The 54,636-nt window shown below is 70.8% G+C and carries 53 protein-coding genes (2 of these 53 only partly in view); 27 read left to right on the forward strand and 26 right to left on the reverse strand.

Features of this window, described 5'->3' with window-relative positions:
* A protein-coding gene (gene corA, locus JNX00_RS21555; protein WP_070399820.1) for a magnesium/cobalt transporter CorA crosses the window boundary here: on the forward strand, positions 1-217 show its end. It extends 770 nt beyond the left edge of the window; only the last 217 of its 987 coding nucleotides appear in the window; its start codon lies off the left edge, out of view; its stop codon occupies positions 215-217.
* Here the strand turns inward: corA and JNX00_RS21560 are convergent.
* Genes JNX00_RS21560 through JNX00_RS21585 form a run of 6 tightly spaced genes read right to left on the reverse strand, consistent with a single transcriptional unit; the run spans position 209 to position 5,964 of the window.
* The gene (locus JNX00_RS21560) at positions 209-961 is read right to left on the reverse strand and encodes a 5'-methylthioadenosine/adenosylhomocysteine nucleosidase (RefSeq protein ID WP_204743655.1); all 753 of its coding nucleotides are present in this window, start codon (positions 959-961) and stop codon (positions 209-211) included. The genes corA and JNX00_RS21560 overlap by 9 nt on opposite strands.
* 14 nt (positions 962-975) lie before the next feature.
* On the reverse strand, positions 976-2,661 hold the full coding sequence (locus tag JNX00_RS21565; RefSeq protein ID WP_070399818.1) for a long-chain-fatty-acid--CoA ligase: 1,686 nt from the start codon (positions 2,659-2,661) through the stop codon (positions 976-978).
* 38 nt (positions 2,662-2,699) lie between these two features.
* Positions 2,700-4,121, reverse strand: coding sequence for an NAD(P)(+) transhydrogenase (Re/Si-specific) subunit beta (locus tag JNX00_RS21570; RefSeq protein WP_070399817.1), 1,422 nt, complete (start codon positions 4,119-4,121; stop codon positions 2,700-2,702).
* Positions 4,118-4,438 (reverse strand): NAD(P) transhydrogenase subunit alpha, encoded by a 321-nt coding sequence (locus JNX00_RS21575; protein WP_070399816.1) that lies wholly within the window; start codon positions 4,436-4,438, stop codon positions 4,118-4,120. Before JNX00_RS21575 ends, JNX00_RS21570 begins: the two co-directional genes overlap by 4 nt.
* Before the next feature lie 9 nt (positions 4,439-4,447).
* Positions 4,448-4,822 (reverse strand): aspartate 1-decarboxylase, encoded by a 375-nt coding sequence (panD, locus tag JNX00_RS21580; protein ID WP_070399815.1) that lies wholly within the window; start codon positions 4,820-4,822, stop codon positions 4,448-4,450.
* Positions 4,819-5,964, reverse strand: coding sequence for a Re/Si-specific NAD(P)(+) transhydrogenase subunit alpha (locus JNX00_RS21585; protein ID WP_204743656.1), 1,146 nt, complete (start codon positions 5,962-5,964; stop codon positions 4,819-4,821). Before JNX00_RS21585 ends, panD begins: the two co-directional genes overlap by 4 nt.
* An 89-nt stretch (positions 5,965-6,053) precedes the next feature.
* Here JNX00_RS21585 and JNX00_RS21590 point away from each other — a divergent pair, with 89 nt between their 5' ends.
* On the forward strand, positions 6,054-6,527 hold the full coding sequence (locus tag JNX00_RS21590; RefSeq protein ID WP_083293239.1) for an NUDIX hydrolase: 474 nt from the start codon (positions 6,054-6,056) through the stop codon (positions 6,525-6,527).
* Here JNX00_RS21590 and JNX00_RS21595 read toward each other — a convergent pair.
* Both JNX00_RS21595 and mnmA read right to left on the reverse strand, forming a co-directional pair.
* Positions 6,414-8,432, reverse strand: coding sequence for a sensor histidine kinase (locus JNX00_RS21595; RefSeq protein WP_204743657.1), 2,019 nt, complete (start codon positions 8,430-8,432; stop codon positions 6,414-6,416). The two genes, JNX00_RS21590 and JNX00_RS21595, sit on opposite strands and share 114 nt — an antisense overlap.
* 177 nt (positions 8,433-8,609) lie before the next feature.
* Positions 8,610-9,827 (reverse strand): tRNA 2-thiouridine(34) synthase MnmA, encoded by a 1,218-nt coding sequence (gene mnmA / locus JNX00_RS21600; protein ID WP_204743658.1) that lies wholly within the window; start codon positions 9,825-9,827, stop codon positions 8,610-8,612.
* Positions 9,828-9,953: 126 nt separating this feature from the next.
* Here mnmA and JNX00_RS21605 point away from each other — a divergent pair, with 126 nt between their 5' ends.
* The 4 genes from JNX00_RS21605 (at position 9,954) to JNX00_RS21620 (ending at position 12,115) form a co-directional block, all read left to right on the forward strand.
* Positions 9,954-10,223, forward strand: a complete 270-nt coding sequence (locus JNX00_RS21605) for a PepSY domain-containing protein (protein ID WP_204743659.1) — start codon at positions 9,954-9,956, stop codon at positions 10,221-10,223.
* Positions 10,220-10,750: a cytochrome b/b6 domain-containing protein gene (locus JNX00_RS21610; RefSeq protein WP_070399810.1), complete on the forward strand. Its 531-nt coding sequence runs from the start codon at positions 10,220-10,222 to the stop codon at positions 10,748-10,750. The genes JNX00_RS21605 and JNX00_RS21610 overlap by 4 nt, the downstream gene beginning before the upstream one ends.
* A 35-nt stretch (positions 10,751-10,785) precedes the next feature.
* Positions 10,786-11,196, forward strand: a complete 411-nt coding sequence (gene arfB / locus JNX00_RS21615) for an alternative ribosome rescue aminoacyl-tRNA hydrolase ArfB (protein ID WP_070399809.1) — start codon at positions 10,786-10,788, stop codon at positions 11,194-11,196.
* A gap of 175 nt (positions 11,197-11,371) precedes the next feature.
* Entirely contained in the window at positions 11,372-12,115 is a 744-nt protein-coding gene (locus tag JNX00_RS21620) for a hemerythrin domain-containing protein (protein ID WP_070399808.1), read from the forward strand.
* A gap of 8 nt (positions 12,116-12,123) precedes the next feature.
* Here JNX00_RS21620 and JNX00_RS21625 read toward each other — a convergent pair whose 3' ends face one another.
* Together JNX00_RS21625 and JNX00_RS21630 are read right to left on the reverse strand one after the other, a co-directional pair.
* Entirely contained in the window at positions 12,124-13,494 is a 1,371-nt protein-coding gene (locus JNX00_RS21625) for a GAF domain-containing protein (RefSeq protein ID WP_204743660.1), read from the reverse strand.
* 7 nt (positions 13,495-13,501) lie between these two features.
* Positions 13,502-13,993, reverse strand: coding sequence for a pyridoxamine 5'-phosphate oxidase family protein (locus tag JNX00_RS21630; RefSeq protein WP_239478206.1), 492 nt, complete (start codon positions 13,991-13,993; stop codon positions 13,502-13,504).
* A gap of 116 nt (positions 13,994-14,109) precedes the next feature.
* Between JNX00_RS21630 and JNX00_RS21635 the strand changes: the two genes are divergently transcribed.
* Positions 14,110-14,712: a TetR family transcriptional regulator gene (locus JNX00_RS21635; protein ID WP_070399805.1), complete on the forward strand. Its 603-nt coding sequence runs from the start codon at positions 14,110-14,112 to the stop codon at positions 14,710-14,712.
* Positions 14,713-14,782: 70 nt separating this feature from the next.
* Positions 14,783-15,670: an alpha/beta hydrolase gene (locus JNX00_RS21640; protein WP_070399804.1), complete on the forward strand. Its 888-nt coding sequence runs from the start codon at positions 14,783-14,785 to the stop codon at positions 15,668-15,670.
* A gap of 21 nt (positions 15,671-15,691) precedes the next feature.
* On the opposite strand, the gene JNX00_RS21645 is transcribed toward JNX00_RS21640, so the two are convergent.
* Positions 15,692-16,168 (reverse strand): MarR family transcriptional regulator, encoded by a 477-nt coding sequence (locus tag JNX00_RS21645; RefSeq protein ID WP_070399803.1) that lies wholly within the window; start codon positions 16,166-16,168, stop codon positions 15,692-15,694.
* A gap of 107 nt (positions 16,169-16,275) precedes the next feature.
* Between JNX00_RS21645 and JNX00_RS21650 the strand changes: the two genes are divergently transcribed.
* From JNX00_RS21650 to JNX00_RS21665, 4 genes are read left to right on the forward strand one after another with little or no spacing between them, the layout of a single operon-like run.
* A complete protein-coding gene (locus JNX00_RS21650; protein ID WP_070399802.1) occupies positions 16,276-17,478 on the forward strand; it encodes a 3-hydroxybenzoate 6-monooxygenase in 1,203 nt (400 codons plus the stop codon).
* Between the two features lie 17 nt (positions 17,479-17,495).
* Positions 17,496-18,554 carry a cupin domain-containing protein gene (locus JNX00_RS21655; protein ID WP_070399801.1) on the forward strand — a complete coding sequence of 353 codons (1,059 nt, stop codon included), beginning with the start codon at positions 17,496-17,498 and terminating at the stop codon, positions 18,552-18,554.
* Between the two features lie 14 nt (positions 18,555-18,568).
* On the forward strand, positions 18,569-19,270 hold the full coding sequence (locus tag JNX00_RS21660) for a fumarylacetoacetate hydrolase family protein (RefSeq protein ID WP_204743662.1): 702 nt from the start codon (positions 18,569-18,571) through the stop codon (positions 19,268-19,270).
* Between the two features lie 39 nt (positions 19,271-19,309).
* Positions 19,310-19,702: a YbaN family protein gene (locus JNX00_RS21665; RefSeq protein WP_204743663.1), complete on the forward strand. Its 393-nt coding sequence runs from the start codon at positions 19,310-19,312 to the stop codon at positions 19,700-19,702.
* A gap of 172 nt (positions 19,703-19,874) precedes the next feature.
* On the opposite strand, the gene JNX00_RS21670 is transcribed toward JNX00_RS21665, so the two are convergent.
* The 4 genes from JNX00_RS21670 to JNX00_RS21690 form a co-directional block, all read right to left on the reverse strand.
* Entirely contained in the window at positions 19,875-21,074 is a 1,200-nt protein-coding gene (locus tag JNX00_RS21670) for a phosphoglycerate kinase (protein WP_204743664.1), read from the reverse strand.
* A gap of 66 nt (positions 21,075-21,140) precedes the next feature.
* Positions 21,141-22,847, reverse strand: a complete 1,707-nt coding sequence (locus JNX00_RS21675) for a phosphoethanolamine--lipid A transferase (RefSeq protein WP_239478207.1) — start codon at positions 22,845-22,847, stop codon at positions 21,141-21,143.
* Positions 22,848-22,913: 66 nt separating this feature from the next.
* Positions 22,914-24,236: an ATP-binding protein gene (locus JNX00_RS21685; protein ID WP_070399797.1), complete on the reverse strand. Its 1,323-nt coding sequence runs from the start codon at positions 24,234-24,236 to the stop codon at positions 22,914-22,916.
* Positions 24,233-24,949, reverse strand: a complete 717-nt coding sequence (locus JNX00_RS21690; protein WP_175442858.1) for a response regulator transcription factor — start codon at positions 24,947-24,949, stop codon at positions 24,233-24,235. The genes JNX00_RS21685 and JNX00_RS21690 overlap by 4 nt, the downstream gene beginning before the upstream one ends.
* A gap of 114 nt (positions 24,950-25,063) precedes the next feature.
* Here JNX00_RS21690 and JNX00_RS21695 point away from each other — a divergent pair, with 114 nt between their 5' ends.
* Positions 25,064-25,795 (forward strand): phosphatase PAP2 family protein, encoded by a 732-nt coding sequence (locus JNX00_RS21695; protein WP_204743665.1) that lies wholly within the window; start codon positions 25,064-25,066, stop codon positions 25,793-25,795.
* Between the two features lie 25 nt (positions 25,796-25,820).
* On the opposite strand, the gene JNX00_RS21700 is transcribed toward JNX00_RS21695, so the two are convergent.
* From JNX00_RS21700 to def, 5 genes are read right to left on the reverse strand one after another with little or no spacing between them, the layout of a single operon-like run.
* Positions 25,821-26,156 carry an AzlD domain-containing protein gene (locus tag JNX00_RS21700; protein WP_204743666.1) on the reverse strand — a complete coding sequence of 112 codons (336 nt, stop codon included), beginning with the start codon at positions 26,154-26,156 and terminating at the stop codon, positions 25,821-25,823.
* Positions 26,149-26,892: an AzlC family ABC transporter permease gene (locus JNX00_RS21705; protein ID WP_204743667.1), complete on the reverse strand. Its 744-nt coding sequence runs from the start codon at positions 26,890-26,892 to the stop codon at positions 26,149-26,151. The genes JNX00_RS21700 and JNX00_RS21705 overlap by 8 nt, the downstream gene beginning before the upstream one ends.
* On the reverse strand, positions 26,889-27,848 hold the full coding sequence (gene fmt, locus JNX00_RS21710; RefSeq protein ID WP_204743668.1) for a methionyl-tRNA formyltransferase: 960 nt from the start codon (positions 27,846-27,848) through the stop codon (positions 26,889-26,891). The genes JNX00_RS21705 and fmt overlap by 4 nt, the downstream gene beginning before the upstream one ends.
* Positions 27,849-27,884: 36 nt before the next feature.
* Positions 27,885-28,379, reverse strand: coding sequence for a hypothetical protein (locus JNX00_RS21715; protein ID WP_204743669.1), 495 nt, complete (start codon positions 28,377-28,379; stop codon positions 27,885-27,887).
* Between the two features lie 7 nt (positions 28,380-28,386).
* Entirely contained in the window at positions 28,387-28,908 is a 522-nt protein-coding gene (gene def, locus JNX00_RS21720; protein WP_070399790.1) for a peptide deformylase, read from the reverse strand.
* Between the two features lie 273 nt (positions 28,909-29,181).
* Here def and JNX00_RS21725 point away from each other — a divergent pair, with 273 nt between their 5' ends.
* Positions 29,182-30,414: a LysM domain-containing protein gene (locus JNX00_RS21725; protein ID WP_204743670.1), complete on the forward strand. Its 1,233-nt coding sequence runs from the start codon at positions 29,182-29,184 to the stop codon at positions 30,412-30,414.
* Positions 30,415-30,419: 5 nt separating this feature from the next.
* Positions 30,420-31,526: a DNA-processing protein DprA gene (gene dprA / locus JNX00_RS21730; protein ID WP_204743671.1), complete on the forward strand. Its 1,107-nt coding sequence runs from the start codon at positions 30,420-30,422 to the stop codon at positions 31,524-31,526.
* Positions 31,527-31,550: 24 nt separating this feature from the next.
* Here dprA and JNX00_RS21735 read toward each other — a convergent pair whose 3' ends face one another.
* The 5 genes from JNX00_RS21735 to JNX00_RS21755 form a co-directional block, all read right to left on the reverse strand.
* Positions 31,551-33,986, reverse strand: a complete 2,436-nt coding sequence (locus JNX00_RS21735) for a DUF1631 family protein (protein ID WP_204743672.1) — start codon at positions 33,984-33,986, stop codon at positions 31,551-31,553.
* Between the two features lie 95 nt (positions 33,987-34,081).
* A complete protein-coding gene (gene secF / locus JNX00_RS21740; protein ID WP_204743673.1) occupies positions 34,082-35,032 on the reverse strand; it encodes a protein translocase subunit SecF in 951 nt (316 codons plus the stop codon).
* Positions 35,033-35,053: 21 nt separating this feature from the next.
* Positions 35,054-36,937 (reverse strand): protein translocase subunit SecD, encoded by a 1,884-nt coding sequence (gene secD / locus JNX00_RS21745; RefSeq protein ID WP_070399785.1) that lies wholly within the window; start codon positions 36,935-36,937, stop codon positions 35,054-35,056.
* A gap of 120 nt (positions 36,938-37,057) precedes the next feature.
* Positions 37,058-37,375: a preprotein translocase subunit YajC gene (gene yajC / locus JNX00_RS21750; RefSeq protein ID WP_070399784.1), complete on the reverse strand. Its 318-nt coding sequence runs from the start codon at positions 37,373-37,375 to the stop codon at positions 37,058-37,060.
* 91 nt (positions 37,376-37,466) lie between these two features.
* Complete coding sequence (locus tag JNX00_RS21755) at positions 37,467-41,090, reverse strand: indolepyruvate ferredoxin oxidoreductase family protein (protein WP_204743674.1); 3,624 nt, start codon at positions 41,088-41,090, stop codon at positions 37,467-37,469.
* A 177-nt stretch (positions 41,091-41,267) separates the two neighbouring features.
* Between JNX00_RS21755 and JNX00_RS21760 the strand changes: the two genes are divergently transcribed.
* From JNX00_RS21760 to JNX00_RS21790, 7 genes are all read left to right on the forward strand, one after another.
* Positions 41,268-41,762 (forward strand): Lrp/AsnC family transcriptional regulator, encoded by a 495-nt coding sequence (locus JNX00_RS21760; protein ID WP_070399876.1) that lies wholly within the window; start codon positions 41,268-41,270, stop codon positions 41,760-41,762.
* 351 nt (positions 41,763-42,113) lie between these two features.
* A complete protein-coding gene (locus JNX00_RS21765; protein ID WP_204743675.1) occupies positions 42,114-42,713 on the forward strand; it encodes a hypothetical protein in 600 nt (199 codons plus the stop codon).
* A 166-nt stretch (positions 42,714-42,879) separates the two neighbouring features.
* Positions 42,880-43,536, forward strand: coding sequence for a hypothetical protein (locus JNX00_RS21770; protein ID WP_204743676.1), 657 nt, complete (start codon positions 42,880-42,882; stop codon positions 43,534-43,536).
* Positions 43,533-44,003 carry a hypothetical protein gene (locus tag JNX00_RS21775; RefSeq protein ID WP_070399780.1) on the forward strand — a complete coding sequence of 157 codons (471 nt, stop codon included), beginning with the start codon at positions 43,533-43,535 and terminating at the stop codon, positions 44,001-44,003. Before JNX00_RS21770 ends, JNX00_RS21775 begins: the two co-directional genes overlap by 4 nt.
* A 7-nt stretch (positions 44,004-44,010) precedes the next feature.
* A complete protein-coding gene (locus JNX00_RS21780; protein ID WP_204743677.1) occupies positions 44,011-44,820 on the forward strand; it encodes a hypothetical protein in 810 nt (269 codons plus the stop codon).
* Positions 44,821-44,925: 105 nt separating this feature from the next.
* Positions 44,926-46,785, forward strand: coding sequence for a carboxypeptidase-like regulatory domain-containing protein (locus JNX00_RS21785; RefSeq protein ID WP_204743678.1), 1,860 nt, complete (start codon positions 44,926-44,928; stop codon positions 46,783-46,785).
* Positions 46,786-46,846: 61 nt separating this feature from the next.
* Positions 46,847-47,320, forward strand: coding sequence for a hypothetical protein (locus tag JNX00_RS21790; RefSeq protein WP_204743679.1), 474 nt, complete (start codon positions 46,847-46,849; stop codon positions 47,318-47,320).
* 116 nt (positions 47,321-47,436) lie between these two features.
* Here JNX00_RS21790 and JNX00_RS21795 read toward each other — a convergent pair whose 3' ends face one another.
* Positions 47,437-47,877, reverse strand: a complete 441-nt coding sequence (locus JNX00_RS21795) for a helix-turn-helix domain-containing protein (RefSeq protein WP_070399776.1) — start codon at positions 47,875-47,877, stop codon at positions 47,437-47,439.
* A 348-nt stretch (positions 47,878-48,225) separates the two neighbouring features.
* Between JNX00_RS21795 and wbaP the strand changes: the two genes are divergently transcribed.
* The 5 genes in view from wbaP to JNX00_RS21820 are tightly spaced (at most 18 nt apart) and all read left to right on the forward strand, a layout consistent with a single transcriptional unit that may run on beyond the window.
* Complete coding sequence (wbaP, locus tag JNX00_RS21800; RefSeq protein WP_070399775.1) at positions 48,226-49,800, forward strand: undecaprenyl-phosphate galactose phosphotransferase WbaP; 1,575 nt, start codon at positions 48,226-48,228, stop codon at positions 49,798-49,800.
* Positions 49,800-50,801 carry a GDP-L-fucose synthase gene (locus JNX00_RS21805; protein WP_204743680.1) on the forward strand — a complete coding sequence of 334 codons (1,002 nt, stop codon included), beginning with the start codon at positions 49,800-49,802 and terminating at the stop codon, positions 50,799-50,801. The genes wbaP and JNX00_RS21805 overlap by 1 nt, the downstream gene beginning before the upstream one ends.
* Positions 50,798-51,949 (forward strand): GDP-mannose 4,6-dehydratase, encoded by a 1,152-nt coding sequence (gene gmd / locus JNX00_RS21810; RefSeq protein WP_204743681.1) that lies wholly within the window; start codon positions 50,798-50,800, stop codon positions 51,947-51,949. Before JNX00_RS21805 ends, gmd begins: the two co-directional genes overlap by 4 nt.
* Positions 51,950-51,967: 18 nt before the next feature.
* The gene (locus JNX00_RS21815; protein WP_070399772.1) at positions 51,968-53,290 is read left to right on the forward strand and encodes a hypothetical protein; all 1,323 of its coding nucleotides are present in this window, start codon (positions 51,968-51,970) and stop codon (positions 53,288-53,290) included.
* Positions 53,287-54,636, forward strand: partial view of a GMC family oxidoreductase gene (locus JNX00_RS21820; protein ID WP_204743682.1) — the 5' portion only. The gene runs 231 nt beyond the window's last position; 1,350 of the gene's 1,581 nt are visible here — the first part of the coding sequence; it begins with the start codon at positions 53,287-53,289; its stop codon lies beyond the right edge, outside the window. The genes JNX00_RS21815 and JNX00_RS21820 overlap by 4 nt, the downstream gene beginning before the upstream one ends.

Consider the following 54,636-nt stretch of genomic DNA (forward strand, 5'->3'; position numbering starts at 1 on the left):
CTTCATCAACATCAACCAGAACAAGATCATCAAGATCTTCTCGGTGGCCAGCGTGTCCCTGCTGCCACCGACGCTGGTGGCCAGCAGCTACGGCATGAACTTCCAGTTCATGCCCGAGCTGACCTGGCGCTTCGGCTACCCGCTGGCGATCGGGCTGATGGTGCTGTCGGCCGTGGTGCCGATGCTCTACTTCAGGAAAAGGGGTTGGCTACGCTGACTCGCCGAGCAGGCGCTCGACGATGGCCGCGCTGTAGCGGCTCGCCACCTGCGTGAGGAAGCGCGGGAAGTCGATGTGGGCCGCGTCGTCGGCGCGGTCGGAGATGGTGCGCACCACCGCCAGCGGCACGCCGAAATCCGCGCACACCTGGGCCACGGCCGCGCTCTCCATGTCCACGGCCAGCGCGTGCGGCAGCTCGCGCTGCAGGGCCTGGCTCTCGGCGGTGCGCGACACAAAGCGGTCGCCCGTCAGGAGCAGGCCCCGGTGCACGCGCGAGTCGTCCAGGCCGAAGGCCTCAACCGCCGCGGCGCCCAGCGCGGCTGGGGCCTCGCGCAGCGTGGCCTCGCAGGCGCGCGCCAGGCGATCGCTCAGGGCACCGTCGGTGGCGAAGCGCGAGCGCCCGTAACCCGGCACCTCGTGGCGCGGAAAGACCGGCGAAGCGTCCATGTCGTGCTGCAGCAGTTCGGCCGCCACCACCACGTCGCCCACCTTCACGCCTGCGCGCAGGCCGCCAGCCACGCCCGTCATCACGACGGCGCTGGCGCCGAAGCGCGCGATCAGCAGCGCGGTGGTGGTGGCCGCCGCCGCCTTGCCGATGCCCGAGAGCACCGCCACCACCTCCTGCCCATGCAGGTGGCCGCGCCAGAAGCCGCGCCCGGCGAACGCGGTGCGCTGCTCGTCGGGCAGCAGTGCGAGCACGGCCTCGAGCTCCTGCGGCAGGGCGCTGACCAGCGCAAGCGTCATGCCGGCTCAGCGCTTCACTTGTCGCGCAGCTCGCGGCGCAGGATCTTGCCCACCGGCGTCTTGGGCAGATCGGTGCGGAACTCGATCACGCGCGGCTGCTTGTAGCCGGTGAGGTTGGCGCGGCAGAACTCGCGCACCTGCTCCTCGGTGAGCGACGGGTCCTTCTTCACGATCACCAGCTTCACGGCTTCGCCGGTCTTGTCGTCCGGTACGCCCACGACGGCGCACTCCAGCACGCCGGGCAACTGCGCGACCACGTCCTCGACCTCGTTCGGGTAGACGTTGAAACCGCTGACCAGAACCATGTCCTTCTTGCGGTCCACGATCTTGAAGTAGCCGCGCTCGTCCATGATCCCGATGTCGCCGCTCTTGAAGTAGCCGTCGGGCGTCATGACCTTGGCGGTCTCGTCGGGGCGCTGCCAATAGCCCGCCATCACCTGCGGGCCGTGGATCGCGATCTCGCCGGGTTGGCCCACGGGCACCTCGCGGCCCTCGTCGTCCAGGCACTTCAGGCGCGTATTGGGCAGGGGCACGCCGATGGTGCCGGTGTACTCGGTGCTGGTGGTGGGGTTGCAGGTGGCCGAGGGGCTGGTTTCGGACAGGCCGTAGCCTTCGCAGATCGGGCAGCCGGTTTTCTCGAGCCAGCGCTTGGCCACCGCCCCCTGCACCGCCATGCCGCCGCCCACCGAGACCTTCAGGTGGCTCCAGTCCACGGTGTTGAAGTCGGGGTGGTTGGCCAGGCCGTTGAACAGCGTGTTCACCGCGGGAAAGCTGTGGAAGCGGTGCTTGCTCAGCTCCTTGAGCACCGCGGGCAGGTCGCGCGGGTTGGGGATGAGGATGGTCTTGCCGCCCACGCGCAGGCTCAGCATCATGTTCACGGTAAACGCGAAGATGTGGTACAGCGGCAGCGCGCACACGCTGGTGGGCTGCTCGCCGGCCGGGACCTTCTTCATCACCGGGTCGTTCCAGGCCTCGGACTGCAGCACGTTGGCGATGATGTTGCGGTGCAGGAGCACCGCGCCTTTGCTCACGCCCGTGGTGCCGCCGGTGTACTGCAGCACGGCCATGTCGTCGGCCTTGATCTCGGGCCTCTTGAACGCGCCGCGCGCGCCGCGCGCAAGGGCGTCGTTGAAGCGCACCGCCTGCGGCAGGTTGAAGGCCGGCACCATCTTCTTGACCTTGCGCACCACGTAGTTCACCAGGCCGCCCTTGAGCAAGCCCAGCATGTCGCCCATGGCCGCGAGCACCACGTGCTTCACCGGCGTGGCCGCGATGCACTGTTCCAGCGTGCGGGCGAAGTTCTCGATGATGACGATGGCCTTGGCGCCCGAGTCCTTGAGCTGGTGCTCCAGTTCGCGCGCGGTGTACAGCGGGTTCACGTTCACCACCACCAGACCCGCGCGCAGGATGCCCGCGACGACCACCGGGTACTGCGGCACGTTGGGCATCATGATCGCCACGCGGTCGCCCTTCACCAGGCCCAGGCCCTGCAGGTAGGCCGCCACGGACTGCGAGGCCGCGTCGGTCTGCGCGAAGCTCACGTCCTTGCCCATGAAGCTGTAGGCGGTCCGCTCGCCGAAGCGCCGGAAGCTCTCCTCCATCAGGTGCACCAGCGAGGGGTACTGGTTCACGTCGATGTCGGCGGGCACCCCTTCGGGGTAAGCGGCGAGCCAGGGGCGGTCGGCGGTGGCGGTCGGCATGCAGGTCTCCTCTCGTTGTGCGCCCGGCGGGCGAGGTCTCACTCCACGGCTTTGGTGATGTCCTCGACGACTTTTTTGGCGTCGCCGAAGACCATCATGGTCTTGTCCATGTAGAACAGTTCATTGTCCAGGCCCGCGTAGCCCGCGGCCATGGAGCGCTTGTTCACGATCACGGTCTTGGCTTTGTAGGCCTCCAGGATGGGCATGCCGTAGATGGGGCTGCCCTTCTGCAGCGCCAGCGGGTTCACCACGTCGTTGGCACCCAGCACGATGGCCACGTCCGCCTGCCCGAACTCGCCGTTGATGTCTTCCATCTCGAACACCTGGTCGTAAGGCACCTCGGCCTCGGCCAGCAGCACGTTCATGTGACCCGGCATGCGCCCGGCCACGGGGTGGATCGCGTACTTCACCGTGATGCCCTTGTGCGTGAGCTTCTCGGCCAGTTCCTTCACCGCGTGCTGCGCGCGCGCCACCGCCAGGCCGTAGCCCGGCACGATGACCACGGTTTCGGCGTTGCCCAGGATGAAGGCCACGTCGTCGGCGCTGCCGCTCTTGGCGGTGCGCTGCACGCCGCTGGTGGCCGCCGCGCCGGCCTCGCCGCCGAAGCCGCCCAGGATGACGCTGATGAACGAGCGGTTCATGGCCTTGCACATGATGTAGCTCAGGATCGCGCCCGAGCTGCCCACCAGCGAGCCGGCGATGATCAGCATGCTGTTGTTCAGGCTGAAGCCGATGCCCGCCGCCGCCCAGCCCGAGTAGCTGTTGAGCATGGAGACCACGACCGGCATGTCGGCGCCACCGATGGGGATGATGATGAGCACGCCCAGAATGAAGCCCAGGGCGATCACCAGCACGATGTCCATCCAGCTCTGCGAATGCCAGAAGCCGAAGATGAAGAACGCCGTGGCCAGGCCCAGCAGCAGATTGAGTTTGTGCTGCCCGGCGAAAGTGACGGGCGCGCCCTGGAACAGGCGGAACTTGTACTTGCCCGAGAGCTTGCCGAAGGCGATGACCGAGCCGCTGAAGGTGACCGCGCCAATGAAGGCGCCCAGGGCCAGCTCGATGCGGTTGCCGCCCGGGATGGACTGGCCGTGCGCGGCGATGCCGAAGGCCCAGGGCTCGGCCACCACGGCCACGGCGATGCACACCGCCGCCAGGCCGATCATGCTGTGCATGAAGGCCACCAGCTCGGGCATCTTGGTCATCTCGACCTTCTTGGCCATGTAAGCGCCCACGCCGCCGCCGACCACCAGGCCGCCGAGCACGTAAACCATGCCCTGGGCCTTGCCGCCCGCGAGTTCGACGATGAGCGCGGCGGTGGTGAGCACGGCGATGGCCATGCCCGTCATGCCGAAGACGTTGCCCCGGATGGAGGTGGTGGGGTGCGACAGGCCCTTGAGGGCCTGGATGAAGCAGACCGAGGCGATCAGGTACAGCAGGACGACCAGGTTCATGCTCATGCTTTGTCTCCCGCGGCCGGGGCCTTCTTCTCTTTCTTCTTGAACATCTCCAGCATGCGGCGCGTGACCAGGAAGCCGCCGAAGACGTTGACGGCCGCCAGCGCCACGGCCAGCACGCCCATGGTCTTGCCCAGCGGGGTTTCGGTGAGCGCGGCGGCCAGCATGGCGCCCACGATCACGATGGCCGAGATGGCGTTGGTCACGGCCATGAGCGGCGTGTGCAGCGCGGGCGTCACCGTCCACACCACGTGGTAGCCCACGTAGATGGCCAGCACGAAGATGATGAGGTTGATGAGGGTGGGAGAGACGGCGTCCATGGGCGGCTCCTAGGTTTTCTTGATCTCGGTGATGCGGTTGCCCTCACCCAGCAGCACCACGCGCGGCTTCCAGCCCGGCACCGCGCTGTCGGCCACCGGCGAGTAGGTGCAGATGATCAGCAGGTCGCCCACATGGGCCTTGCGCGCGGCCGCGCCGTTGAGCGAGATGGCGCCCGAGCCGCGCGCGGCCTTGATGATGTAGGTGGAGAAACGCTCGCCGTTGTTGACGTTGTAGAGCTCGATCTTCTCGAACTCCCGCATGTCGGCGGCGTCCAGCAGGTCTTCGTCGATGCCGCAGGAACCTTCGTAGTGCAGGTCGGCTTCGGTCACGGTGGCGCGGTGCAGCTTGGCCCGCAGCATCACGCGGCTGGCGGTGTCGCTCATTTGCGCTTGACCTCGCCGGCTTGGGTCATGAGACAGGCGACGACAATGTCGTCGTCCAGCGGCACCTGCACGGCCGCGGCGTCCTTCGGCAGCACGAGCTTGAGGAAGTCGAGCACGTTGCGCGCGTACAGCGCGGAGGCGTCGGCCGCCACCCGCGCGGGCAGGTTGGTCTCGCCGATGATCGTCACGCCGTGCTTCACGACCGTCTTGTCGGCTTCGGTGAGCGGGCAGTTGCCGCCGACGCTGCCATCGGCATTGGCGGGCCCCTTGCCCGCCGCGATGTCCACGATCACCGACCCCGGCTTCATGCTTTTCACCATCTCTTCGGTGATCAGCGTGGGCGCCGCGCGGCCGGGAATGAGCGCGGTGGAGATCACCACGTCGGCCATGGCCACGCGCTTGGCCACCTCGGCGGCCTGGCGCTGCAGCCAGCTCGGCGGCATGGGCTTGGCGTAGCCGCCCACGCCCTCGGCCGCTTCCTTCTCCTCCGGCGTTTCATAGGGCACGTCGATGAACTTGCCACCCAGGGACTCGATCTGCTCCTTCACGCTGGGGCGCACGTCGCTGGCCTCGATAACCGCGCCCAGGCGCTTGGCCGTGGCGATGGCCTGCAGGCCCGCCACGCCCACGCCCAGGATGACCACACGCGCGGCCTTCACGGTGCCGGCGGCCGTCATGAGCATGGGAAAGAAGCGCGGGTAGGCGTTGGCCGCGAGCATCACGGCCTTGTAGCCGGCGATGTTGGCCTGCGAGGACAGCACGTCCATGCTCTGCGCGCGCGTGGTGCGCGGCGCGGCCTCCAGCGCGAAGCCGGTGAGCCCGGCCGCAGCCAGGGCCCGCAGGCCTTCGGCGTCGAAGGGGTTGAGCATGCCGACCAGGGTGGCGCCGGCTTTCATCAGCGGCAGTTCGCTGGCTTGCGGGCTGCGCACCTTGAGCACGAGGTCAGCGCCCAGGGCGCCGGCGGCGTCGGTGATCTGCGCACCCGCCGCTTCGTACGCGGCGTCGGTGGCGCTGGCGTGCAGGCCGGCGCCGGCCTGCACACGCACCACATGGCCTTGGGCCACCAGCTTCTTTGCCGTCTCCGGCGTCACGGCCACACGGGTCTCGCCCGCCACGGTTTCGGCGGGTACGCCAATGAGCATGGGTGTCTCCTCGCGCTCGGTTCAAAAATCAACGGGCGAGCTTAACTGAAAGCCTGTCGCGAACGGCGGCCCGCCCATAATCGCAGCCCATGACTTCCCGCTGGGCACCGAGCGTCACCGTGGCCTGCCTCGCCGAGCGCGACGGCCGCTACCTGTTGGTCGAAGAGCACACCCCCGAAGGCCTGCGCCTGAACAACCCGGCGGGCCACCTGGAGCCGGGCGAAAGCCTGGTGCAGGCCGCGGCGCGCGAGGCGCTGGAGGAAACCGCGCACCCCTTCGCGCCCGAGGCGCTGGTGGGCGTGTACCTGGCGCGCTTCGAGCGGGCCAACGAGTCCATCACCTACCTGCGTTTCGCTTTCTGCGGCGCCGTGGGCGAGGCCGTGGCCGGCCGCGCGCTCGATCGCGGCATCGTGCGCACCTGCTGGCTCACGCCGGACGAGGTGCGCGCCTCAGCCGCGCGGCACCGCAGCCCCCTGGTGCTGCGCTGCATCGAGGACCACCTGGCCGGCCGCCGGCTGCCACTGGACGGGCTGCACACCCACCCCAGCGTGTTCGGTGGCTGAAGGCGCCAGCGGCAGCCAGAGCGAGAAGCAGCTGCCGCGCCCCGGGCGCGAGCGCACCGACAGCTCCAGGCCCAGCAGCAGCGCGGTCTGCTTGACGATGACCAGACCCAGCCCGACCCCGCTGTCGGTTTCGGTGCCGGGCTCGCCCCGGAAGTGCCGCTGGAACACCTGCGCCTCGGGCTCCGGCGGCAGCCCACCGCCGGTGTCCCACACCTGCAGCAAGGCGCCCCGGCGCCGCACGCGGCACGACACCAGCACGCCACCCGCCTCGGTGTAGGCCACGGCGTTGCTCACCAGGTTGAAGACCAGGCGCTGCAGCAGCCGCGCGTCCGTGCTGACCAGGGCCAGGCAGGGCGTGACCGACCAGCGCAGTCCCTTGGCCCGGGCCTGCGGCCCGAAGGTGCCGTCCACCTGCTCCATCAGGGGCTCCAGCGAGAAGGTCGCGGGCTGCGGCCGCAGCGAGCCGGTTTCCAGCCGGGCCACGGTCATCACCGCGTCGAGCAGGCGATCGGCCGTCTCCAGCCCGGCCTTCATCTGCTGCAGCAGGGGCCCCGGGTAGCGCAGCGGGCGCTGGCGCTCCAGCGATTCGGCCGCGAGCGTGATGGCGTAGAGCGGCTGGCGCATGTCGTGGCTCACGGCGGCGAGGAAGCGCGACTTCTCGTCGGTGGCGCGACGCGCCATGTCGCGCTCGAGCTCGGTGCGCAGGCGGTCCGCCTGCGCGCGCTCGGCGGCCTGGCGCTCGACGCGGAAGCGGTCCGCCAGCGCGAAGGACAGCAGCACCATCTCGAGCGCGGCGCCGATGGGCAGCGCGTTGACCACCAGGGGATGGCCCGGCAGCCAGCCCAGGCGATAGAACACGTAGAGCAGCGCGCTCACCCACAGGCAGGCCCAGGCCACAGTGAAGGGCAGCGCGGCCGGGCGGCGTTCGCGCAGGCCGTCGAACGCCATGGCCACCAGCATCAGCGTGGTCGCGGCGACCGCCCAGGGCACCAGACGCTGGCCGGGCGACAGCGGCGGGAGCAGGTTGAGGAGAAAGACCACGCCCCAGCCCCAGGTGAGCCGGCGCGCGGCGCGGTCCAGCCGCGGCGCGTGCGCGGCGGTCTGCAGGAAGCGGCGCGCGAAGGGCAGCAAGAGGCCGCCGCCCAGCGCCAGCGACAGGTTGACCACGTAGTGCTGCAGCAGCGCCCCGCCCGGCCACAGGTACTGGGCCAGGAAGCCCTGGTTGCCGAACTGCCAGACCCCCAGCGCGCTGACCAGGCCCACGTAATAGAGGTAGGCGCGGTCGCGGATGCTGAAGTACAGCATGGCGTTGTAGAGGATCAGGCCGGCGAGCAAGCCGAAGAAAACACCGTGCAGGCCATAGACCCACTGGTCCTGCCGCGCCAGCGCCTCGCGCGGCCACAGGCTGACCGGCAGCTGGGCCATGCCGTCGGTGCGCACGCGCATGTAGACCGGGGTATCGGCGCCGAGCGCCAGCGTGAGTGGGATCACCGGCAGGCGGTGTGAGTGGGCGCGCCGCCCGGGCGGCAGGCTGTCGCCGCTGAGGCCCAGGCGCACGGCCTCGCCCGGCGGGCCGGACCACAGTTCGACCAGGTCCAGGTTGGCGTTGTCCACCACCCACATCCAATGGGCGGGCGCGTCGGCGCCGGCGTGCAGCACCACGCGAAACCACAGGTCGAAGGAGCCCTGGCCCAGGTTGCCCGCTTGCCAGGCCGGCGGCAGGGGCTCGAAATCGGCGTTGGCCGCGTCGGCGGCGTCGGGGCGCCAGGGGTGCGCGCGGTTGTCGAGGAACTGCAGCTCGGGCGTGAGGGCGACGGCGTTGTCCGGCGCGCTCAGCGCCACCCGCTCAGGCAGTGGCGAGGCGGCGCAGGGCAGCAGCACGAGCCACAGCCAGACCCAGGCCATGCCCCGCCGCCATCCCTGACCGACTGGCGCCCCACCGTGCATCGTCACCCCGCGACACGCGCGGCCCGCGGGGGGCGGGCCGACCGAGCAGGGACCAGTATTCGGGCCGCGCGCGACCGCCTCAATACTGCGACGGCACTAGTTCCGGGGGGAGTATGCGCGCCGGGCGGAGGGGCCTCAGGCCGCCAGCGCCGCGGCCGGGCCGTAGGCCTCGTCGCCCGAGGCCGCCTCGGTGAGGATCACACCACCACCCAGGCAGACTTCACCGTCATACAGCACGGCGCTCTGGCCGGGTGTGACCGCCCACTGCGGCTGTTCGAAGCGCAGCACGAAACCGGCCCCGCCCAGGGGCTCCATGGCGCAGGGCGCGTCGGCCTGGCGGTAGCGCGTCTTGGCGGCCATGGCGCCGGCCGGCGGCGGCTCGCCGGCCACCCAGCTCGCGTCGTGCGCGCGCAGGCGCGGCGTCAGCAGCCAGGGGTGGTCGTGCCCCTGCACGGCCCACAAGGTATTGCGCGCGATGTCCTTGCGCGCAACGAACCAGGGCTCGTGCTCGCTGCCGCCCTTCTGCGCGCCCTTGGCCCGCACGCCGCCGATGCCCAGCCCCTGGCGCTGGCCCAGGGTGTAGAAGCTCAGGCCCACGTGTTCGCCGATGGTGCGGCCGCGCTCGTCCTTGATGGGGCCGGGCGCGCTGGCGATGTAGCGGTTGAGGAACTCGCGGAAGGGCCGCTCGCCGATGAAGCAGATGCCGGTGCTGTCCTTCTTCTTGGCATTGGGCAGGCCGATCTCGGCCGCGAGGCGGCGCACCTCGGTCTTGGGCAGCTCGCCCACCGGGAACATCGTCTTGGCGAGCTGGGCCTGGGTGAGGCGGTGCAGGAAGTAGCTCTGGTCCTTCAGCGGGTCCAGGCCCTTGAGCAGTTGGTGCCGCACACCCGCGCCATCGCGCGCGCTGGCGCGCGAGGTGCCGTCCGACCCCACGGGCTCGCCCGTGTCGGCGGCCACGCAGCGCACACGGGCGTAATGCCCGGTGGCGATCTTCTCGGCGCCCAGGCGCATGGCGTGGTCCAGGAAGGCCTTGAACTTGATCTCGGCGTTGCAGAGGATGTCGGGGTTGGGGGTGCGCCCGGCCTGGTACTCGCGCAGGAACTCGGCGAACACGCGGTCCTTGTACTCGGCGGCGAAGTTGACGTGCTCGATGTCGATGCCGATCACGTCGGCCACGCTGGCGGCGTCCAGCCAGTCCTGGCGGCTGGAGCAGTACTCGCTGTCGTCGTCGTCCTCCCAGTTCTTCATGAAGATGCCGACGACCTCGTGGCCCTGCTGTTTGAGCAGGTACGCGCTCACCGCGGAGTCCACTCCCCCGCTCAAACCCACCACCACCCGATGCTTCGCTGCCATGGGGCGGATTATCCCAGCGGCCCGGCAACCCTGGCGCGCGCGGGGCCGCGCCGCTTAAGGCGCATTTCAGCCGGCCCGGCTGCAATGGCGGCGCCCGCATGTGCGGGCGTCACTCCCCGCATCTCCATGAAAGCTCTCGCCATCGCCATCGCCACCACCACCCTGGCCCTGTTCGCCGCCGGCAACGCCCTGGCAAGCCCCACCTGCGCGCCCAGCAAAGAGGGCTGGAAGCCGGAGGCCGACTTCAAGAAGGACCTGCAAGCCCAGGGCTACCAGATCAAGACCTTCAAGGTCACCAAGGGCAATTGCTACGAAATCTACGGCCACGACAAGGCCGGCAAGAAGGTCGAGATTTACTTCGACCCGGTGTCGGGCAAACCGGTCAAGTCCCAATGAACACGCCGCCGAGCGCCGAGCGGGTCTGGGACCCGTTCGTGCGCGTCTTCCACTGGTCTCTGGTGAGCACCGTGGTGCTGAACCAATGGGTGCTGGAAGAAGGCGAGCGGCCGCACCGCTGGCTGGGCTACGCGGCCGCGGCCCTGGTGCTGCTGCGCGTGGTCTGGGGCTTCATCGGCCCGCGCTACGCGCGCTTCAGCGACTTCTGGCCCACGCCCACGCGCCTGCGCCACCACCTGCGCGCCTGGTTCCGGGGCGATGAAATGCACGTCCCCGGCCACAACCCCCTGGGCGCGCTGATGATGCTGGCGCTCATGCTGCTGGTGCTGCTGCTGGGCCTCACGGGCTGGCTGCAGGGCACCGACCGCTTCTGGGGCAACGAGGCCCTGCGCGAGGCGCACGAGAGCCTGGCCGACGGCCTCATCGGGCTGGCCGGCCTGCACGCCGCGGCGGCCATCGTGATGGGCCGCCTGGAGCGCACCCGCCTGGTCAAGGCCATGGTCACCGGCGTGAAAGAGCGCTACTGAACCGGTCGCGGCGGCCCAGGGCCTAGACTGCCGCCATGCCCGAGCGCCCGACCATCGCCCCCGACGAGGTGGCCTTCACCGCCATCCGCGCCCAGGGCGCGGGCGGCCAGAACGTCAACAAGGTCAGCAACGCCGTGCACCTGCGCTTCGTGGTGCGCGCCTCCTCGCTGCCCGAGGCGGTGAAGGCGCGCCTGCTGGCGCTCAGCGACACCCGCCTGACGCAGGATGGCGTGATCGTCATCAAGGCCCAGGGCAGCCGCAGTCTGGAGCAGAACAAGGCCGAGGCCCTGGCGCGACTGCAGGCCATGGTGGACGCGGTGGCCGTGCCACCCAAGGCGCGCCGCGCCACGCGGCCCACGCGCGCCTCGCGCGAGCGGCGCCTGGAGGGCAAGGCGCAGCGATCGGCCACCAAGCAGGCGCGCGGCCGCCCGCGCGGGCTGGACTGAGCGTTCCATCCCCCGCCCGGGGGAGGCTTAAGGTCCTTTTAGGAAGCGCTTAAGCGCAATTTAGCGGCGCGACCGGGGGGCTTTCACGAGACTTCCGGGCATGGACGAGCGGCGCATGGGGCGCCGCCGCCACCGCCGAGCGCCGGGCGTCACCGGTGCCCAAGGACCTCCCACCATGCATTCCCATTCGATCGAAATCGCCGCCATCGCCGCCGCCGCCCGCGCGGGCGAAGGCCGCTTCAACCTGTACGCCGGCATCCACAAGGCGCTGCGCGCCATGATGGCCGACACCCTGCTCGCCCTCGGCCGCGCCGACCCCACCGACGAGGCCGAGGTGCACGACGCCGCTGACCGCACCATCGAACTGATGGAGATGTTCGAGCGCCACCTGGACCACGAGAACCGGTTCATCCACCCCGCGCTGCGGGCCCGCTGCCCCGGCGTGTGCGATGCCGTCGCCGAGGAGCACGAGGACCACCTGCGCCACACCGCCCAGCTGCGCGGGGCCGCGCGCGCCCTGGCCGCCGTGCCGGCCGACGAGCGCGCCGGCGCGATGCACGCGCTGTACCTGGCGCTGGCCCTGTTCGTGGCCGACAACCTGCGGCACATGCACGCCGAGGAAACGGCGCACAACGGCGCACTCTGGGCCACCTACAACGACTTCGAACTGCTGGCCCTGCACGACGAGCTGGTGGCCAGCATCCCGCCGCAGGAGATGATGACCGTCGCGCGCTGGATGCTGCCCGCGTCGAACGCCATCGAGCGCTGCCTGATGGTGAACGACATGCAAGCCAAGGCGCCCGCGCCGGCGGTGGCCGCCGTGCTGGACCTGGCGCGCGCCCACCTGAGCCCGCGCGACTGGGCCAAGCTGGCGCGTGGCATGAACCTGCCGCCCGTGCCCGGGCTGGTGAGCGCCTGAGCCGCGCGCTAGGGGCTATCGGCCAGCTCCACCGGCGCGAGGGCGTCGAAGCGGAAGCTGCCGCGCCCGGTCTTCTGCAGCCGCAGCGCCGGGCACTGCTCGCCCAGGCGGCGGTGCAGCAGCAGCAGGCGCGCCTCCAGGTTGTCGCTCACGTCCGGCAGGCCCAGCGTGGTGTCCAGGCGCAACTCGCGGTTGGTGAACTCGCTGCGGCCGCCGAGGTGGTCGTTCAGCAGCTTCCACAGGATGGCGCCGGCCACGCCTTTGATGAGGTAGGCGTTGTTGACGAAGATGCTGTCGTCGCGCCGGTAACGGCGCACGCGCAGCAAGGGGGCCGCGCTGGCGGCCACCGCCGCGCTGGCGGCCGCCGCGCCGTCGTCGCCGCAAGGCTCCTCGGACTCATGCATCAGGTCGATGCCAGCCGCCAATTGGCCCGCGAGCGCGACCAGCAGGTCCTCGTCTTCGTGGTTCAGGTGCATCTCGTGCTCGCTTTCCACGAACAGCACCCCCAGGACCCGGCCGGCGGACAGCAGCGGCACGGCGAGCTGGCTGCCCGGCCGGGCCAGGCCGGGGTAAGGAATCTCGGCGCCCGCTTCGCGCCGGCCCAGGCTGTCGGCCAGGGCCTGGTTGTAGCGCGCGGCGCTCGTCATGTGATTGATGCGCACCGGCGTGCCTTCGCGCGCGGCCACGCCAATGACCCCGTGGCCCACCGCGATTTCCGAGCCCACGCCCGAGGTCGGGTACCCCCGGCTGCCCACGGTGTAGAGCCGCCCCGAGGCGGTGTCGGCGATCAGCACCATGGCCTGCGACAGGCCCAGCTCCTGCTGCAGTCCATCGAGGGCGGCATCCAGCAGCGCATCGAGCGTGCGCGCACGGGACAAACGCCCGCTGAGGCGGCGCAGCACCGCCAGGGGCTCGGGCCGCCTCAGCGGCGCGGGCAAGGGCGGGGCCTTGCCCACCGGCACGCGCTCGATGGCCAGCACCTGGTGGATGTCGGCGCCGCGCAGGCGAAACACGTCTTCCAGGCGCTCGTGCGAGGCGATGCCCGCCAACTGCGCTTTCATGCGCTCGAACACCGGCCCCTCGTCTTCCGTGCGCAGGTACTTCAGGTGCAGGCGGTAGAAGTGGAAATTCAGCGGGTTGGTCACCAGCACCGTGGAGCGCGGATGCGCCAGCAGGTTCTGCCGGGTGCGATTGAAGAACTGGAAGGACAGCGCCACGTGGTGCTCGTCCACATGGTGCACCTGGGACAGGTACGCCACGTTGGGCGTGCCATCGGCCGCCACGGTGGCCATCACGGCGGGGATCGCGCCTTCCAGACAGGGCCTGAGTTCGGCCATGGTGGCGAGCTGCTCGGGACCGATGGCGGCTGTGGCGTTCATGGAGGACTCAAGCGGCCATCAACGGGCTGCCCGCCCGGGAGCCGGGTGTCTGGTCATAGGCTTCGTCGGGCTCGAATTCGACGGCCACCAGATCGTCTGGCGCATGCGCCAGCAAGGCCTGCACATAGAGCGGTGCGAAGCCGAGCACCGAGAGCTCCTGCTCCAGCGACTGCCGGTAGCGCTCGAGGTAAGGCTGGTCGTCGGCCTGCGGCTCGCGCAAGCGGACGCGCCGGCTCTTGAACTGCACCGTCAGGTGGGTGCTGGGCTGGCTGAACACCGCCGCGAGCCGCCCGCTGGCCGCGATATTGGCCAACAGCTGGCGCGACTGGGCACGCCCCAGATAGGCGGTGATGCGGCGCCCGCCGTCGTCGATGCGACTGCCCACGGCCCGCATCACGCTGGGCGTCAGATCGAGGTCGCAGCTGCTGAGCATGAGCGACACCCCCTTGACCAGCATGGCCAGGAACTCGGGCTTGAGTGGGGGCAGGGGTGGGTTCATGGGGCCAGCGGCGCGGAACGCGCGGATCATAGCCAGCGACCTTTCATCGACCAAGCCGGGCCACCGCCAGCGGGCGGTGTTCCGAGTTTCGCACGAACGTGCTAAATTCCGCCGCCATGGACGCCCGGACACAAAAAAGCGAACTGACGCGCGCCGCCATCGTTGGCGCCGCGCTCGACCTTGCCTCGGCCGAGGGCCTGGAGGCCATCACCCTGCAGGCGGTGGCCGACCGCATCGGCCTGTCCAAGAGCGGCGTGTTCTCGCGCGTGGGTTCGCGCGAGGCGCTGCAGAAAGCCGTCATCGAGGAGTTCGGCCGCCGTTTCCTGGCCGACGTCTTCGTGCCGGCCATGCAGTCGCCCAAGGGACTGCCGCGCCTGGGCGAGATCGTGCGGCGCTGGCTGATCCGCCTGCGCGACGTGGAGGCGCACACGGGCTGCCTCTACACCTCCGGCGCCTTCGAACTCGACGACCGCGAGGGCGAGCTGCGCGAGCTGTTGCTGGGCGAGGTGACGCGCTGGCGCGCCGCCCTGCGCCGCACCGTGCTGCAGGCCATCGAGGCCGGCCACCTGAAGGCCGACACCGACCCGGAGCAGTTGGTGGGCGAAATCTGCAGCCTGGCGATCGGGCTGGTCCACGACGTGCGCTTCCTGCGCGATCCCCGCGCCGCCGAGCGCGCCCAGGCCACCTGGGCGCGGCTGCTCAAGACCTACGAAAGCTGAGAAGCGGTGCTGGGCCGCTTCTTTTGTTCGACCATATTTCGCACGATCGTGCGATTTTAGGAGATCCGTGATGAACAGCACCTCGTTGCAAACCGCCTCGGCCTACTACCAGGCCAACCCCGGCACACGCTGGCTGCGCTGGGCGCTCACCCTGTCCGAGCGCGTGTGGCCGGCGCTCGCCGTGCGCGGCGCCTACCGCGTGTTCGGCACGCCCCTGCCGTCCAAGTGGCTGCACCGACGCCAGCCGGACCTGGCCCGCTGGCGGATCACGCGCCTGCCTTTCGAGGACGCCAGCCTCACCCTCTACCAACCGCCACCCGGCCCGCACGGCCCCGTGGTGGTCCTGCTGCACGGCTGGGGCGGCTACGCCGCGCAGATGCTGCCGCTGGCGCAGGCCTTGAGCGCTCAGGGCCTGCGGCCCCTGCTGGTGGACCTGCCGGCGCACGGGCGCAGCGAGGGCAGCACCAGCAACCTGCCGCAGTTCGCGCGCGCCATCGACTACCTCGTCGCGCGACAGCAGCAGCAGGGCCATGAGGTGCGCGCGGTGGTGGCGCATTCGCTGGCGGCCAACGCGCTGGCCTACGCGGCGGCGCGCGGCCTGGCCGTGCCGCGCCTGGCGCTGCTGGCGCCGCCGGCCTCGCCGCACGCCTACACGCGGCTGTTCGCTGCCGTGTTCGGCCTGAGCGAGGACACCCGCGCGCGCCTGCAGCAGCGCGTGGAAGCGCGCGAGGGCATCCTGATGCGCCAGTTCGAGCCCGCCGCCGTGGGACCGCGCGTGGCCCAGCCCACACTGATCGTCCACGACCGCGAGGACCGCATCAACCGCTTCGCCGACGCCGAGGCCTTCCGCGACGCGATCCCCGGCGCCCAACTGATGGAGACCCGCGGCCTGGGCCACACGCGCCTGCTGCGCGACGAGGCCGTGGTGCGGGCGGTGGTGGCGCACCTGCGGGACTGAGCGCGCGCCGGCGCGCCCCCTTCACTTCGCCGCTTCGCTCGGCGCGCGGCTCAGCGCGTTGTTCTCATCCACCACGATGCGCATGAGGCGCATGAACTCGGCGCGCTGGCGCTCGGTCAGCGGCGCCAGGATCTGCTGCTGCGCCTGCAGCATGGCCGGCACCGCCTCGGCCAGCAGCTTCTCGCCCGCGGCCGTGAGCCAGAGCTGGCGCGCGCGCCGGTCGGTGGGCGCGGTGCGCCGCTCCAGCGCGCCACGCTGCTCCAGCCGGTCGACCACCCCCCCGGTGGTGGACGCGTCCAGCGCGATGGTGCGCGCCAGGGTGCGCTGATCGATGCCCGGCTGATTGGCCACGGTTTGCAGCGCCGCGTACTGCACCGGCGTGACGCCCAGCTCGGACAGTTCCTGCAGGAAGATGCCCACCGAAATCTGGTGCAGCCGCCGGATGTAGTGGCCCGGCTGGTCGTCGATGCTGACGTTGGACGGCTCGGAACGTTTCATGAAGGGCGGCGGGACAGGACGACGGGAGGAAGTGGACAGCATGCTATCAGGGCACTTATGATGAGTGTACTGATCATCAGTATGCAAATCTTGTGAAGGAGACAGGCATGGCGACACAAGACAAGGACCTCCCCGTCCTCGTGGCCGGTGGCGGCATCGGCGGCCTGGCCGCGGCGCTGGCGCTGGTGCGCCAGGGTTTTCGCGTCCAGGTGTTCGAGCAGGCGCCGCAGATCGGCGAGATCGGCGCCGGCATGCAGCTCGGCCCCAACGCCTTCTGGGCCTTCGACGCCCTGGGCGTGGGCGAGGCGGCGCGCTCGCGCGCGGTCTACATCGACGAGATGGTGATGACCGACGCCATCGACGAGTACACCATCGGACGGGTGCCCACCGGCGAGGCCTTCCGCCAGCGCTTCGGCAACCCCTACGCCGTGATCCACCGCGCCGACGCGCACGGCTCGCTGCTGGAGGGTGTGCAGGCCAGCGACCGCGTGAGCTTCCACACCGCCACGCGCATCGAGCGCATCGAGCAGGACGCCGACGGCGTGACGGCCCACGACCAGCACGGCCAGGCGCACCGCGGCCTGGCGCTGATCGGCGCCGACGGCGTGAAGTCCGTGGTGCGCGAACAGTTCGTGGGCGACCCGGCGCGCGTCACCGGCCACGTGGTCTACCGCGCCGTGGTCGACAAGGCCGACTTCCCCGAGGACCTGCGCTGGAACGCCGCCAGCCTGTGGGCCGGCCCCAATTGCCACCTGGTGCACTACCCGCTGCGCGGCGGCGAGCAGTACAACGTGGTCGTCACCTTCCACAGCCGCGAGACGGAAGAGTGGGGCGTGAAGGACGGCAGCAAGGAAGAGGTGCTGAGCTACTTCCAGGGCATCTGCCCGAAGGCGCGAAAGCTCATCGAACTGCCCAAGAGCTGGAAGCGATGGGCCACGGCCGACCGCGACCCGATCGGGCGCTGGAGCTTTGGTCGCGTGACGCTGCTGGGCGACGCGGCCCACCCCACCACGCAGTACATGGCGCAGGGCGCCTGCATGGCGATCGAGGACGCCGTGACCCTGGGCGAGGCCCTGCGCGTGCACCAGGGCGACTTCGAGAAGGCCCTGGACCTGTACCAGCGCTCGCGCATCGCGCGCACCGCGCGCATCGTGCTCAGCTCGCGCGAGATGGGCCGCATCTACCACGCCAAGGGCGTGGAGCGCCTGGTGCGCAACGACCTGTGGCGCGGCCGCTCGCCCGAACGCTTCTACGATGCCGTGGAATGGCTCTACGGCTGGCGGGTGGACCACTGCCTGGCCGCGCACTGAACCCAACGGAGACCTCGATGAACGACCTCGGACGCCTCGAAGACCTGCCCGCCGACTACGTGGCCGCCCTGCGGGAGCGCAACCTGGTGCCGCTGTGGCCCAGCCTGCGCGGCGTGCTGCCGCCGCAGATTCCCACGCGCCAGACGAAGCCCACGCACTGGGCCTACGCCGACATCAAGCCCCTGCTGCTGAAGGCCGGCGAGCTCACGCCGATCGAGAAGGCCGAGCGCCGCGTGCTGGTGCTGGCCAACCCCGGCCACACGCTGGAGAAGATGCAGGCCAGCGCCGCGCTCTACCTGGGCATGCAGCTGCTGCTGCCCGGCGAGTGGGCGCCCAGCCACCGCCACACGCCCAACGCGGTGCGCATGGTGGTGGAAGGCGAGGGCGCCTGGACCACGGTGGACGGCGAGAAGTGCCCCATGAGCCGCGGCGACCTGATCCTCACGCCCACCGGCCGCTGGCACGAGCACGGCCACGACGGCGACCAGCCCGTGGTCTGGCTCGACGTGCTGGACCTGCCGCTCATGTACTACCTGGAGGTGAGCTACCACCTCAACGGCGGCCGGCAGGCGGTGAAACCCGGCCGCGGCGACCGCGCCTATTCGCGCGCCGGCGTGGTGCCCACGCCCGTGTTCGGCCGCGCCGGCCAGCGCTACCCCATGCTGCGCTACCCCTGGGCCGACGCCAAGGCCGCGCTGCTGTCCATCGCCGAGGACCGGGCCGACCTGCAGCACGTTCAGGTCACCTACACCAACCCCGAGACCGGCGAGGACGCCGAAAACGTGCTCGGCTTCCACGCGCTGATGCTGCGCCCCGGCCAGACGCTCGCGCTGCCCGCGCGCTCGCCGGCCTGCGTGTACCACGCCATCGAAGGGCGCGCGCGCGTGAGCGTGCAGGGGCACGACTTCGACCTGAAGGAGGCCGACACCTGCTGCATCCCGGGCTACACGCCCACCACGCTGGTCAATGCCTCGGCCAGCGAGCCCGCCTTCCTCTTCGTCGCCGACGAGTCGCCGCTGCACCGCAAGCTCGGCGTCTACGAGGTGCGCCCCGACAACCAACCGCAGATGCCCTGACCCCCGGACCCACCATGCCCCAGTACCTCTTCAACCCGCCCGCCGTCGCCGCCCTGCCCATCCAGGGCAAGAGCGAGCTGTTCCCTGTCAACCGACTGTTCTTCGTCGGCCGCAACTACCACGCGCACGCGGTGGAAATGGGCAAGCCCGTGGACAAGTCGGTCGAGCGGCCCTTCTATTTCACCAAGTCGCTCTCCACGCTCACGCCCTCGGGCAGCACCGTGCCCTACCCGAGCGAGACCAGCAACTACCACTTCGAGATGGAGCTGGTGGTGGCCATCGGCCGCGCGGGTTTTCGCGTGGCCGCGGCCGACGCGCACGAGCTCATCTACGGCTACGCCGCCGGCCTGGACATGACGCGGCGCGACCTGCAGCTGGTGGCGCGCGACAAGGGCCGCCCCTGGGACCTGGGCAAGGACATCGAGCAGGGCTCGGTGTGCAGCGAGATCGTGCCCCTGCCGTTCACCGTGATCGAGCGCGGTGCCGTCGAGCTCACGGTGAACGGCGCGACGAAGCAGAAGTCGGACGTGGACAAGCTGATCTGGAACGTGCGCGAGATCATCGAAGACCTCTCGCGCTTCTACCACCTGCAGGCCGGCGATCTGATCTACACGGGCACGCCCGAGGGCGTGGGCGCGGTGGTGCCGGGCGACCGGCTCGAGGGCCGGGTCGAGGGCGTGGGCGGCGTGTCGCTCACGATCGGCGCGGCGGCCTGAGCCCCACGGCGCGCGGGGCGCTGGCTATCATGCCGGCGCATGCCCTCTCCCGACGAAACCCCCCGCGCGCTGCGCTGGCTGCTCTGGCTGGCCGGCACGGTGTCGCTGGGCCTGGGCATCCTGGGCGTGGCGCTGCCAGGCCTGCCCACCACCCCGTTCGTCCTGCTCGCGGCGGCCTGCTACGCCAAGGCCTCGCCGCGCCTGCACGGCTGGCTGCGCGGGCACCGCTTCTTCGGCCCCATGGTGCGCGACTGGGAAGAGCACCGCAGCCTGAGCCGGCGCACCAAGCGCTTCGCGCAGGTCACCATGCTGCTGATGGTGTCGCTGTCGGCCTGGGGCCTGCGCGAGCGGCCCGTGCTGCTGGGCGTGGTGCTGGTGGCCGCCGCGATCGGCGTGTGGGTGGTCGCGCGCATTCCCACCCGCAAAACATGATGCCCCCACGCTCCGCCGCTGCACGGGTCGTGAGGCCTTGCAGGCCGCGGCGCTGCCAGAGTCAGCGCCTCTTCGCCCGTCCGAGCCAGCGCAGGCAGGCTCGGAGCCGTCGGGCTCAGCCCCGAGGGGGCTGATCCGCCTGGGGGCGGCCCGGCGGCGGATCGTCTGTGCCTTAGGCCTGCGCGCGGCGTTCGAGCACCTCGAACGCCGGCAGGGTTTTGCCTTCCAACACCTCCAGGAAGGCACCGCCGCCGGTGGAGATGTAGCCCACGTCCTTCTCGATGCCGTACTTGGCGATGGCCGCGAGCGTGTCGCCGCCGCCCGCGATGGAGAAGCCCGCGCTGTCGGCGATAGCGCGGGCGATGGCCTTGGTGCCGCCTTCGAAGGCCGCGAATTCGAACACGCCCACCGGGCCGTTCCACACGATGGTGCCGGCCTGCTTGAGCTGGGCCGCCAGTTTCGCGGCGGTCTCGGGACCGATGTCCAGGATCAGGTCGTCGTCGGCCACGTCGGAGGCCTTTTTCACCGTCGCCTCGGCGTCGGCGGCGAAGCGCTTGGCCACCACCACGTCCGTGGGGATGGGCACCTCGGCGCCGCGCGCCTTCATGGCCTCGATGACGGCCTTGGCATCGCCCACCAGGTCGGGCTCGGCCAGGCTCTTGCCGATCTTCAGGCCCGCGGCCAGCATGAAGGTGTTGGCGATGCCACCGCCCACGATGAGCTGGTCGACCTTGCTCGCCAGGCTCTGCAGGATGGTGAGCTTGGTGCTGACCTTGCTGCCCGCCACGATGGCCACCAGCGGGCGCTTCGGCTGCGCCAGGGCCTTGGCAATGGCGTCCATCTCGGCCGCCAGCAGCGGGCCCGCGCAGGCCACGGGCGCGGTCTCGGCGATGCCGTAGGTGGTGCCCTCGGCGCGGTGCGCGGTGCCGAAGGCGTCGTGCACGAAGATGTCGCACAGGGCGCCCAGCTTCTTGGCCAGTTCGGGGCTGTTCTTCTTCTCGCCCACGTTCAGCCGGCAGTTCTCCAGCAGCACCACCTCGCCGGGCGAGACGGCGAAGTCGCCATTCACCCAGTCGGTGATCAGGCGCACCGGCTGGCCCAGCAGCTCGGCCAGGCGCGTGGCCACGGGCTGCAGCGAGTCCTCAGGCTTGAACTGGCCCTCGGTCGGGCGGCCCAGGTGCGAGGTGACCATCACCGCCGCGCCGGCGTCCAGCGCCAGGCGGATGGCGGGCACGCTGGCGCGGATGCGCGTGTCTTCGGTGATGCGGCCCCGTTCGTCCTGGGGGACGTTGAGGTCGGCGCGGATGAAGACGCGCTGGCCCTTGGCGCGGCCCTGCGCGCAAAGGTCAGCGAAGCGGATGAAGGCGGTCATGGCGGCAATCCCGGGTTCTGTGGACAAACCCCGGGATTGTAGGAAAGCGCGCGCGCCCGCCGGCGCTCAGCCATTGCTCGAGCAGGGCGCCAGCGCGTCCAGCGCGGGCTCGCGCGCGCGGGTGCGCACGTCCATCAGGCCCAGCACCGTGTGGAAAACGTTGTCGTGCGACAGCGGCTCGGCCGAGCGCGCTCGCAAGCATTCCAGGGACAGGCCCGCGCGCTGGCGCAGGCCGGACGAGAACCAGGCCACCATGGGCACATGGGTCTGCTGATCGGGCGCCAGCGCGTAGGGAACGCCGTGCAGGTACAGGCCGTTCTCGCCGAGCGACTCGCCGTGGTCGGAGACGTAGACCAGGCCGGTGTCGTTGCGGCCCTGCGCGGCGCGCGCGCTCAGCCACTGAAGGGCCTGGTCGAGGAAGCGGTCGGTGTAGGCGATGGAGTTGTCGTAGGCATTGACCAGTTCCTGCTGCGAGCATTCGGGCAGCGCGTTGCTGCGGCACTCGGGCAGGAAAGGCTTGGCGCCGTCGGGCGAGCGGGCGGCGTAGGCGGGTCCGTGGCTGCCCATCTGGTGCATCACCAGCACCACGCCCCGGGCGCGACGCGCCGGGTCCAGGGCCTCCAGGCGCGCGTCCAGGCCGTCAAGCATGGCCGCGTCCAGGCATTCGCCGCCCGGGCACAGGGCGGGCACCGGCTGGTCGTTGGTGTAGACGTGGGGCACGCGGTTGCACACGCCCTTGCAGCCCGCCTGGTTGTCGATCCAGAGCACGGCCAGGCCGGCGCGCTGCAGCACGTCGAGCAGGTTCTCACGGTCGGCCGGCTGGTTGCCGCCCTGGGTGCGCGACAGCGGCGAGAACAGGCAGGGCACCGAGACCAGGGTATTGGTGCCGCAGGAGCGCACCTGGCTGAAATTGACCAGGTCGCCGCCCGCGCGCCAGCGCGCCAGCGCGGGCGTGGTGTCGCGTGCGTAGCCATTGAGGCCGAAGTTCTGCGCGCGCGCCGTCTCGCCGATCACCAGCAGCAGCAGGGGCGGCCGCGCCTGGTGGTCGTAGCTGGCGCCCAGGCGGGCGTCCTCGCCCACCGGCAGCAGGGGCTTCGCCTGGCGCGGCAGGCGCTCCGCCGCCACCCACGTGGCGGCATAGACGCTGTTCAGCGGGTTGGCCATGTAGCGCAGGTCTTTGTGGTTGCGCATGAGCGAGGCCAGGCCCTGGTAGCTCATCAGCGCGGTGACCACCAGCAGCGCGAAGGCGGCCAGCAAGCCCGCGGCGTTGTGCCCGACGCGGCGCCAGCCACCGTGCAGAAAGCGTGGCTGGCGCCACAGCGCCCACAGCGGCAGGCCCGCCACCAGCAGCAGCGCCCCCAGCAGCGACCACGACATCAGGTCGCGCACCTCTCGCACGTCGGTGTGCAGCGTGTTGGCCAGCATGGTCGGGTCCATCACCACGCCGTAGCGCCACATGAAATAGGAGTTGGCGCCGGCCACGACCAGCAGCACGCTCGCCACCGGCCGGAACACCCGCGGCCAGGCGAACAGCCACAGCAGCGCGGCGATGGCGCAGGTCAGCAGCGCCCCGAGGCCCGCGATGAGCACCACGCGGTACCCCAGCGAGCCCCCCAGGCCGTCGATGCGCTGCCACAACGGCAGGTTGCCCACCAGGGCCAGCCACAGCGCCAGGCCCCACACCATGGCCGCGGCGCGCGGCACCCGCACGCGCGCCGCGGCGGTTGAGAAACGAAGGGCGCGCGCGAAAGGGAAGGGAAACGGGGTGGGCATGAACAGCTCTCGGGAAGCCGCTTGTCGCGGCCCCCGAGAGCGTGAGCGCCCCGGATTAGCTGAACCTTAGGCGCGCGGCCAGCGCAGGGCGAAACGCGTGGTCATGGGGGCCTGGGCCCCGTCGGTGTCGAGGCGGGCGCCCAGCTGCTCGGCGATGCGCTGGACCAGGCGCAAACCCAGCCCCAGGCCACCCGATTCGGCCGGCCGCACCCGGGCGGCGGTCGGGCGGCGGCCGTCGTCGCTGACCGAGACCCCGACCGAGTCGGCGTCGCGCCACACCTCCACCAGCACCTGGGTGCCCGGGGGCGTGTGGCGCAGCGCGTTTTCGATCAGGTTGCGCAGGGCCAGCTCCAGCAGCATGGGCTGGACGATCACCACCACGGGTTCGTCGGGCTGCTGCAGCGAGATTTCCTGCCAGCTCTCCAGCGCCGCCGGCGCATGCGAAGCGACGAGCCGGGCCGCCAGCTCGCCCAGGGCCACCGGCACGCCATCCTCGGCGCCCTGGTTGCGCTGGGCGCGCGCCAGGTCCAGCAGCTGTTGCAGGATGCGCCCGGCGCGCAGCGACTCCTGCTCCAGCTGCTCCAGCCGCTGCGGCGAGGGGTCGTGCTGCGCCGCGCGCGCCTGCAGCGTCAGCGCGGCCAGCGGCGTGCGCAACTCATGCGCCACGTCGGAGGCGAACTCGCGCTCGCGCTGGGCGCGCGCCTGCAGGCTGTCCACCAGGGCGTTGATGGCGGTGACGGTGCTCGCGAATTCGCGGAAGCGGCGTTCCGTGCTCAGGCGCTCGCCAGCGAAGCCGTCGAGCGCGGCCACCTCGCGCGACAGGCTGTCGAGCGGGCGCAGGCCGCGGCGCACGCCCCAGCCCAGCAGCAGCAGCACCACGGGCAGCACCAGCAAGGCGGGCTCGGCCACGTGCATGGCGATGTCGGTGCCCAGCTCGAAGCGCTGGCGCCGGTCGATCAGCACCAGCACGCGGCGCTGCTCGGCGCCGTCGCCGGTCTGCACAGAGAACGCCCGCCAGGCGGTCGGCAGGTTCGGTGCGTTCAGCTCGACAGAGAAGAAGCCGACTGCGGGCAACGCGGCCAGGTCCAGCTTGTCCGCCAGCCCGTGCGTGTCGCTGACCAGGCGGCCGCCCTCCCAGGCCAGCACGGCCACGTCCTGGAGGAACTCGTGCTCGAGGTCGGCGCCGGCCTGCGGCAGGGGGCGCGACTCGCCGATCGGCGACGCCACCAGCCACAGCCGGGCCACAGCCACCATCTGGCCGTCGGAGAACTTGCGCGCCTCGCGAAAGGCGGTGGTCCAGGCCTGCGCCACCACCGCCAGCCAGAGGATCAGCAGCATGCCCAGGGTCCAACGCAGCAGGTAGTGCCGCAGCAGGCGCGGCGCCTTCATCGCGGCCCGTCCGCCGCCGCGTCGTCGCGCGGGATGAAGTAGCCCACGCCGCGCACCGTGCGGATCAGCGATTCGCCGAGCTTGCGGCGCAGGTGGTGGATGTGCACCTCGATGGCGTTGCTCTCCAGCTCCTCGCCGAAGCCATAGAGCGCCGACACCAGCCGCGTCTTGGACAGCACCTGCGGGCGCGCCTGCATGAGCGTGAGCAGCAGCGCGAACTCCTTGCCCCCCAGCGCCACCGGCTGGCCCGCGCGCAGCACCGTATGGGCGGCCGGGTCGATCACCAGTTCGCCGTGCTCGATGAGCGGGTTGCTGCGCCCGCCGGCGCGCCGCAGCATGGCGCGCAGGCGCGCGAGCAGTTCGTTGGCGTCAAAGGGTTTGACCAGGTAGTCGTCGGCGCCGCCGTCCAGGCCGACGACGCGGTCGCTCACGCCATCGCGCGCGGTCATGATGAGCACCGGCATGTCCTTGTGCGGCAGCGCCTGGCGGCCGGCCACCGGCGCCGGCTGCTGGCGCAGGCGCACCAGCAGGTCCATGCCTTCGCCATCGGGCAGCCCCAGGTCGAGCAGCAGCACGTCGAAGGGCTCGACCGACAGCGCGTGCCAGGCGGCGTCGCGCGTGGCGCACAGGTCCACCGCGTAACCCGCGCGGCGCAGGGCCAGCTCCAAGCCGCTGGCGATGCCGGGGTCGTCTTCCACCACGAGTGCGCGCATATCGGACCGTCCTGAGGTTCTGGGAATCGAGGCCATCGATTATGGGCAGCCACCTTAGCGGCAAATTAAGCAATTTAAGCTGGGGTTAACGGTGGCACCCAACAGTGCCGCGCCATGCCCGCCACCCCCCCGCCAGCGCCCCCCCTCGACCGCGCCCCGCCCCGCCCCTTCTTGTGGCTGGGCGGGTTTCTCGCCTTCACCCTGTTGTGGGACCTGTCCGGCCTGGACATGGCCGTGATGCGCGCCGTGGGCAGCCCCCAGGGCTTCGCGCTGCGCCACGACTGGCTGCTGGAGCGGGTGCTGCACGACGGCCTGCACAAGACCATGGTCGCGGCCTTCGTGCTGCTGTGCGGCTGGGCCCTGTGGCCGCGCGCCCACCTGCCGCGGCGCGAGCGGATCGCCGTGCTGGCGCTGGCCGTGCTGTCGCTGCTCGCGGTCAACCTGGTCAAGTACAACAGCCTGACCAGCTGCCCCTGGGAGCTGGAGGCCTTCGGCCGCAACGCCCGATGGGTGTCGCACTGGGCCTGGGGCCAGGCCGACGGCGGCACCGGCCGCTGCTTTCCTGGTGGCCACGCGTCCAGCGGCTTCGCGTTTCTCGCCCTGTGCCTGCCCTGGCTGCTGCCGCCCGAAGGGGTGCAGCGGCGGCGCGTGGTCGGCCTGCGCTGGCTGGCCGCCGCGCTGGGCGTGGGCCTGCTCTCGGGCGTGGTGCAGACGCTGCGCGGTGCGCACTTTCCCAGCCACACGATGTGGACATTGCTGATCTGCGCCAGCGTCTCGCTCACGGGCTGGCAGTTCGTGCGGTCCCACCCCGGCACGGCCGCGGCGCGCGCGCGCCGCAGCGAATAGCACCGCCGAGGCGCCGCGCGCGGCGCTACCAGCCCAGGCCGATGCGCAGCGGCAGGTACACCACCATGCCGGCCACGATGGTGCCCAGCACGCCGCTGCGCCAGAAGAACCAGGCCGCGCCCGCCAAGGCGGCGTAGAGGCGCGCGTCCTGCCAGGTGTTCACCAGCGCGCCGTGGCTCATCACCACCTCGGGCACGACCACGGCCGACAGCGCGGCGATGGGCGCGTACTGCAGGCCGCGCTGGGCCCAGCGCGGCAGCGTCCAGGGCTTGTCGGACAGGAAGAAGAAGCCGCGCGCGATGACGGTGACCGCGCCCAAGGCCAGGATGGTCAGCAGCGTCCAGGGATCGAGGTCAAACACGGCCGGCCCCTTCGCGCGCGGGCCGCAGGTGCTCAAGCAGCAGGCACAGCGCCACCGCGCAGGCAATGGCCACCAGGATGTTGAGTTTGAGCGGCAGCGCCCAGGCCACCACCGCGGCCGCGCCCGCCACGCCCGCCGAGACCACGCGCAGGCGCGAGGTGGCGAGCGAGCACATCACGCCCAGCAGCGCCAGGATGCCCGCGAAGCCCAGGCCCCAGGCCAGGGGAATGGCGTTGGCCAGCGCCACGCCCAGCAGGCTGGTGCCCATCCAGGCGGCGTAGTTCACGGCGCAGTTGCCCATCAGGTAGGCCTGCTGCGCGGCGCGCTGATCGGGGTCGTCGCTGGGGTGCGGGTAGCGGCGCGCGAAGAACACGTAGCTCAGGTCCCCCGTGACGTAGCCGCTGGCCAGGCGCTCCCAGCGCGGCAGGTGCATGAGGTAGGGCCGCAGGTGGGCCGAGAACACCACGAAGCGCAGGTTGACGCAGAAGGCCGCCACCAGGATCACCCACAGCGGCGCGCCCGCGGCCATCATGGGAATGGCCGCGAGCTGTGCGCTGCCGGCGTAGACGATCAGCGTCATCAGCACCGCCTCCAGCGGCGACAGGCCGGACTGCACCATGGCCACACCGGTCATGAGGCCCCAGGCGCCGATGCCCATGGCCACCGAGAACTGATCGCGGATGCCCTCGAAGTACTCGGGGCGCGCGCGGTGCTCGCGCTTGAGGAAGAGGATCATGCGCCGCCGCCCCCCAGCGCCTCGCCGCGCGCGAGCGCGAAGCCGCGCAGGAAGTCGGCCGCGGGCAGGCGCTTGCCGCCCGCGCGCTGCAACACCGTCAGGCGCAGCGCGCCCTCGCCACAGGCCACGGTGATGCCCTCGGGCCCGACGGCCAGCACCTCGCCCGCGCGGCCCGCGCCGGCCACGGGCTCGGCGGCCCAGACCTTGATGGCCTCGCCGGCGTGCATGGTGTGCGCGCCGGGAAAGGGGTCGAAGGCGCGCACGCGGCGCGCGATCAGCGCCGCCGGCTGGGCCCAGTCGATGACGGCCTCGGCCTTCTCGATCTTGTGCGCGTAGGTCACGCCCTGCGCGGGCTGCGGCTCGGCGCGCAGGCCACCGCAGGCGGCGAGCTCCAGCGCCTCGACGATGAGCCGTCCGCCGAGCACGGCCAGGCGGTCGTGCAGGCTGGCGGTGGTGTCGTCGCCGCGGATGGGAAGGCGCTCGCGCAGCAGCATGCCGCCGGTGTCCAGGCCCTCGTCCATCTGCATGATGGTCACGCCGGTCTCGGCGTCGCCGGCTTCGATGGCGCGGTGGATGGGCGCCGCGCCGCGCCAGCGCGGCAGCAGCGAGGCGTGGATGTTCAGGCAACCCAGGCGCGGCGCGTCCAGCACCCAGCGCGGCAGGATCAGCCCGTAGGCCGCCACCACCATGGCGTCGGCCCCGGCGGCCTCGATCGCGGCGCGCGCGGCCGCGGCGTCATCGGCGTACTTGCCGTCGAGCCGAAGGCCACGCGGCTGGGCGACGGCGATGCCGTGCTCCAGCGCGAGCGCCTTCACCGGCGAGGCCTGCAGCTTCATGCCCCGTCCGGCGGGTCGATCGGGCTGCGTCAGCACGAGGGGAACGTGAAAGCCCGCGCCCAGCAGGCGTTCGAGCGCGACACGCGCGAAGACCGGCGTGCCGGCGAAGATGAGTTTCATCAGGACAGGGACCGGCCGGCGGGCGCCGGCGCGGGATCAGGAACGGTCGGACGGCGGGGTGAACTCGTCCAGGAAGAGGAGCTTGCGCACCACGCCCGCGCGGTCGATGTGCACATGCGCAAGGCGTTCGTTGTTGTTCTCGAGGTAGCGGTAAGTCCAGATGTCGCCGTCGAAGCGCGCGACGCGCTCGACCAGCGCCGGCCGGCCGAGGTGGCGCAGCACGTCGTCGCGCGTCCAGCGATCGATCGCGATGTGCTGCAGCATCCAGTTCGTGTCCAGCACCTGCACCACGCGGCGCAGGCGGCCGTCGGGACCGAAGTCGACGTTGTAGACCTGGCGGCCCAGCGGCTGGCGCGAGTACAGCAGGCGCGAGCCGTCGGCCAGGGCGTACTCGGCGCTCGGCGGACCCAGGCGCTCGATCACCTGCTCGCGCGACGCGCCAGACGGCAAACGCTCGGGCAAGCCCGCACAACCCGCCAGCCACACCAGGGCCAGCAAGGCGATACCACGCAATACGGCAACAGGCTTCATGGCGGACTCACTCGCGCAGGGCTTCGCGCTGGGCTTTCACAAGCTTGGATTTGATCCTGTTGCGCTTGAGCGGCGACAGGTACTCGACAAAAACCTTGCCCACGAGATGGTCCATTTCATGCTGGATGCAGACCGCGAGCAGGCCTTCGGCCTCGATCGTACGCTGCGCGCCTTCGCCGTCGAGCGCGCGCACGCGCACGGCCGTGGAGCGCTCCACGCCGTCGTAGATGCCGGGCACCGACAGGCAGCCCTCTTCGCCCTTGCGCGTCTCGGGGCTGGCCCATTCGATCACCGGGTTGATGAGCACCAGCGGCTGGTCGCGCGATTCGCTCACGTCGATGACGATGAGCCGCTCGTGAATGTCGACCTGCGTCGCGGCCAGGCCGATGCCGTTGGCCTCGTACATGGTGGCGAGCATGCGGGGAATGAGCGCGCGGATGCGCTCGTCCACCGCCGCGACGGGCTGGGCGACGGTGTGCAGGCGCGGGTCGGGGTAGCGCAGGATGGGCAGGGTGTCGGGGGCGCTCATGACTGATCGGATCGGGGTCTCAAGAGGTCTCCGTTGGGGTCGGGAACGACAGCAGGCGGTGGCACGCTGACGAGCGGAAACCGGTGTCGCTATTTTCGCCACTTTTGCGACGACGCGAAATTGCACGCCGCCATAAACATTGCGCAATCAAAGGCTTGCGCGCAGAATCAAACGCGTTTTGTCAAGACTCGCGCGCCCCAGGCGGTGGTTGAGACGCCGGCTCCCGCGGCGTCATCGCACCGGCCGACGGCAGCCGCCCAGGGGCCTCCGAACATGCGATCGAACACCCGCCTGATCTCCACCATCGCCAGCGCCGTCGGCCTGGCCTGCGCCGCACAGGCGGCCCTCGCGCAAAGCGGCCCCATTCCGGCCGAGCAGCGCTACCCCGTCACCCCCGGCCAGCGCGCCACCGCCAACCAGGTCGCCCAGGCCGGCGTGCCACTGTCCGAACTGGCGCCCAACGCCCCCGACAGCTACACCGTGAAGAGCGGCGACACGCTCTGGGCCATCTCCGGTGTCTTTCTGCGCAGCCAGTGGCGCTGGCCCGAGCTGTGGGGCATGAACCTCGACGACATCAAGAACCCGCACCGCATCTACCCGGGGCAGACGCTGTACCTCATCAAGGCCAACGGCCGCGCCACGCTCAGCACGCGCCCGGGCGGCAGCGGCGAGCCCGGCACCATCAAGGTCTCGCCGCGCACCCGCTATGAGTCGCTGGCCGACACGGCGATCCCGCCGATCTCGCTGCAGACCATCGAATCCTTCCTGACCGAGCCGCTGATCGTCGACGAGAACGCGATCAACCGCGCGCCACGCATCGTGGCCACGCAGGAAAACCGCGTGCTGCTCAGCCGTGGCGACCGCGCCTACGCGCGCGCCATCTCCAGCGAGCAGCCCAACGCCGCCCCCCTGGCCGTGGTCGACGGCCGCTCCATCGGCTACCGCGTGTTCCGCAACGCCACGCCGCTGCGCGACCCCATCACCAACGAAATCCTGGGCTACGAGGCGCAGTACGTGGGCAAGGCCAACGTGGTCTCCAACGAACGCCGCCGCGAAGGCGTGGACGCCAAGGGCGACAAGGTCGAGGAAATCGTGCCGGCCGGCATCGACATCGTCGCCGCAAAGGAGGAAATGCGCGTGGGCGACCGCCTGCTGCCCGAGCCTCCGCGCGAGTTCCTCAATTTCGTGCCGCGCGCGCCGCAGGGCCCGCAGTCCGGCCACGTGGTCTCCGTGTACGGCAATGCCGTGAACTACGCGGCCCAGAACATGGTGGTGACCATCAACCGCGGCAAGCAGAACGGCCTGGAACCCGGCCACGTGCTGGCCCTCCTGCGCGAGAGCAACCTCGTCAAGGACACCACCGATTCCGCGCGCCCCAACATCCGCCTGCCCGGCGAGCGCAACGGCCTCATGATGGTGTTCCGCACCTTCGACCGCGTGTCCTATGCCATCGTGCTCGAGATCGACGACGGCGTGCAGGTGGGCGACCGCTTCCTCAACCCCTGAACCCCATGCCGCGTGATGAGCTGGCCGCCTGGCTGCGGCTGCTCCTGACACCCGGCCTGGGCCGCACCACCGCCCGCCAGTTGCTGGCGGCCTTCGGTTTGCCCGAAACCATCTGGGCCCAGGCACCCGACACCTGGGGCCGCGTCGTGGAGCCGGCCCTGGCCCAGGCCATGGCGCAGCCCGCCGAAGGCTTCGAAGACACCGTTCTGGCCCACGAGCGCTGGCTGGCACAGGGCGGCGAGCGCCACGCGATCACCCTGGCCGACCCGCGCTACCCCGCCTCGCTGCTGGACACGGCCGACCCACCGCTGGTGCTGTTCGTGCACGGGCGCCTGGACGCGCTGTCGCACGCGCAACGGCTGGCCATCGTCGGCAGCCGCAACCCCACGCCGCAGGGCGCGCAAAACGCGCAGGCCTTCGCGCAGTCGCTGGCGGCCGCCGGCCTGACCATCGTGTCGGGGCTGGCCCTGGGCATCGACGGCGCCGCGCACGAGGGCGCGCTGCGCGCGGGCGGCTTCACGCTGGCGGTGGTGGGCACCGGCCTCGACCGCGTGTACCCCAGCCGCCACCGCGACCTGGCCCACCGCATCGTCGCCCAGGGCGCCCTGATCAGCGAGTACCCCCTGGGCACGCCGCCGCTGGCACACCACTTCCCGCAGCGCAACCGCGTGATCGCGGGCCTGTCGATGGGCACGCTGGTGGTCGAAGCCGCGCTGCAGTCGGGCTCGCTGATCACCGCGCGGCTGGCGAGCGAGCAGGGGCGGGAGGTGTTCGCCATCCCCGGTTCCATCCATGCGCCACAGTCGCGCGGCTGCCATGCGCTGATCCGCCAGGGCGCCAAGCTGGTGGAGTCGGCGCAGGACGTGCTGGAAGAACTGCGGCTGGCGGATCCGGCCCCCCGCGCGGCCGAGGAAGCCTCGCCCCTGCCCGTCGGCGGAGCGGACGACGGCCTGCTCAGCGCCCTGGGCCACGACCCCGTGGGCCTGGACGACCTGCTCGCGCGCACCGGCCTGCCGACCAGCGCGCTGCAGGCGCGGCTGCTCGAACTGGAGTTGCAGGGTCTGGTGGCACGCCTGCCGGGCGGCCTGCTGCAGCGCGTCGCGCAAGGCTGAACCGGCGCCCCTTGGGCGCGGGCCTCAGGCCAGCAGGCGCTCGGGGTTGGCGTCGAGCTTGGCCAGCGCCTCGCGCGTGGCGCGCACGGTGAGCGTTTCGTCCTCGCTCGGCACCAGCAGGCCCGCCTGAAGGTAAGCCGCCACGCGCGAGGCGGGCATGAGGAAGCAGCGCCCCGCGTTGCTCACGAACAGGTAGAGCTGGCCATGCTGGCTGCGCCAGGCGAGCTGCACGCTGACCAGCTTGCCGTTGTGGTCCAGGCCGAACCAGGCGCCGATCTGCAGCTCCACCGCCCAGGCGCGCATGGCCTCGTTGGGCTGGCTGCCGCCCTGGTTGATGACCTCGATGTTGCTCGCGTCCACACCAGTGATGAGCTCGATGCTGTCGGCGTTGAGGTCGAAATCGCCCACGCCACCCTCGGGCAGGTAGTCCTCGAGGTTGGCCAGGCGCTTGGACAGGGCGTCGAGCTGGCTTTGCGCGATCGACTCGGTGCGCGACATGAAGGCGTCGGCCAGCGTGTCGCTCACCGACTTGATGTGCTGGTCCTGCAGGCCTTGCGGAAAACCGAGCAGGGCCATGCCCTGGCGCAGCCGCTGCAGGATGCCCGGCAGCTGCTGGATGACGCGCGCGCGGTCGTCGCGGCTGGGCTTGGCGCTGGCCGCCCACAGCAGGTCGGACGCGGCCTGCTTGAGCGCCTGCGTGTCCGGGTGCTTGACGCCGTGCTTGACGCTGGCCACGGCCAGCACGTCGACCCAGACCTTGAAGAGGAAGTCGCGCACCTCGGCGCGCACCGGCACATCGTCGAGCAGCTTGCGCAGCTCGATGGTGTATTGCACCGACAGCGTTTCCTTCTGCTCGACCTGCTGGGCCACGCTGACGAAGCGGCTGGCGCTGCTCTGCTCGCTCAGGTAGGTGGACAGAAACTTCTGGAACTCGTCGTAGACGAGCTGGAACACGCGGCGCCCGGTCTCCGGGTACTGCTCGATCACCTGCACCACGCGCTTGATCTCGGCCTCCAGCGCGACGGAGCCGACGTTGGATTCGAACCCCATCACGCAGGAGCCCATGCGGTCGATCAGCCGGCGCGCGGGATGCTGCAGGGCGCTGAAGAACTCGGGTTCGGCCAGGGCCACGCGCAGCACGGGGATCTGCAGGCGGGCGAACCACACGCGCACACTCGGCGGGATGCGCTCTTCGGCCAGGATGGCCTGGAACATGAGCGCCACCACCTCGATGGTGGCCTTCTCGGTGGGCGTGGACGCGGCCTGCTTGAGCTCCTGGGTGCGTTCGCGCAGCGCCACCGCCGTGCGCTCGACCGTGCCCGCATCCACGTACACCGCACCGCCGCCGGTGGGCGCCACCCCGCCCAGCCCGGAACCGGTGCTGGGAAAGGACACCTGGCGCGCCATGACCTGCTGCAGCGCGGGCGAGGGCGGCAGGATCTCGGTTGCCTCGAACTCGGGGCCCACGCGGTCGATCAGCATGCGCCGCAGACGGCCCACCACGCCCTGGGCCCGCATGCGCGCGCGCGCCAGGGGCGAGGTGCCGGTGAGCATGCGCGTTTCGTCGTTCACGCCCATGCCGGAGGAGCCGGGGTAGCCACTGTGCGGGGCGGATCGGCCCCCTGTGTGGACCTGGCCATGGCCGGACAGGCCGCTGGCACCGCCCGCCTGGCTGGCGGGCCCCGCGCCGGGGCCGCCCGGGCGGCCCGGCTCCTGCACCCGCCGGAACGGGGTGTGCAGCCCACCGCCCGTGGTGGGCCCGCCAGGCGCGCCCGGCCGGGTGGTGGGCGGCGCGGGCGCCGTGGTGCCGGACGGGCTGCGGCGCACCAGCGCCTGCAGGTCGATCTTTTCCATCACGCCGTTGGCCACGAGGTGGCCATTGGCGGCCTTGTACCCATCGAGCAGGATGGCGCCCAGCATGGGCGCGATGTGGTCCTGGACCAGACCCAGGCCCTCGCGCTCAAGCCCGGCGGATTTCCATTGCTCGACCAGCAGCCGCGCCAGCACGTCGGGCAGCAGGATGTCGCTCTTGGAGAGCTCGGTGCGCCGCTCCAGGTGCTGCACCCGCAGGCGCAGGTCATTGAGTTCGGACGAGGTCTTGTCGAGCACGCGCATGGCCATGCGCGAGGCCAGGATCTGATCGTCGATGGCGCCTTCGGTCACCAGTTCGAGCTGGCCCGAGAGGCTGGCGGGTTCGGTGAGGCCGGCGCGGGCGGCCAGGTTCTTGCGCAGCGCGTTGCGGCAGTCCTCGACCCAGATGGTCTGGCGCTTCTTGAAGGCCGCCCAGGTGTCGCGGCGGATCTGCACGTCGCTCGAGGTGCCCGGCTGGTCGAGCAGGACGGTGAGTCGCTGTTCGATGGCCTTGGCCAGGTCCGGCAGGGACCGCCCCACGTGCAGCACATGGCGCTCACGCGCCTGCTGGGCAAGGGCAAACCCCGTCGGTTGGGAAGGCGACACCATGTTTTTCAGTATGACACGAAGACCCTGCGTTCCATGCCCGCGAAACCCCTGGACGCCGCCGTTGGGCGGGCTTGGTATGGCAACTACGCCACGGACTACACCACGGCGCCGGCGTTCGGGTCGTCCGGATCGCCTTCGCTCTTGGTTGGCTTGACCAGGTCTTCGCGCTTGATGCCCAGCCACAAGGCCATGGCCGCCGCGACGAACACCGAGGAATAGATGCCGAACAGGATGCCGATGGTCAGCGCCAGGGCGAAGTAGAACAGCGTGGGGCCGCCGAAGAGCAGCATGGACAGCACCATGATCTGGGTCGAGCCGTGCGTGATGATGGTGCGGCTGATGGTAGACGTGATGGCGTGGTCCACCACCTGTTGGGGCGTCATCTTGCGCTGGCGCCGGAAGGTCTCGCGGATGCGGTCGAAGATGACCACCGATTCGTTGACCGAGTAGCCCAGCACCGCCAGCGTGGCCGCGAGCACGGCCAGCGAGAACTCCCACTGGAAGAAGGCGAAGAAGCCCAGGATGATGACCACATCGTGCAGGTTGGCGATGATGGCCGAGACCGCGTACTTCCATTCGAAGCGGACGGCCAAGTAGATGATGATGCCCCCGATCACCAGGGCCAGGGCGATCAGGCCGTTGTGCAGCAGCTCCTCGCCCACCTGCGGCCCGACAAACTCGGTGCGGCTGAGCGTGACGGCCGGGTTCTGGGCCTTGAGCGCGGCGAACAGGGCCTCGGCCTGCTGGCCGGAGCTTTGTCCCTGCACGGCGGGCAGGCGCAGCAGCACGTCGCGCGAACTGCCGAAGTTCTGCACGGGCACCTCGAGGTAGCCCAGATCCTCGACCACGCGCCGCACGGCGGCGAGGTCGGCCGGCTGCTCGTAGGCCACCTCGACCACGGTGCCGCCGGTGAATTCCACCGACAGGTGCAGGCCGCGCGTCACGAGGAAGAACACGGCCAGCAGGAAAGTGATGAACGAGATCGCGTTCAGCACGATCGCGTGCCGCATGAACGGGATGTCGCGGCGGATGCGGAAGAACTCCATCGTGGGCTCCGGGTGCGGGGGTCAGTCGGCCTTGGCGGGGGTGGCGTCGCCCTCGGGGCGCCACACCGTGCCGACGGAGATGGACTTGAGCTTCTTCTGGCGGCCGTACCAAAAGTTCACCAGGCCGCGCGAGAAGAACACGGCGGAGAACATGCTGGTGAGGATGCCCAGGCAGTGCACCACGGCGAAGCCGCGCACCGGACCCGAGCCGAACAGCAGCAGCGCCAGGCCCGCGATCAGCGAGGTGACGTTGGAGTCGAAGATCGTCGCCCAGGCGCGGTCGTAGCCCGCGTTGATGGCCGCCTGCGGCGTGGCCCCACGGCGCAGCTCCTCGCGCACCCGCTCGTTGATGAGCACGTTGGCGTCGATGGCCATGCCCAGCGCCAGCGCCATGGCCGCCATGCCGGGCAGGGTGAGCGTGGCCTGCAGCATGGACAGCACGGCCACCAGCAGCAGCACGTTGAAGCCCAGCGCGATGGCGGAGAACACGCCGAACATCATGTAGTAGACGCACATGAAAGCCGCCACCACCACGAAGCCCCAGGTCACGCTGTGGAAGCCCTTGGAGATGTTCTCGGCGCCCAGGCTGGGACCGATGGTGCGCTCCTCGATGATCTCCATCGGCGCGGCCAGCGAGCCGGCGCGCAGCAGCAGCGCGGTGTCGCTGGCCTCCATGGTGGTCATGGCGCCGGAAATCTGCACGCGCCCGCCGCCGATCTCGGTGCGGATCACGGGCGCCGTCACGACCTCGCCCTTGCCCTTCTCGAACAGGATGATGGCCATGCGCTTGCCCACGTTGTCGCGCGTGACGTCGCGGAAGATGCGCGAGCCCTTGCTGTCGAGCGTGAGGTGCACCGCGGGCTCGTGGGACTGGCCGTCGAAGCCGGCCTGTGCGTCGGTGAGGTTCTCGCCGGTGAGCAGCACCTCGCGCTTGACGATGACGGGGCGGCCGCTGCGCTCCAGGTAGCGCTCGGAGCCGAAAGGCACGGGCCCGGTGCCGCGCTCGGCGGCCAGGCCGTCGGCGCTTTCGTCGACCAGGCGCACCTGCAGCGTGGCGGTGCGGCCCAGGATGTCCTTGGCCTTGGCGGTGTCCTGCACGCCGGGCAACTGCACCACGATGCGGTCGGCGCCCTGCTGCTGGATCACCGGCTCGGCCACGCCGAGCTCGTTGATCCGGTTGTGCAGGGTGGTCATGTTCTGCTTAAGCGCCTGATCCTGAACCGCGCGCGCGGCCTCGGGGCGGATGGTCGCGGTGATGCGGGTGTCGCTGCCCTCGGCCGTCTCGGTCAACACCAGCTCGGTGAACTGCGCCCGCGCCAGGTCGACCACCGCGTTGCGCGTGGCCTCGTCGCGCACGCGCAGCTCGATGGTCTGGCCGCTGCGCTGGATGCCGCCGTGGCGGATGTTCTTCTCGCGCAGGGCGTTGCGCAGGTCGGTGGCCAGCACATCGGCGCGGCGCTCCAGGGCGGCCTTCATGTCCACCTGCAGCATGAAGTGCACGCCGCCGCGCAGGTCCAGGCCCAGGTACATGGGCCGGGCGTGCAGGGCCGACAGCCAGGCCGGCGTGCGCGGCACCAGGTTCAGCGCCACCACGTGGCTGGGATCGGCGGCGTCGGTGTTGAGCGCGCGGTCGATGGCGTCGCGCGCCTTCAGCTGGGTATCGGTGTCATCGAAGCGCGCGCGCACCGAGCTGCCTTCGAGCGAGAGCGCGCTGGGGGTGATCGAGGCCGCCGACAGCGCCTGCTCGACCCGCGCGACCGTGCCCGTGTCCACGCGCACCGTGGCCTTGGCCGCCGACACCTGCACCGCCGGCGCTTCGCCGAACAGGTTGGGCAGCGCGTAGATCGCGCCAACCAGCAGGGCGATCACGATGATCGCGTACTTCCACAGCGGGTATCGGTTCATACAGGGCCTTCGGCGCTCGCGAGGTCTTGGTCAGAAACGCGACGGACCGGCCTGCGCCGGTCCGCTCGCGTGGCCCCCTTGACGGGGCCACGGGCCGGTGTCGGCCGGCCCGTGCGGGGTTTACTTGATCGTGCCCTTGGGCAGCACCTGCACGACGGCGGTGCGCTGCATCTGGACTTCCAGGCCGGCGGCAAGTTCCACGCCGATGTAGGTGTCGCCGATCTTGGACACCTTGCCGAGGAAGCCACCGGCGGTGACGATCTCGTCGCCCTTGGCCACGGCCTCGATCATGGCCTTGTGCTCCTTCTGGCGCTTGAGCTGCGGGCGGATCATCACGAAGTACAGCACCACGAACATCAGCACCAGGGGCAGCAGGCCCAGCAGGGTGGACTCGGTGCCGCCAGAGGCGGCTTGGGCGTAGGCGGGGGAAATCAACACAGGCGGTCTCCAGCGGGTTCAGAACAACCGGCGATTGTATGCCGCCCCCTTGACAGAGGCGGGTTTCTCAGCCGCTGAAGCCGCCGCCGCGTCAGGCGGCCTGGCGCGCCGGCGCCGCGGTGGCGCCTTCACGCCAGCGCGCCAGCAGCGCCTCGCGCCGCGCGGCGGCGGCCTGGGCGTGGCGCTCCTTCACGTGGCCAAAGCCCTTGATCTGCTCGGGCAACCGCGCGATCTCCAGCGCCAGCGCCTGGCTGTCGGGCGTGAGCCCGGACAGCAGGGCCTCGACGTCGGCGCGGTACTGGGCGATCAGGGCGCGCTCCATGCGGCGCTCGGCGGTGCGGCCGAAGGGATCGAGCGCGCCGCCGCGCAGGCCCTTGAACTTCGCCAGCCAGCGGAAGGCCGTGAACATGAAAGGACCGTAGGGCCGCTTGACCAGCTCGCCGCGCTCGTTCTTCTTGGCGAACAGCGGCGGCGCCAGGTGCACCTTGAGCGAGAAGTCGCCCTCGAACTGGGCCGCGATCTTGTCGTGGAAGGCGGCGTCTGTGTGCAGGCGCGCCACCTCGTACTCGTCCTTGTAGGCCATGAGCTTGAACAGCGAACGCGCCACAGCCTCGCTCAGCGCGGTCTTGCCCAGGGCCTGCGACTCGGCCTGGCGCACGCGCTCGACGAAGTCGCGGTATTCGCGGGCGTAGGCCGCGTTCTGGTAGCCGGTGAGGAAATCGGCCCGGCGGGCGATGAGCTGCTCCAGCGTCTCGCGCGGCTGGAACTGGATGACCTGCGCGGCCGGACCGGCCAGACCGCTGGCGGCCAGCACGGCCGGCAGGTCGTGCGCGGCGCGGCGGCCCCATTCGAAGGCGGCCTTGTTTTGCTCCACCGCCACAGCGTTGAGCTCGATCGCGCGCATCAGTGCGGCCTGGCCCAGCGGGATCCAGCCCTTCTGCCAGGCGTAGCCCAGCATCAGCGGGTTGGTGTACAGGCTGTCGCCGAGCAGGCGGGTGGCCAGGTGCTCGGCGTCCACCACGCCCACCGCCTGATGGCCCAGGTGGTTGACCAGGGTGTCCACGCAGGCCTGCGCAGGGCTGAGCCAGTCGGGGTTCTTCACGAAGGCCGCCGTGGGCGTGGCGCTGCTGTTCACGGCCACGTGCGTGCGGCCTTCGCGCAGGCGCTGCCAGGTTTCCTTGTTGGCGGCCACGATCGGGTCGCAGCCGATGACCAGGTCGGCCGAGGCGGCCGAGACGCGGGTGGTGCGGATGCGCTCCTGCGAGTCGCCGATCAGCACGTGGCTCCAAGTGGCGCCGCCCTTTTGCGCCAGGCCCGCCGCGTCCTGCGTGACGATGCCCTTGCCTTCCAGGTGCGCGGCCACGCCCAGCAGCTGGCCGATGGTGATGACGCCCGTGCCGCCCACGCCGGCGACGATGATGCCCCAGGCGTCGTGGCCCAGCGCTGGCAACGTCGGGTGCGGCAGCGCGCCGCCCTCCCACCCGACCTTGGCCGCGCCCTTCTTCTTGCGCAGCTGGCCGCCCTCCACCGTCACGAAGCTCGGGCAGAAGCCGTTCACGCAGGAGAAGTCCTTGTTGCAGGTGCTCTGGTTGATCTGGCGCTTGCGACCGAAGGGCGTCTCCAGCGGCTCCACCGACAGGCAGTTGGACTTCTCGCCGCAGTCGCCGCAGCCCTCGCACACCAGCTCGTTGATGACCACGCGCTGGTTCGGCTCGGCCATGGTGCCGCGCTTGCGGCGGCGGCGTTTTTCGGTGGCGCAGGTCTGGTCGTAGATGATGACCGTGGTGCCCTCGATCTCACGGAACTCGCGCTGCACGGCGTCCAGCGTGTCGCGGTGCTGGATGGCGATGCCCTCGGGAATGCCCGTCACGCCGTCGTATTTGTCGGGCTCGTCGGTGACGATGGTGATCTTCTTCACCCCCTCGGCGCGCATGCTCTGCGCGATCTGCACCACGCTGTGGCCCGAAGCCGACAGGCTTCCTTCCTCGCCGTGGCGCTCGCCAACAAGCTGGCCGCCGGTCATGGCCACGGCATCGTTGTAGAGGATCTTGTAGGTGATGTTCACGCCCGAGGCGATGCTCTGGCGGATCGCCAGGATGCCCGAGTGGAAGTAGGTGCCGTCGCCGAGGTTGGCGAACATGTGCTTGTCGGTGCTGAAGGGCTGCTGACCCACCCAGGGCACGCCCTCGCCGCCCATCTGGGTGAAGCCCACGGTGGCGCGGTCCATCCAGATGCTCATGAAGTGGCAGCCGATGCCGGCCATGGCGCGCGAGCCCTCGGGCACCTTGGTGCTGGTGTTGTGCGGGCAGCCGGAGCAGAACCAGGGCTGGCGCTCGGCGCCGGGCACGCCCTGGGTCAACAGGGTCTGCAGCGAGCGCTCCTGGGCGTCGAGGATGGCCAGCTGCGCGTCGATGCGCGCCATCACGTCCTCGGGCACATTGCCCAGCTTCTTCAGGCGCCTGGCAATGGCGCGCGCGATCAGCGCCGGATTGAGGTCGGCCTTGGCGCGCAGCAGGGTGTTGGCGCTGGGGTTGGGGCGCGACCATTCGCCGCCGCTGAAATCGTCCTCGGACTCGTCGAACTTGCCGAGCACGTTGGGGCGCACGTCGGGCCGCCAGTTGTACAGCTCTTCCTTCAGCTGGTACTCGATGACCTGGCGCTTTTCCTCCACCACCAGGATCTCGCGCAGGCCGGTGGCGAACTCGCGCGTGGTCTGAGCCTCCAGCGGCCACACCACCGCCACCTTGTGCAAGCGCAAACCGATGCGGCGGCAGGTGGCGTCGTCCAGGCCCAGGTCCACCAGCGCCTGGCGCGTGTCGTTGTACGCCTTGCCGCTGGCGATGACGCCGAAGCGGTCGTTGGGTCCGGCCACCACGTTGTGGTTGAGCTTGTTGGCGCGCACGTAGGCCAGGGCCGCGTACCACTTGTGGTCGAACAGGCGGGCCTCCTGCTCCAGCGCGTGGTCGGGCCAGCGGATGTGCAGGCCGCCGGGTGGCATCTCGAACTCGGGGATCACGATCTGCACGCGCTCGGGGTCGATCAGCGCGGTGGAGCTCGATTCGACGATCTCCTGGATGGTCTTCATGCCCGTCCACACGCCCGAGAAGCGGCTCATGGCGAAGGCGTGCAGGCCCAGGTCCAGGATCTCCTGCACGCTGGCCGGAAAGAACACCGGCAGGCCGCAGGCCTTGAAGATGTGGTCGCTTTGGTGCGCGGCGGTGGAGCTCTTGGCCACGTGGTCGTCGCCGGCCACAGCGATCACGCCGCCCCAGGGGCTGGTGCCGGCCATGTTGGCGTGCTTGAACACGTCGGAGCAGCGGTCCACGCCCGGGCCCTTGCCATACCAGATGCCGAAGACGCCATCGAAGCGGTTCGTGCCCGGGGGCGCGAAGCCCAGCTGCTGCGTGCCCCACAGCGCCGTGGCCGCCAGCTCCTCGTTCACGCCGGGCTGGAAGACGATGTTCTGCTTCTTGAGGTGCGGCGCCGCCTTCTGCAGGGACTGGTCATAGCCCCCCAGCGGCGAACCGCGGTAGCCGCTGATGAACCCCGCCGTGTTCTTGCCGATCAGCGCGTCGCGCTGGCGCTGCAGCATGGGCAGCTTCACCAGGGCCTGCACCCCGCTCATGAAGGCGCGGCCGTGGTCCAGTGTGTATTTGTCGTCCAGGGTGACGGTTTCCAGGGCCTGGCGGATGTGCTCGGGCAGCGGCGCGTTCATGTTCTGTCTCCTTCGTGGGCGGGGCGTCTCGTGGACGCAGGCGTGCGGGGGCCGGCCCCGGGTAGGGACCGGCCCCCAGTCTGCCGCGCAGTGTATGCCCCAGCTTCCGATAGGTGTTTGCTTTTCATGCCCGGAATTTGCATCATTCAGAAAGAATATTTCTTCATTCCGCCCATCATGGAAACACTGGACAAGTTTGACCTCTCGATCCTGCAAGAACTGCAAGCCGATGGCCGGCTCACCAACGCAGAGCTCGCGCAGCGCGTGGGCCTGTCGCCGGCGCCCTGCTGGCGGCGCGTGCGCTCACTGGAAGAGCGGGGCTTCATCCAGGGCTACCGCGCCGTGCTGGACCGCGACAAGCTCGGCCTGGGGGTGCTGGCCTTCGTGCGGCTGGACGCCGACCGCAACAACGGCGACACCACGCGCCAGCTCGAACAGGCCATCCGCGCCATCCCCGAGGTGGTGGCCTGCCACTACATCAGCGGCTCCGGCACCTTCGAGCTGCAGGTGGTGAGCCGCGACCTGCACCACTTCAGCGCCTTCGCACGCGAGGTCCTGCTCAACCTGCCCAACGTCAAGGACCTGCACACCAGCTTCTCCCTGGGGGAGGTCAAGGCGGGCGGCGCGCTGCCCCTGAGCCACTTTGCGACCCTGCCCAAGCACTCGGCCTAAAGACCTAACGCCTGGGCATGGCCCCGGCCGCCCTGGGCCCTGAAAAGGCGCCGCCCGATCAAAAGCCGACGCCCCGCGCCCCGGCCGGCGCCACGCTGCCTTTGTTCTGATGGCCTGCCGGGCAAAGGTACGCACACGGCAATACCAGACAAAACTTAAGCAAAACAATCGTCCATTTGTGGCCGAATTTCGACCGCTAAGTCACCTATGTGCCTCAAGTGCTTGAAAAACGTGACTTTTTCCTATCTGATGAATTGTCACAGGGAGTTTCCGCGCCTAGCATTCGGCCCAACGTCGAACCAAAGTGGTACGCCACAAAGTACTCAGTCTTTCAAATTTGAAGGAACCCTTGTGAAGAACTCCCTGCTGCTCCGCTCGGCCCTGGCCCTGGCCCTGGCCACCCCCCTGATGGCGTCCGCCGAATCCCAGCTGGTCACCGGCGCCGGCAACGCCGCCGCCCGCCTGGATTTCCGCGTCATCGTGCCGCGCGTGCTGTTCCTGGGCGTGGGCACCGGCGCCGCCGCCGCCACCCCGGCCAACAACACCACCATCGACACGGTCACGTTCGACTACACCGCCAACCCGGCGGCCGTCGGCACCGGTGCGGCGGCCGGCACCATCACCGGCAACGTGGTGCCGGTGCGCGTGATCGGCAACAACGGCCAGATCACGCTGGCGGCCTCCACCACCGGCGCCCTGACCAACGCCAGCGCCGACACCATCGCCTGGTCCGAGATCACCGCCACCAGCAACCAGGCCGCCACGCTGCCCAGCCCGGTCATCCCGAACACCGGCGCGGGCGCGGCGAGCAACGTCTCCCTGTCCTCCGGCACCAAGGTCACGGACCGCTCGGCCAACTGGACCTTCAGCTACGCCAACTCGGCCGTGGTGGCCCCCGGCACCTACGGCACCAGCAACGGCCGCGTGACCTACACCGCGTCCATGCCCTGAAGGCGCGGGCCCGGCCGCAGGCTCAGCCCCCTGTGACACCAGGCCCCGGCCTGCGCCGGCGAACGAAGGGGACACACCATCCCCTTCGCCCGGCCTCCCCACCCGATCCGCCACCCCGATGGGACGCTCGACGAGCCGCCCCGGAAGCCCTAGGTCCCGAGACACCATGCCGCGCGCCGCGCCCTCGAGCCCCCTGAGAACCGCCGTCGGTGCTGGCCTGCTGCTGCTGGGCCTGGCGGAAATGGCCACCGCCCACGCCTGGTCGCTGAACATCAATTCCGGCAGCCGCCGCCTGTTCCTGCACGTGGGCAATGGTTCGGTGAGCAACGCCAGCGGCAACTTCAACGGCGCCACGGGCACCAACGGCGCGATCAACCTGGTGCAGGTCACGGTGCCGGCGGCCCAGCTGGGCAACGGCACCGACCTGGCCATGACCAGCGACAGCACCCAGTCCACCAGCCTGTACGGCGATGGCAACAACACCTGCCCGACGCCGTCCAGCCAGGTGATGGTGGGCGCCGGTTACCGCCGCAACGGCGGCTCGGCCAGCGCCACGCTCGGCGTCACCTCGCCCGCCAGCCTCACCAGCGCCGCGGGCGACACGATCCCCTTCACCGAAATCAGCTGGACCGTCTCGGCCCCGGGCAGCGGTGTGCCGAACGTGATTCCCGCCGGCACCTTCAGCGGCGCCACGCAGACCCTCGCCACGGTGCCCGGCAACACCTACATCGAGAACTGCCATAGCTTCAGCTACGCCAACAACGCCGTGCGCGCGGCGGGCACCTACAACGGGCGGGTGACCTACACCCTGAGCGCGCCATGAGCCGCGCGCGCCCACGGGCCCGCCTGGCCAGCGCCCTGCTGGGCGCCACGCTGGCCCTGCCGGCGGCGGCCAACCCGCACCGCCTGGACGATTCCCAGAGCTACACCGTTCCGCCCAATGTGCAGATGCAGTGGCTGCCGCTCAAGCCCGGCCAGCCCTTCGGGCAGGGCATGGAGGCCTGGCTGCGCGTGAACGTGCGCATCGACACCCGCCAGTGGGCCGGCCGCAGCGGCCGCGTCTACATGGTGCTGCCCTCGGACCAGGCCTCCCGCGTCGAGGCCGTCTGGACCACCCAGGGCCGGCTGCAGGCCGGGCGGCTGCTGTCCGGCGAGAGGGCCCTGGTGTACGCCGGCCCCATCCCCGGCCCGACGCTGCAGGACCAACTGCAGGTGCACCTGCGCGCCAACCCGGACTGGACCGCCAACAGCCGCCGCCTGGACTTCCATTTCGAACTGGACGTGGACTGAACGCCCCATGCGCATCGCCTCCTTGACACGCCTGCTGCTCGCCGCCGGGGCCGGCGCACTCGCCCTCCAGACCGTCCCCGCCGGGGCGCAGGGCTTCGCCGCCTACATCACGCCGCCCCGCTTCGAGCTGCAGCTCAAGGCCGGCGAGGCCTCGCGCCAGGTGGTGGAGATCCAGCACGCGGGCCTGCAGAAGGGCAGCTACCGCCTCTACACGAACGACTGGAGCCTGCGCGCCGACCAGTCGGTGGATTTCAGCGACGCCCTGGCACCCGACAGCTGCCGCCCCTGGGTGGCGATCGAGCGGCGCGAGCTCACCATCGAACCCGGCGCGCGCTACCGCTACCGCTTCGAGATCGCGCCGCCGCCGGGCACGCCGGCGCGCGAGTGCCGCTTCGCGCTGATGATCGAAGGCCTGGACACCACGCGCGTGCAGGGCGACCTGAACTTCCCGGTGGGCGGGCGCATCGGCGTGATCGTCTACGCCAGCGTCGGCGACGCCGCGCCGCAGCTGGCCATCACCGGCACGCGCGTGGTCACGGTGCAAGGCCAGCCCACCGCCGTGGTCGACGTGCGCAACAGCGGCAACGCCCATGGCCGGCTGGAGGGCTTCGTCAACGGCACCGACGCCCGCGGCACGCGCGTGGAAATGGCGCCGGCCGACCTGCCCATCCTGCCGGGCGAGACCCGCTCGGTGGCGATCCTCCCGGTGCCGGAGAACGGCAAGCCCGCGCCCGAGCTGCACTTTCCGCTGACGGTCAAGGGCCAACTGGAGTGGGGCAAGAACCGCCTGCCGCTGGACGCCCGCTTCGCGCCGTGAAGGCCCCGATGCCGCGTCCGCGCCTCGGCCTGCTGATTCTCCTGGGCGCCCTGGCTGGGCGCCCAGACCGGCGAGGCCCCGCCCGCCGGCGGCGCCGCGCCCTACGTGGACCGCGTGATCGAGAACCTGCCGCCCGAACCGGCGGACACCGCCGCCGACTATCCCTACGACCGCGACGGCTGGCCGCGCTACCTGCGGCTGGAGGCGCGCGTGGGCTCGTTGCCCTTCGACCAGCAGCGCCGCACCCGCATCGGCTACGGCCTGTACGGCCTGCTGGAAACGCCCAACCACGGCAGCCTGTCCATCGATGGCACCTACACCCCGGCCGACAGCAGCGGCACGCTGACGCTGCGCCAGCGCGCCATGCCGCTGGACGGCGGCTGGCTGGCCAGCCACGAACTGGGCGTGATCAACCCGCCCATGCCGGGCATCCTGCGCCTGCCGGCGCGCGTGTTCGTGCCCAGCGCGCTGCTGCAGGGCGCCAGCGCCGAGTGGGAGAACCCGGGCCGCGGCCTGCAGTTGCAGGCCAGCACCGGCGAACCCGGCCGGCTCGACTTCCTGCCGGCCAACGGCTTTCGCCGCCTGCCCGGCCAGCGCACGGCCTTCGGCGGCCAGTGGCGCCTCGGCGCCGACGAGGCCAACCCGCTGGCCACCCAGGGCTGGACGCTCGCCCTGCGCCACGAGGACGGGCGGCGCGTGTCGGTGCTGGACACCCCCGCTCAGCCGAGCGACACCGTCAACGCCGACTCCACCCTGCTGGCCCTGCGGCGCGAAGACGCCGGCTACCGCCTGCAGGGCCAGCTGATGAGCACCCGCTCCAGCCAGTTCAGCGGCTCGCGCAGCGGCTTCTGGTTCGACGGCGAATGGGACGACGGCCCGCGCACCCACGGCCTGGGCGCCTACCGCCTGCAGCCGGACCTGAGCTGGGCGAACCTGCCCATGGCCAACGACCTGGTCGGCGCCTACGCGCGCACGGCCTGGCGCACGCGGCAGTGGTCGGCCGAGGGCTCCATCGACTGGCTCGACTCCCTCAGCGGGCGCAGCGGCAGCGGCACCTTCGCCACCGGCTCGGCCCGCTGGCGCCTCAACCGCGACCACAGCCTGGGCGCCGGCGCCACGCTGCGCCGCTTCGACGGCGACGCCTGGAGCACCTGGGGCGACTGGCGCTTCCAGAATGGCTGGGGCACCACCGGCCTGCGCCTGGAACTCACGCACGGCCAGGGCGAGCCCGACTCGCGCTGGCTGAGTTGGGACCAGGAGTGGGCCACGCAACAGGGCTGGGCGGTCTCCACCAGCCTCGGCCTGCGAAACTACGACGCCGTCCAGGCCCAGCCCGCCGAGAACGCCTGGAACGCCGCGCTGAGCCTGTCCGCGCCGCTGGGCAACCGCGCCGGCCTGCGCGGCAACCTCGCCACCGAGCGCGGCGACAACGGTCAGTCGCGCCACAGCCTGAACCTGAGCGCCAACTGGCGCATCGACCCGCGCTGGAGCCTGGAAGCCCACTACAACCGCTCCACCGGCCGCAGCCGCCTCGCGCCGTCGCTGGACCCGCTGGCGCCCTTCCTGCCGCTCACCGTGCCGGACTCGGACCGCTCGTTCTACGTGCTGCTGCGCTACGAGTTCGAGGCCGGCAGCCGCAGCGTGCCCCTGGGCGGGCGCGCGGCCGACGGCGGCGGGCGCATCGAAGGCACGGTGTATTTCGACACCAACCGCAACGGCACGCAGGAGGCCAGCGAGGCCGGCGTGCCCAACGCCACCGTCTACCTGGACAACCGCTACGCCGTGCGCACCGACAGCCAGGGCCGCTTCGAATTCCCCTTCGTGGCCAGCGGGCCGCGCACGCTCAGCGTGCGCAACGACAGCCTGCCGCTGCCCTGGGGCGTGGTCGACAAGGGCCAGGCCCTGCTGGAGGTGCGCCGGCGCGAGAGCGTGTCGGTGAGCCTCCCGGTGCAGCGCAATGAATAAGCGCTGACGAACGGGGCCTCGCCCCATTCAAGTTCGGGCCCAAAAGCACGATAAGGGGTGCATGTCCACCCCCCTTCGCCCGTTCCTGCCCGCCGCGGCCGCCTGCGCGCTGCTGCTGGCGCCGGCCACCGGCATGGGCGACAGCGCGTGGGCATCGCGGGGCAATGCCAGTGCCGCGCTGGACTTCCGCATCGTCATTCCGCCGGTGATGCGCGTGCTGGAGAACAGCCACCCGCACCAGCTCGACGCCTCCGCCGGCGGCGAGGCCAGTGCCCAGCAGCGCCTGGTGGTGCTATCCAACCTGAAGCACGGGTTCTGTGTCTCGCTGCGCCGCGCCGCGCCCCAACTCGGCACCTGGGAGCTGCAGGCCGACCCGAACAGCGGCGTCCAGCTCAGCCCCACGGTCGACGGCTACCGCCTCTGCGGCACCCGCCCGGGGCAATACACGGTGCTGCTGCAGCACCGCTTCGGCACCCGCGACAGCCAGGCCAGCGCCTTGCACTGGCCGGTGCAGACCGACATCTCGGCCATCTGATCCCCGCGCGCCGTGGCCGTTCGCCCACGAAACGCCGTGTCGGGATGTAAGCCTCACGCCCCGATCACGCATTCGAGCGTGGCCTCGCGGCGCGGCTGCGCCAATCTGTTCTGTACTTATCGGCGGGGGCGCGCGGACAGGTGCGGCGCGATGCCGTGGCGCTGCCACACCCGGCGCACGGTCGTGGCGCTGAGACCCAGGTAAGCCGCCAGGCTGCGCGTGCTCCAGTTCGTGCCCGCAGCCGGCTGCTCGTCCCGCGTCGCGCGCAACACGTACCACTCGACCGCGGCGGTCACGCTCGGCGCGCGCCCCGAACGCGGCGCGTCCTGCAGCAAGGCCTGGACGCCACCCTCGATGAAGCGCCGGCGCCACAAGGCCACCTGGCGCCGATCGAGCTTCACCTCCTCGGCGATGTCCTTGTTGCGCCAGCCCTGCGCCGCCAGCAGGATCAGCCGGGCGCGCTGCTGCACGCGGGCCTGCACGCGCCGCCCCTTGGACAGCGCGCGCAATTCGCGCTCGGTTTTCGCATCCGTCTCGATCGCTTCAGCCACCCGCATCTTGGCTACCTCCTGGGCGACTGAGCCCTTCTCGCGGGCATAAGTTCAATCAATTCTGGCGCGCTGTACACCGATGCGCGCGAACGAATTTCTGCGCGGGTATCGGTCGCATGCATCACGCGGCGCAACTCAAGCTTCGTTACATGCGGCCCAGGGGCGGGCTCCAAGAATGAATTGGCGAGCGCGGGCCCCGCCTGTCCGCGCCTTACCCCCCAACCACCCCGACACGCAGGGAGTCATGCATGCCGTGCTTCAGCCGCCAGCCTTTGCCATGCGCCCTCCAGGTGCATACCAAGCACCCACACAGGGCGCGCCCGTCCAACCCCAGCATCCGCGGTGGGCCCTGACATGGCCCGCGCGCACGCCCAAGGGCTGGAGAGGCGCCGATCCGCGCAAGGCGGACCGGGCGTCGTCGTCCCGCTCCACACCGAACACGACCTCGCCCACAGCCTCGCGCCCTGGGCCGACCTCGGCCGGCGCGAACAACAGGTCAGGGCCTGGCTGGTGCTCACCGACCTGTGCGTGCTCGGCCTGTGCTTCATCGCCGGGCGCCTGCCGGCGTGGCTTCGCGACGAGGTGAGCCTCTCGCAGGCCATGAACGTCTGGTGGGCCGCCAACGGCCACCTGCGCCTCACCCTGTTCGCCGCCATCGCCGTGGCCATGGTGAGCTGGATGTGGACCGTGCAGGGCCACTACACAGCGCACCGCCGCAAACCCTGGTGGGACGAAGCGCGCCAGCTGATCCAGGTGATCGTGCTCGCGGCCCTGCTCGACGCCATGGTCATCTACCTCGCCAAGTGGCCGCTCTCCCGCCTGTGGACCGGCGCCACCTGGGGCCTGGTGTTCATCTGTCTGCCGCTGGCCCGCCTGGCGGTGCGCGGCCTGTTGTTGCGCGCCGGCCTGCTCACGCAACCCTACGTGCTCATCGGCCACCCTGGCGACGTCGAGAAGGCCGCCGCCGCCTTGGCCAGCGAGCCCCTGCTGGGCTACCGGCCGGTGGCCGTCGTCTGCCCCGACCCCGGCGCGCGGCTGGTCAAGCTCGCCGGCGGGCACGTGGTCGCGCCCACGGCGCTCACGCCCGGCGTGCGCGACTTCCTCGCGCGGCCCGGGCCCCACCAGCTGGTGGGGGTGCTGGGCCTGCGCGACAACAACTGGCTGCGCGAACTCGCGCAGGAGCTCATGCTCACCCGCGACGACCTCGTCATGGTGCCCGCACTCGGCGGCCTGCCCATCTACGGCATGGAGGTCTCGCACTTCTTCAGCCACGACGTGCTGCTGCTGCGTGCCCGCAACAACCTCAACCGCCGCGGCCCGCAGGTGCTCAAGCGCGCGCTCGACATCGTGGGCGCGGCCACCCTGCTGGTGCTGCTGGCGCCGCTGCTGGCCTGGGTCGCCTGGCGCATCAAGCGCGACGACGCCGGCCCGGTCTTCTTCGTGCAGAAGCGCGTGGGCGTGGACGGCCAGCTGTTCGACTTCATCAAGTTCCGCAGCATGGTGATGGACGCCGACGCCGCGCTGGAGCGCTGGAAAACCGAGAACGAGAAGCTCTACGTGCAGTACCTGGCCAGCAACTTCAAGCTGGCCAACGACCCCAGGGTCACCCCGATCGGCCGCCTGATCCGACGCACCAGCATCGACGAACTGCCCCAGCTCATCAACGTGCTGCGCGGCGAGATGAGCCTGGTCGGTCCGCGGCCGCTGCTGGCCCGCGAGCTCGGCGAGTACGGCAAGAGCATCGCCGCCTACGGCAAGGCCCGCCCCGGCATCACCGGCCTGTGGCAGATCAGCGGCCGCAGCGCCAGCACCTTTCAACACCGCATCAACATGGACCTCTGGTACGTGCGCAACTGGTCGCTCTGGTACGACCTCGTGATCATGCTGCGCACCGTGCGCGTGGTTCTCAGACAGGAAGGCGCTTGCTGATGAACACACCCGACAGCATCTACGTCGCGGGCCACCGCGGCATGGTCGGCTCCGCCATCGTGCGCCGGCTGCTCGCCGCCGGCCACCCGGCCAGCCGCCTGCTCACCCGCACGCACGCCGAGCTCAACCTGACGGACCAGGCCGCCGTGCGCGCCTTCTTCGCGCGGACCCAGCCGAAGCAGGTGTACCTCGCCGCGGCCAAGGTCGGCGGCATCCACGCCAACAACGTCTTCCCCGCCGACTTCATCTACCAGAACCTCATGATCGCGGCCAACGTGATCGAGGCCGCGTTCTGCAACGGCGTGCAGAAGCTGCTGTTCCTCGGCTCCAGCTGCATCTACCCCCGGCTGGCGCCCCAGCCCATGAGCGAGCAGGCCCTGCTCACCGGGCCGCTGGAGCCCACCAACGAGCCCTACGCGGTGGCCAAGATCGCCGGCATCAAGCTGTGCGAAAGCTACAACCGCCAGTTCGGTGCCAGCCATGGCGTGGACTACCGCTGCGTCATGCCCACCAACCTGTATGGGCCGGGCGACAACTACCACCCGGACAACAGCCACGTCATCCCCGCGCTGATCCGCCGCTTCCATGAAGCGAAGGAGATCGACGCGCCCGAGGTCGCCATCTGGGGCAGCGGCGCGCCGCTGCGCGAGTTCCTCTACGTCGACGACATGGCCGCCGCCTGCGTGCACGTCATGAACCTGCCCAAGGCCCGCTACGCGCAGCACACGCAGCCCATGCTCAGCCACATCAACGTGGGCTCGGGGTCGGACCTGAGCATCGCCGAACTCGCGCACGGCATCGCCCGCGTCGTGGGCTTCAAGGGCCGCATCGGCTTCGACGCCAGAAAACCCGACGGCGCGCCGCGCAAGCTCATGAACAGCGACCGCCTGCACAGCCTGGGCTGGCGGGCCCAGGTCGACCTGCCCCAGGGACTGGCACTGACCTACCAGGACTTCCTCCAGACCACCGCCCTCCGCCAATTGCCGATCGCCGCGCTATGACCACCAACCCGCCCCTCCCCCACGCCAAGCCCCGCGTCGCCCTCATCACCGGCGTCACCGGCCAGGACGGCTCCTACCTCGCCGAGCTGCTGCTCGACAAGGGCTACGTCGTGCACGGCATCAAGCGCCGCAGCAGCCAGTTCAACACCCAGCGGGTGGACCACATCTACCAGGACCCGCACATCGACGACGCCCGCTTCCACCTGCACTACGGCGACCTGAGCGACACCAGCAACCTGATCCGCATCGTGCAGGAAACGCAGCCCGACGAGGTCTACAACCTCGGCGCGCAGAGCCACGTGGCGGTGAGCTTCGAGAGCCCCGAGTACACCGCCGACGTGGACGGCATGGGCACGCTGCGCCTGCTCGAGGCCATCCGCATCCTCGGGCTGGAGAAGAAAACGCGCTTCTACCAGGCCAGCACCTCCGAGCTGTACGGCCTGGTGCAGGAGATCCCGCAGAAGGAAACCACGCCCTTCTACCCGCGCAGCCCCTACGCCGTGGCCAAGCTCTACGCGTACTGGATCGTGGTGAACTACCGCGAGGCCTACGGCATGTACGCCTGCAACGGCATCCTGTTCAACCACGAGTCCCCGCGCCGCGGCGAGACCTTCGTCACCCGCAAGATCACGCGCGGCCTGGCCAACATCGCGCAGGGACTGGAGCGCTGCCTGTACATGGGCAACCTCGATTCGCTGCGCGACTGGGGCCACGCCAAGGACTACGTGCGCATGCAGTGGATGATGCTGCAGCAGGAACGGCCCGAGGACTTCGTCATCGCCACCGGCGTGCAGTACAGCGTGCGCCAGTTCATCGACATGGCCGCGCGCGAACTGGGCATCAGCCTGCGCTTCGAGGGCGAGGGCGCGAACGAGCGGGCCATCGTGCAGGCCGTCGAGGGCGACCAGGCGCCGGCGCTGCGGCCGGGCCAGGTGATCGTGCAGGTGGACCCGCGCTACTTCCGCCCCACCGAGGTGGAGACGCTGCTGGGCGACCCCGCCAAGGCCAAGGCCTCGCTGGGCTGGGTGCCGCGGATCGCCCTGCGCGAGATGGTGACGGAGATGGTGGCCGCCGACCTGGCGCAGGCCCGCCGCCACGCCCTGCTCAAGACCCACGGCTACGCCGTGGCGGTGTCCGGCGAGCACTGACCCAGCGGACGCACGGCCATGTTGCTCCCCCAGCCCTTGCGCCCATCGGCCCTGGCCCGCTCGCCCCTGGCGCGGCGCATGGCCTCGGGCGCGGGCGCCTACGGCTACGCGCAGGCGGTGAGCATCGGCACGCAGCTGGTCTCGCTGCCGCTGTTCCTGCACTACTGGGACATGGCCACCTACGGCTACTGGCTGGCCCTGACGGCCTTGCCCTTCTACCTGTCGATGGCCGACGCCGGCATCTCCCACGCCGCGTGCAACCGCATGATCGGCCTGATCACGCAAGGCCAGAAGGCGCGCGCCGTCGAGGTGTTCCACAGCGCCGTGGCCTTCGTGGCGGCGGTCTCGTTGCTGGCCCTGCTGGCCGTGGGCGGCACCTTGCTGCTGCTGCCCGCCGGCACACTGCAGGCGCCCGGCTGGAAGGCGGTGCTCATGCTGCTGTCGCTGAGCGTCGTGCTCAGCCTGTTCTGCAGCCTGGCCGAGGTCATCTACAAGGCCACCGGCGGCTACGCGGCCGGCACCTACCTCGTGACTACCGGCCGCCTGGTCGACTGGACCGGCGGCCTGGTCGGCCTGGCGCTCACGCAGCGCTTCATCGGCGTCGCCGCGGCCATGCTGCTGGCGCGCCTGGGCTACACACTGCTCAGCCTCTGGCTGAGCCAGCGGCGCACCGACTTCCTGCGCTGGGGCCTGCGCCACGCCAACGCGGCCGACATCCGCCAGACCGCGGCACCCGGCATGCTGTTCCTCTCGCTCTCGCTCACCAACGCGCTGAGCCTGCAGGGCTTCACGCTGCTGGTGGCCGCCACCCTGGGCCCCGCCGCCACCGCCGTGTTCAACACCTACCGCACCATCGCCCGGGTCGTGGTGCAGGTCACCAACGCCCTGAGCAACCCGCTCTGGCCCGAGCTCACGGCCCTCAAGGGCCAGCGGGACGACGCCGCCTTCTGGCGGCTCTACCGCCGGGCCAAGCGCCTGGGCCTGTTGATCGCGGTGGCCGGCGCCGCGCTGGTGTACGCGGCCTCGCCCCACCTGCTGGAGGTCTGGACCCACGGCCAGATCCCCTTCACCGCCAGCGGCATGGCGCTGTTCCTGCTCTACGCCGCCGTGTGTTCGGCCACCCAGGTCCCGCGCGTCGTGCTCATGTCCATCAACCGCCACGCCGGCCTGGCCGCGCAGAGCCTGGCCGCCGCCGTGGTCTCGCTCGTGGTGGCCTGGCTGGTCTGGCGCGGCGCCGGCATGGCGGGCGTGGTGGGCGCCATGGTGCTGGGCGAGGCCCTGGTCTGGCTCACCGCCACGCGCGCGGTGCAGCGCCTGCACGCCACGAAAGGCGCCGCATGATCGTCGACCTCGTCCACGCCCCGCCCCCCGACACGCCGCACGACGTGATCGTCGTCGGCGGCGGCACGGTGGCCCTGCTGCTGGCGGTGCTGCTGGAGCGCCAGGGCCAGCGCGTGCTGGTGCTGGAGACCGGCGGCGGCGGCTTCGAAACGCCGGCGCAGCAGCTCAACGAGGCCAGCGTCATCGGCCGCGCCCACAACGGCATCGCCGTGGCGCGCGGGCGCGCGCTGGGCGGCACCTCCAACCTCTGGGGCGGCCAGCTCACCGGCTTCGTGCCGTCCGACTTCGAGGCCCGCGCGGGCGTGTCCGACGCGCCCTGGCCGATCGCCTACCAGGACCTGCTGCCCTGGTACGACGCCGTGGCCCGGGAGCTGCGCCTGGCCGACGCACTCGACGAGGACACGCCTCAGGCGCACAAACTGTTCGGCAACGGCTACCCCGAGATCCCGGGCTTCACCTTGTTCCTCACCCGCTGGCTCAAGGAGCCCGCCATGGCCCGGTACTTCGGCGAGCGCCTGCGCCACGCGCCCCGGCTCACCGTCCTGCTGCACGCCCACGCCACCGGCCTGGAGCTGTCGGCCGACGGCCAGTGCGTCGCTGCCGTGCGCGTGGCGCGGCCCGACGGCCGCTCGGCCACCCTGCGCAGCCCGCGCGTCGTGCTGGCCAACGGCACCATCGAAATCGCCCGCCTGCTGCTGGCCTGCGCGGCCGAGCAGCCCCAGGCCCCGTGGGCGGCCAACCCCTGGCTCGGCGCCGGCTTCCAGGACCACCTGGAAATGCGCGGCGGCCAGGTGCACCCGATCGACAGGCCGCGCTTCCTGCGCACCTTCCAGAACATCGTGCTGGGCGGCCACAAGTACCAGCCCAAGCTGCGGCTGAACACCGGTGCGGACCCCGCGCTCCAGGTCTCGGGCTACTTCGCGTTCGAGTCCAGCATCGCCGAGCACCTGCAGCACCTGAAGGTGCTGGCCCGCTCGCTGACCCGCGGCGCCCTGCCGCGCCAGGGCCTGGGCGAGGTGCTGCGCCACGTGCGGGGCATGGGCAGCGCCTGGCTGCCGATGGCCGTGCAGTACCTGCGGCACCACCGCATCTACAACCCGGCCGACCGGGGCGTCTGGCTCGTCATGCACGCCGAACAACTGCCCCGCGACGACAGCCGCATCGCCCTCGACCACCAGCGCAAGGACCGCTTCGGCATGCCCCTGGCCGCGCTGGACTGGCGCATCGGCGGGCGGCCCGAGGTGCAGGCCATGGCCGCTTTCGTGCGCCGCGCCGGGCGCAGCCTGCAGGCCGCCGGGCTGGCCCGCGTGGAGATCGATCCGCTGCTCGCCGACGAGGACCCGCGC

This window comes from Hydrogenophaga sp. YM1, assembly GCF_016903055.1.
Classification (GTDB): Bacteria; Pseudomonadota; Gammaproteobacteria; order Burkholderiales; family Burkholderiaceae_C; genus Hydrogenophaga; species Hydrogenophaga borbori.

Bases quoted from the DNA above. Each gene is read 5' to 3' on its own strand.
- arfB (WP_070399809.1), top strand. From the start codon at position 10,786: ATGCCCGAGCGCCCGACCATCGCCCCCGACGAGGTGGCCTTCACCGCC.
- fmt (WP_204743668.1), bottom strand. From the start codon at position 27,848: ATGAAACTCATCTTCGCCGGCACGCCGGTCTTCGCGCGTGTCGCGCTC.
- JNX00_RS21805 (WP_204743680.1), top strand. From the start codon at position 49,800: ATGAACACACCCGACAGCATCTACGTCGCGGGCCACCGCGGCATGGTC.
- JNX00_RS21760 (WP_070399876.1), top strand. From the start codon at position 41,268: ATGGAAACACTGGACAAGTTTGACCTCTCGATCCTGCAAGAACTGCAA.
- JNX00_RS21640 (WP_070399804.1), top strand. From the start codon at position 14,783: ATGAACAGCACCTCGTTGCAAACCGCCTCGGCCTACTACCAGGCCAAC.
- JNX00_RS21620 (WP_070399808.1), top strand. From the start codon at position 11,372: ATGCATTCCCATTCGATCGAAATCGCCGCCATCGCCGCCGCCGCCCGC.
- def (WP_070399790.1), bottom strand. From the start codon at position 28,908: ATGAGCGCCCCCGACACCCTGCCCATCCTGCGCTACCCCGACCCGCGC.
- gmd (WP_204743681.1), top strand. From the start codon at position 50,798: ATGACCACCAACCCGCCCCTCCCCCACGCCAAGCCCCGCGTCGCCCTC.
- JNX00_RS21685 (WP_070399797.1), bottom strand. From the start codon at position 24,236: ATGAAGGCGCCGCGCCTGCTGCGGCACTACCTGCTGCGTTGGACCCTG.
- panD (WP_070399815.1), bottom strand. From the start codon at position 4,822: ATGAGCGACACCGCCAGCCGCGTGATGCTGCGGGCCAAGCTGCACCGC.
- JNX00_RS21780 (WP_204743677.1), top strand. From the start codon at position 44,011: ATGCGCATCGCCTCCTTGACACGCCTGCTGCTCGCCGCCGGGGCCGGC.
- JNX00_RS21570 (WP_070399817.1), bottom strand. From the start codon at position 4,121: ATGAGCATGAACCTGGTCGTCCTGCTGTACCTGATCGCCTCGGTCTGC.
- JNX00_RS21815 (WP_070399772.1), top strand. From the start codon at position 51,968: ATGTTGCTCCCCCAGCCCTTGCGCCCATCGGCCCTGGCCCGCTCGCCC.
- JNX00_RS21575 (WP_070399816.1), bottom strand. From the start codon at position 4,438: ATGGACGCCGTCTCTCCCACCCTCATCAACCTCATCATCTTCGTGCTG.
- JNX00_RS21675 (WP_239478207.1), bottom strand. From the start codon at position 22,847: ATGCCCACCCCGTTTCCCTTCCCTTTCGCGCGCGCCCTTCGTTTCTCA.
- JNX00_RS21735 (WP_204743672.1), bottom strand. From the start codon at position 33,986: ATGGTGTCGCCTTCCCAACCGACGGGGTTTGCCCTTGCCCAGCAGGCG.
- wbaP (WP_070399775.1), top strand. From the start codon at position 48,226: ATGGCCCGCGCGCACGCCCAAGGGCTGGAGAGGCGCCGATCCGCGCAA.
- JNX00_RS21665 (WP_204743663.1), top strand. From the start codon at position 19,310: ATGCCCTCTCCCGACGAAACCCCCCGCGCGCTGCGCTGGCTGCTCTGG.
- JNX00_RS21590 (WP_083293239.1), top strand. From the start codon at position 6,054: ATGACTTCCCGCTGGGCACCGAGCGTCACCGTGGCCTGCCTCGCCGAG.
- JNX00_RS21695 (WP_204743665.1), top strand. From the start codon at position 25,064: ATGCCCGCCACCCCCCCGCCAGCGCCCCCCCTCGACCGCGCCCCGCCC.
- JNX00_RS21595 (WP_204743657.1), bottom strand. From the start codon at position 8,432: ATGGCCTGGGTCTGGCTGTGGCTCGTGCTGCTGCCCTGCGCCGCCTCG.
- JNX00_RS21645 (WP_070399803.1), bottom strand. From the start codon at position 16,168: ATGAAACGTTCCGAGCCGTCCAACGTCAGCATCGACGACCAGCCGGGC.
- JNX00_RS21775 (WP_070399780.1), top strand. From the start codon at position 43,533: ATGAGCCGCGCGCGCCCACGGGCCCGCCTGGCCAGCGCCCTGCTGGGC.
- secF (WP_204743673.1), bottom strand. From the start codon at position 35,032: ATGGAGTTCTTCCGCATCCGCCGCGACATCCCGTTCATGCGGCACGCG.
- JNX00_RS21705 (WP_204743667.1), bottom strand. From the start codon at position 26,892: ATGATCCTCTTCCTCAAGCGCGAGCACCGCGCGCGCCCCGAGTACTTC.
- JNX00_RS21670 (WP_204743664.1), bottom strand. From the start codon at position 21,074: ATGACCGCCTTCATCCGCTTCGCTGACCTTTGCGCGCAGGGCCGCGCC.
- JNX00_RS21625 (WP_204743660.1), bottom strand. From the start codon at position 13,494: ATGAACGCCACAGCCGCCATCGGTCCCGAGCAGCTCGCCACCATGGCC.
- JNX00_RS21565 (WP_070399818.1), bottom strand. From the start codon at position 2,661: ATGCCGACCGCCACCGCCGACCGCCCCTGGCTCGCCGCTTACCCCGAA.
- JNX00_RS21725 (WP_204743670.1), top strand. From the start codon at position 29,182: ATGCGATCGAACACCCGCCTGATCTCCACCATCGCCAGCGCCGTCGGC.
- JNX00_RS21660 (WP_204743662.1), top strand. From the start codon at position 18,569: ATGCCCCAGTACCTCTTCAACCCGCCCGCCGTCGCCGCCCTGCCCATC.
- mnmA (WP_204743658.1), bottom strand. From the start codon at position 9,827: ATGGCAGCGAAGCATCGGGTGGTGGTGGGTTTGAGCGGGGGAGTGGAC.
- JNX00_RS21605 (WP_204743659.1), top strand. From the start codon at position 9,954: ATGAAAGCTCTCGCCATCGCCATCGCCACCACCACCCTGGCCCTGTTC.
- JNX00_RS21655 (WP_070399801.1), top strand. From the start codon at position 17,496: ATGAACGACCTCGGACGCCTCGAAGACCTGCCCGCCGACTACGTGGCC.
- JNX00_RS21585 (WP_204743656.1), bottom strand. From the start codon at position 5,964: ATGCTCATTGGCGTACCCGCCGAAACCGTGGCGGGCGAGACCCGTGTG.
- JNX00_RS21610 (WP_070399810.1), top strand. From the start codon at position 10,220: ATGAACACGCCGCCGAGCGCCGAGCGGGTCTGGGACCCGTTCGTGCGC.
- JNX00_RS21755 (WP_204743674.1), bottom strand. From the start codon at position 41,090: ATGAACGCGCCGCTGCCCGAGCACATCCGCCAGGCCCTGGAAACCGTC.
- JNX00_RS21795 (WP_070399776.1), bottom strand. From the start codon at position 47,877: ATGCGGGTGGCTGAAGCGATCGAGACGGATGCGAAAACCGAGCGCGAA.
- JNX00_RS21690 (WP_175442858.1), bottom strand. From the start codon at position 24,949: ATGCGCGCACTCGTGGTGGAAGACGACCCCGGCATCGCCAGCGGCTTG.
- JNX00_RS21635 (WP_070399805.1), top strand. From the start codon at position 14,110: ATGGACGCCCGGACACAAAAAAGCGAACTGACGCGCGCCGCCATCGTT.
- JNX00_RS21630 (WP_239478206.1), bottom strand. From the start codon at position 13,993: ATGAACCCACCCCTGCCCCCACTCAAGCCCGAGTTCCTGGCCATGCTG.
- JNX00_RS21790 (WP_204743679.1), top strand. From the start codon at position 46,847: ATGTCCACCCCCCTTCGCCCGTTCCTGCCCGCCGCGGCCGCCTGCGCG.
- dprA (WP_204743671.1), top strand. From the start codon at position 30,420: ATGCCGCGTGATGAGCTGGCCGCCTGGCTGCGGCTGCTCCTGACACCC.
- JNX00_RS21560 (WP_204743655.1), bottom strand. From the start codon at position 961: ATGACGCTTGCGCTGGTCAGCGCCCTGCCGCAGGAGCTCGAGGCCGTG.
- secD (WP_070399785.1), bottom strand. From the start codon at position 36,937: ATGAACCGATACCCGCTGTGGAAGTACGCGATCATCGTGATCGCCCTG.
- JNX00_RS21715 (WP_204743669.1), bottom strand. From the start codon at position 28,379: ATGAAGCCTGTTGCCGTATTGCGTGGTATCGCCTTGCTGGCCCTGGTG.
- JNX00_RS21650 (WP_070399802.1), top strand. From the start codon at position 16,276: ATGGCGACACAAGACAAGGACCTCCCCGTCCTCGTGGCCGGTGGCGGC.
- JNX00_RS21770 (WP_204743676.1), top strand. From the start codon at position 42,880: ATGCCGCGCGCCGCGCCCTCGAGCCCCCTGAGAACCGCCGTCGGTGCT.